This window comes from Vibrio sp. 10N.222.52.B7, assembly GCF_041474275.1.
Lineage (GTDB): Bacteria > Pseudomonadota > Gammaproteobacteria > Enterobacterales > Vibrionaceae > Vibrio > Vibrio crassostreae_C.
In genome coordinates, this window is the sequence record NZ_JBFRTU010000055.1 from 1 (window position 1) to 46,939 (window position 46,939).

A 46,939-nucleotide genomic window follows, 5' to 3' on the forward strand; every position below is an offset into this window, starting at 1 on the left:
TTATTGTTTCGATGATTGTCGCTCGCCATTAGCGCAAAAAGAGATGATCAAAGTAGAAGAGTTGGTTCGTCGTGTCGATGTTGAACACGATGATGAACAGAGTGAAAAGGGTGAAAAGAGTGAGCAGGGCATTGAAGGTAGTTATTCGCCTAATCGTTCAGACATAAAAAATCCCCACAAGCCAAGCTGGTAGGGATTTTGGATAAGTTGCAGTCCTGTTCTCGCTTTCTCAAGCAAAGGGTCTTACAAAAATTTTTAGAACAGTTTCGTTTTTAGAGCTGTGTCGTTTCTTAGAATGCAGTTAGCTACTAGAGCAAAACCTCATTCCACTAAACGTTATTTCTCATACGTTTTGATTTCGCCTGATTTCACACGAGCAACAAACGATTGCAGTTCTTTCTTCACAACTGGCATCAAGAAGTACAGACCAAGAATGTTGAAGATAGACATCGCAAAGATAGCTGCATCAGAGAAGTCGATTACCGCACCAAATTGAATCGTGGCACCAATAACAACAAACACACAGAACATCACTTTGAAAATCAGCTCCGTTGTTTTGCCTTCACCAAATAGGTAAGTCCAAGCTTTAAGACCGTAGTACGACCAAGAGATCATGGTAGAAAACGCAAACATGATTACTGCGAGAGCGAGTGTGTATTTGAATACTTCTGCCGTTTCAGTAAAAGATGCTGCAGTCAGCGTTACACCCGTTAAACCAGAACCATCGAATGGACCTACGTTTAAACCAGCGATAGTGATAACCAATGCTGTCATTGTACAAATGATTACCGTATCAACGAACGGTTCTAATAGTGATACTAGACCTTCGGTGATTGGTTCTTTTGTTTTAACCGCTGAGTGAGCGATAGCTGCTGAACCTACACCTGCTTCGTTCGAGAACGTTGCACGCTTCAAGCCTTGAATTAACGCACCAATAAATCCACCAACAACACCTTCACCAGTAAATGCACCTGTAAAGATTGCGCTGAACGCAGGGCCAACTTGATCAAGGTTAGAACCGATAACAATCAGAGCCATACCGATATACAGAGCAGCCATCCAAGGAACAACTTTTTCCGTTACCGATGCGATAGAAGGCATACCACCAACAATCACAGAGAAAACTAAAGAGGCAAGTACAAGGCCAGTGATCACACCGTATTCGCTTGGTACATCAAATGCGTAAGTTAACATGGCGTGTGCTTGGTTAGCTTGGAACATGTTACCGCCGCCCAATGCGCCTAAAATACACATTAATGCGAAACCAATAGCGAGCACTTTACCTAGTCCGCCTAAACCTCTTTCACCCAGACCTTGGCTTAGGTAGTACATTGGACCACCCGAAACAACACCTGAAGGTAGGATAGTTCGGTATTTCACACCTAAAGTACACTCACAGAACTTAGAAGCCATACCCAGAAGGCCACACAAGATCATCCAGAATGTCGCGCCAGGACCACCAATCGCAAGTGCAGCACCCACACCGGCAATGTTACCAAGCCCGACAGTACCAGAAAGCGCCGTTGTTAACGCTTGAAAGTGAGAAACCTCGCCGTCCTCTTTAGAGTTAGGATCGGTATACTTACCTTTGATAATGTCTATCGCCATGCCGACACGTTTAAATTGAACAAAGCCAAAATAAACAGTAAAGATGATCGCAGCGAGCAACAGCCAGCCAACAATCACGGGGAAGTTAGCTTCACCAATCGGTACACTTTTAAATATCAGCCCAACGAACCAACCTGTGTATTCGTTGAAAAACCCATCAACACTTTGACTTAAGTTGCTGATAGCTTGGTTAAATGATCCTTCTTCTGCAAATGCACTGGAACTAAACAATAATATAAACCCAAAAAATAATTCACGTATGTTTTTCATGGTTTTCCCTGTCTTTTTAATAAATTATGTTTGTTGCTGTTGTGTTTGTTTTCTATTTGATTTGTATATCTCAGTGGTTTATCTACTTCATTCGACGGCAACATAAACGGCTGTAGCTAGGTCGAAAAACGAAATAAATATAAGTACTGATCTTGCTTTGTATGGATATCCTTTTGGTATGTGCACCAATAAGACTATGGTATTCGGGCTACCAAGTCCTGCTGATAATCCTATACATAAAAATAATACCAACAAAGAAATTTTTACAATAAATTTACAATTGTTCGGGTTTTGTCATTGTTTGGGAATAAGTCGATGCTTTTTTGGCTGAGAAAAGCATATGCAGTAGCTGTTATAGAGGCGAATGAAGGAGAATTCAGAGTGATGGGCTTTAGGGGCATAGGGGGGACATAGAGGGAACGTAGGAGAATTCGAGTATTCGATATGTTTTGGCAGTGTTTAAACATTCGAAGGCTGAAGGTGTATTCGGATCTGAGGATATTAAAAAAGCCCTGTATCAGAGCTTTTTTGATGACCGGAAAGCATGACTACTTTCCACTAGCACATAACACTAAACGGCTCGATGACTATTGTTGTTGCCAACCGTGCTTTTGCTGGATTTATGGTAGAGCTTAAGTGCCAATAACGAACCCCATAACAAAACTTGTCCCCAGAGTAATGTCCATTGAGACGCCACTTCTTGCCAAGATGCGCCCATCTGATTAAGTGCTAAGAAACCTTGGATAGCCGGTGTGCTTGGGAATAGCTGTGATAATAGAACTAACCATTCAGGCATCATTTCAACTGGCCAGATAAACCCAGACGAGAAGATCAGTGGCATTGAACTGATTAATACCACAACCGTGACTAGCTCTCTTCGTGGTACTAACTCACCAATAAAAATCCCGATCAAACAGCTGGCCAGTAAGAAGGGCAGAAGTAAGGTTAAGATCTGTGTTGTTGAGGCGAGCTGGTTTATCCCATACATCGAAAAGCTAGCGCCGAAATAGTACATCGACAGCAAGTAATAAATGCCGACTAAGGTACAACAGCGAGCAAGCATCAGTTTCGCTGGAGAGGTTTTGCTCCAGTAACCAAATGTCGATTGAGCGTTTTGGGTTGCACCCACTAAACCGGAAGCCATGGCCAAGGTTTGTTGCAGGATCAACACAAAGACGGCTGGAACTACGTAATCGATGTATCCCATGCGACTATTAAACGTTGGTTTCAGGTTCAAGCTAAAAGCACTGTAGCCTTTGGCTGCCGATTCTAAAGGCACACCTTCGACTAACAAGTGACTGACCTTAACTTGCGCAGCTAACGTGCCTCCTGCTTTGGCTAGTCCTTCAACAATGGTTCCATAGACCAAGAAGTAAGAAGCATCACCAGCGTAAGAAAGTGTCGGGCTCTTACCGAGCAGCAAGTCTTTATAGAAGTCTTCTGGAATGACAAGGAACCCGCCAATCTCTTGGTTAAGCACGGCTTGTTTTGCATCGGCGATGGTGGAGTCTCGACGGACCAATTCGATTTGAGAGGTGGCATCCACCATTCGCTCTAATTGGTAGCTGCTTTGACTCTTATCCAAGTTCACAACTGAGGCTTTCAGTTGTTGAGGAACTTGGTTCGCGTAAGGCAATGGATACAAGAATGAATAGAAGACCACACCACCAAATACCGTAAGAAGCACGACAGGGTTGCGCAATACCGCTAAGAGTTCTTGCTTGAGCAGTTGAGTAAAGCTCATCGTTTTACTCCTTCTTGTGCTGATGCTTCTGGCTGTGTTGATGATGTTTCTTTTGTCGATAGTTCCGTTTGTGCAGTTAGAGTTGATTGCGCCAAGTGTTTCTTAATTAACAACATCACCACCAAAGCAGGAACCGCGTACCACCACATAGAAGAGAGGCTGATCAGCGACTGTGCTGCGCTCACACCATAACTAGACTGCGCCGTTTGTACTTCGATGTAATGACTCACAGGCAACAAGCTTCTCCAAATTTGAGCTGCCGTGTTCATGTCTGTCACCGGAAAGGTAATGCCCATGAACGCAAAACTTGGTGCCGTAAACGCGCCAGCGAAACTCATCGCCCTTGCAGGATCAAGTGTTAAGAAGAAAAACAAACAACCCATGATGATACAACTAATCACGGTAAGCAGTTGGGCAATGGTCAATGCCACAAAGCTGCCGTTAAATGGCCAGTCTAAGAGCACATAGAACCAATAGCTAAACGCGATACCAAACATCAAAAACAAGACAAGGTAGGGCGTTAATGTTGATGCGAGCGACTTCATAGGGGCGTTAGATAACCAAGCGTGAAGGCCGCGAGCTCTAACGTTTGCCGTCAAAACCAATATCGTGCCCACCACAATCATGATCTGCCACAGTGCAGGAATAACTGCAGACACCAAGAACTGAGCATAACTGGTGTTCTTGTTGAACAGTGGCGTGATTTGGCTTTGCACTGTTACTGCTTGGCCTAATGCGGATAGCACCGTGGTATCACCGTGTGACAGCTGTTTCACGACTTCAAATTGCGCGTTAAAAGTCCCTTGAGCCTGCAGCAACGCAGAGTTCACCAGCTTACCGATTAAGATAAATTGGCTGTTATAGAATACAGACACTTGCGGATTCAAGCCGAGCAGAAGGTCTCGGTCGAAGTGCCTTGGTATCACAACATAACCATAGATATCTCGTTCGATCATCGCTTTCGCCGCATCACTCGCAGAGCTGTATTTCTGAGTGACTTGCAGCGTTGGTGACGCATCAACAAGGCGTGTGAACTGTTGCGAGATTTGACTGTGTTCCAAGTCAACAACTGCAACCGGTAAGTCACGAGCGATCCCTTGCGAAAAAATCAGCCAGATACTGGCAGCAAGCAGCAAAGGGATCCAAGTTAGGCAAGACAACAACCATTTGTCTTTGCGGACAATCGCCCACTGCCTAAGCAAGGTATTCTTCGTTCTATGATGCTCAGTTGATTGCGAGACTCTAGATTGCGATCCAGTATGTTGAGAGTTAGCAGACATAAGTCACCTAAAGCTCAACCACTAGGCTCATGCCCATACGCAGTGTTTCGCTCGTATCGACGGGGTGCGCTTCTACTTCAAAAGTACGTAAGTCAAAGCCTTGTGCTGCGTCTGTTGAGCGCCAAGTTGCGAAATCACCCATTACGGCGATGTGAGTCACTTGGAAAGTTAATGATTTATCCAGAGCCGGTAGGTAAGCCTCAAACTGGCTGCCTTTCTCGAAATGCTTAAGCATATCTTCACGCACATTGAGTACGGCCCAAGCATCCTTGGTGTCGATAACAGTCACAACAGGGAAGCCTTGTGGTGCGAGTTCACCGCTGCTTAATAGAACCTGAGAGACTTCGCCATTAAACCAACTGTGGATCTGTGTGTCTTTTGCGTAAGCTTCAACTTCCGCTACCGCACCCGCTGCCATTAACGCTTTTTGAGCGGCGGCCACTTTGGTTTCGTCACGAGCACCTTCTTGCGCTAATTGATACATTTGGAACGCAGCGCTTTCGGTGTACTTCGCCGCTTGCCACTGTGTTTTGGCTTCATCACGCTTCTGTTCGGCAACCACACCATCGTTGTAAAGATTGTTTACACGTTGGTAGGTTTTGTCCATCAGGTCGGCAGCTGCTTTGGCTTTTAACCACTGGTCTTTAGCGGCTTGGATCTGTTGAGTACGCGCGCCATTCTCTGCTTCTTGTGCTAACGCACCAGCGGCTTTCTGACCAGCTTTTGCTTGTTCTAATTTCGCATCAATCTCAGGGCTTAGTAGAGAGAAGATCAATTCGCCTTTTTCAACTGAATCACCTTTACGCACGAATATTTCATCAATTCTGCCTGGTACTTTCGATGAGATGCTGTATTGCTGCGCATCGATTTGACCTTGAAGCTTAACAGGCTGTGGTTGATAAGCTTGGTAGAAACTGTATCCGACCCAGCCAATAACGCCGATACCAACTAAAGATAGAAGAAGGGGCTTAATAGGTTTCATGAATTATCCTTTTGACTGGCTATCGGTGTCTGTTTTTGAGTCGAAATCAGACGGAACAGAAGAGGTTAAGTAACTCGAGTAAGCATTCATTTCGCTGGTTAGCGCTAACAGCTTGTTGAGAGAGATTAGGTATTTGAAGCGAGCAGCAGATTGCTGGGTTTTAATACTCGCAAGATAAAGCTCGGCATCAACCACTTCTAATGAGTTAGATAACCCTTGTGTGAAGGCTTTTTTACGAAGTAATAGGTTTTCCTGAGCTAAAGACAAGCTCGAGTTTAGGCCTTGAACCTCTTCAATGGCTTGGTTTGCTTCAAGGTAAGTCTTTTGTACCAACACGGTTAAGTCTTGCTTAGCTTGTGACTTAAGGAATTGAACCTGTGATACGGCACTGTGAGCCGCAGCGACTTTGTCGGAACGGCCAGAGGTATCAAGCAGTGGCACATTCACACCAATGCCAACCAACCAATCGGGTTTCATTTCACTGGCTAGAGAGTCATCTTCATACAGGCTGTAATCACCATAAAGGTAAACCTCTGGGTAGTATTTACCTTTCTCGGCTTTAATTAAGCTGCTTGCTTGTTTCTCTTTTGCATCAAGAATCTTAAGGCCGGGGTAGGTCATGAGTGTCTGGTCAATGAACACGTCCATATGAGGCAGGTTCTTATTGATAAACAGTTGTTCAGAGGGTTCTACACTTTCATTTTGACCAAGGATTTGGGTCAACGCCAATTGCGCAATTTTAAGATCGTTCTGAGCTTTCGTGCGTTCTACAATCGCTTTATCTAAAGAAGCATCGGCTTGTAGGCGCTCTACTCGGGCGATTTGTCCTTGCTGTTCAAGCTTGATGGCGAAATCACGATGCTGAGTTAAGCCTGCTTCAACGGCTTGACGCGTTCTCACCACGTCTTCCGCTAAGATCACCGAGAAGTAATACTTACTTAAGTCTTCGTAGCGAGCTTGTTTCTCCATCAACAGTTGGCTTTGCGCTTCTTCGCTTTTACCTTCAGCCGCATTTTGCGCAGCGGTTATTCGACCACCAGTGAAGATAGGCCACACAGCACGAATGGAAGAGCTAAAGATGTCTTGTTCGGTAATCGTTGAGGTAACGCCACCAACTAGAGGGCGCAAAATCGCGGATATAGCAGGGTTTACTCCACTCAAGCTATCTGAAAACTGTTCACCATTAATCGTCACATCACTATCAAGGTGCGTGTAGTTAGCCCCTAAGGTAATAGAAGGTAGATTAAGGCTACTTGTTGAGTTCTGAAGGTGTTGATAACGTTCAACGTTGGCTTGTTGAGCCGCAAGTGAGTTGTTGTTTTCTTGCAATATTTGCCACGCTTCAGAAAAAGTGAGCGGAGCTGCATAGCCTGGCGAAGCCATAGTGCCGAGAAGCATACTGGCGATCGCAAGGTATCGGAATTTTGGTTTGGTCATCTGCATTAAATACCAATTAGAGTATTAACTCTAATGTTAACAGGGCGATAGTCATTTGTCTTGAATAGATTGTCTCATATGAATAGAAATTTTCATAACTCGTTAAACAAGTGTAAATAAGATTGAGTGACGTGAATATCAAAGATAAATGAAACTTAAAAAGCACGCATAAGCGTGCTCTTTAAGTTCAGTATAGAAGTGTTTTTACAAAATGAAGTGGCTTATTTAAAGCTAGGACAATGGTGATCGGCGCGCCATACCAATTGTCTTGAACCTTGCATTGTTTGTAATAAATCTCTCCCTGACATTTGCGGGAATGCTAACAATACCTTGAGATCGAGTGGGGAGGTGCCATCTTTCTCATAGGCTCTTACGTGAGTAAAAGTCGATTGTAAGTGTTTGAACAGCATAGTCTTAGTAAGACAAATTCCAAAGTTATCGCGTTTCATTGCCTTGTTTCCTTTTCAACAATGTTTATACGTTATGTTTGTTATCCTGTTTCTATTGGACGTTGCCACTGACTGATCGATACTTCCTGCTCATCAATGTTTTATTATTGGGTGATGCTTTTATCAGTCACCTCTTCGTTGTCTGGCTAGCCGAGTTTGAAATAGCGATGGATGAATAGGGGAGAATACTTAATCCGTTTGTTCATCATTCGTAACGGCGAGCGTGCAACTTTTAGTTATAGATACGTCCAGCGAGTGAAGGGTTGTTGCTATTTTGTTAATCGAAGTTTCGATTCAAAGCGCGGTCTGAAAATCATGACCTATGGCTTAGCAACAATAAACTTCTTCATATGCAACCATTATAATTGTATTTATTTTAAACAACCTAAAAAACACCTAAAAGCTTAGTGATCTAGCTCAATATTTATTCGTTTATTTTGGTTTTTAAGCTAATCAGTCCTAAAAATGAACGATTAATCGAGATGAACAACGTAAAGGATTATCAATTAACAATCTGCTCAATTATTTAGTTGAGTAGCAGTCACAAATTCACGCCCCTAGAAAGGTCATGCGATTAACTTGGTGTTAACATTGATCGTCTAACACTAGGGACGGTGGAATATGAAATGGAGCAGTATCAGTTTCCGTAAAAGGTTACTGATTATCATGACGGTCACTGGCCTCGTTGAACTTTTGATTCTTGCAGCTGCTGGTTTTTACTACATCAAACAATCTCAAGAACAAGAGATGGGTTTGAAAGCGTTAGGTGTTGCTGAATTTCTATCTGAATCGCCGCTTGTCACCAGCATTATTCAAGAAAATGGAACGTTGGACCCTAATGGCGTTCCCTACGTTTTGTCTGAAGAAACCCAAGTTAAATTTCGTAACCTTACTCAGCTCATTGGCGCGGCGTTTATCGTTGTTGGAGATGATAAAGGTATCCGCCTGATTCACCCTTATGATGACAGGCTCGGTAAACCCATGCGTGGTGGCGATAACCAAAAAGCATTGGTATTGGGCGAGTCTTATGTGTCGACAGCCAAAGGATCGCTGGGTTTTTCAGTTCGTGGTAAATCTGCGGTAAAAGACACCCAAGGTACCGTTATTGGTGTGGTGTCAGTTGGTTACTTATTGGATTCGTTGCAAGATCGAATCGAACCTTACTTAGCCTTTTTGATTGTGATGGCGTTGCTGGTGGTTGCGGTCAACGCTTTGATTTCGAGTTATGTATCTCGCCGTTTTCAACGCGCTATTTTGGGCTTTGAGCCTGAAGAGATAGGCCGGTTGTATGTTGAGCTAGATGTAACCATGAGTACCGTGAAAGAGGGCATTCTGAGCATCGATAAGCACGGCATTTTACGTTCAATTAATAAGAGTGCCTGCGATATTTTATCGATAGACAGGGATAAAGCACTCAATCAACAGCGCCTTTCTGATGTATTGCCAGGCAGTGATTTAGAACAACTGCTATCAACCGGCGACACCGACCACGATGTTGAGTTGTATTTAAACAATAAGCGAATCATTGCTAACCGAAGCCCGATTATAGTGGCAGGTGAGGTGGTCGGGGCGGTATCGAGTTTCCGATTACGAGATGAAATCAACGATTTAACAGACCAGCTCTCACAAACCAAAGAATATGCTGATCTACTGCGTTCACAAACCCACGAGCATCAAAACAAGCTTAACACTATTAGTGGCTTGATTCAGATGGGCGAGTTGGATTCTGTTCAACAATTGATTGGTCAAGAAACCGCTCATTACCAGAGCTTAATTGAGTTCTTAAGAGAGACGGTGAAAGACCCTCTTATTGCAGGCATGCTTTTAGGTAAAACAGAGCGAGCTCGAGAGATTGGGTTAGAGCTTAAAGTGGAAGAGGGATCAAGGCTTGAAGCTCTGCCTAGCTGGTTAAACGCGGATGACGTTGTCACAATTCTTGGCAACCTGATTGATAACGCCTTTGACGCCACCATGACGGCGATTAAGCAAGAGGGTCAAATTGCGCCAGCGCGTCGGGTTATTGAAGTTTCAATCAGTGATTTTGGTAATGAAATTATCGTAGAAGTAGAAGACAAAGGGTGCGGTTTGCCGAAAGAGTTGGCGACCAAAGCACTCACCGAAAAAGGCGTATCGAGCAAAGCGAAGCAAAATCGTGGTGTGGGTTTGTATCTGATAAAGCAGCTGGCAGACCGATATCAAGGGCAGCTTGAAATGGTCGACAACCAAGATTTTGGCACGCGAATGACGGTTTATTTGCCAAAAGAAGAACAATAATAATTAAGCTCGAAGCGATCTTGTGAAGATCATCGTGACGGAAAAAACATGGTTAAAGGAAGAACATAAATGAACGCAATCACGAGAGTCATGGTCATTGAAGATGATATTGCGATTGCAGAGCTACACCATCGTTATTTAGAACAGATGGGTGGCTTTGACGTGGTCGGCATTGCCACTACACAGTCTGAAGCGCTGATGCAACTGGACATCTTAAAACCGAATTTGGTGTTATTGGATGTGTATCTGCCGGACGGGTGTGGGCTCGATATTCTTAATCACGTAAGAGGGAGCAATCAAGGCTGCGACGTTATCTTGATTACTGCTGCTCGGGATGTCGATACGCTGCAGCAAGCAATGCGTGGTGGGGTGGTCGATTATCTATTGAAACCAGTAATGTTCCCTCGTTTGGAAGCGGCACTGAAAAAGTATCAATCTCAACAGCAAGAGTTTGAAAGTGTGTCGGATTTGAATCAAGGTTTGGTTGATAAGATGCTGCAAGCCAATGCCAAAGCGGACTCTGGAAAAGTATCCACCTTACCCAAAGGCATTGATGGCGTAACGTTGGATAAGATCAGAGCCATTTTTCAGCAAGCTGATGCCGTTAATATTACCGCCGATGAAGCCGGAGAACGAATTGGTGCTAGCCGAACCACCGCCAGACGCTATTTAGAATTTTTGATTACCACTGGTGAGTTAGTCGCAGACTTAAATTACGGTACCGTAGGTCGCCCGGAGCGCTGCTACAACAAAGCGCAAAGATAAACACGACACCATCAAAATAAATATAAAGCCAGTTGAATAAGCTGGTTTTACCTTTTTCTCCCTTTCCTATTGCTCACTCCACCGACCAGATACCGTTCTTTCTTGACTACACTGTTTGAGAATGCCGATTTGCTTCACCCGTGGGTTAAATGAACGGAACTATCGATTAGAATTTGTTCGAAATGAGTCAATATTTAATCGATTGCTTTCACAGTGGTTGATGTAAATCAAATAGTCATAGACAATACTGTCCCGAATAGAGGTGATAGCTTTCACCCTCGTTTACCAAACGCATTCTCAAATTTAATAGGCGCTTACTATTGATGTAATAGTTAAGACCTATTATCTATTTTCGTATGTCGCTGATACCTTTGGCGAATACTAAAAACCTTGTTTTTATAGGAAAGATGATGGTAATACCTGAAAACAGCAGCATCGTTATTTTTGGTGCGTCGGGAGATCTAACTTACCGCAAGTTAATTCCTGCTCTATACCACCTGTATGCTAGCAATCAACTACCAGAATCCTTTGCGATTCTTGGAGTGAGCCGTACTGAGTACAGCGATGAGTCTTACCGTGAGAAGCTGAAGAAGTCTCTTCAGGAAATGGAAAAAACTGAACCAGAGACGCTGAATGCATTTATTGAACATCTGCATTACCAAGCGATCAATACTTCAGATGTAGACGACTATGCTCGTTTAGCACAACGTCTAGACAAGCTTGAGCAAGACTACCAATTCGAAAACCATAACACATTGTTCTACTTGGCAACCCCGCCAAGCCTATACGGTGTGATTCCAGCAAACCTTGCTGCGCATGGCCTTAACGATGAATCGAACGGCTGGCGTCGTCTGATCATCGAAAAACCATTTGGTTACGACTTAGCATCAGCTCAAGCGTTGGATGAAGAGATCCATCATCACTTCCAAGAACACCAGATCTACCGTATCGACCATTACCTTGGTAAAGAGACGGTTCAAAACCTTCTAGTGCTTCGTTTCTCAAACGCGATGTTTGAACCACTGTGGAACCGTAACTTCATTGAATACGTTGAAATCACAGGTGCTGAGTTCCTTGGCGTTGAAGAGCGTGGCGGATACTACGACGGTTCTGGCGCAGTTCGCGACATGTTCCAAAACCACCTGCTGCAAGTGCTAGCGATGGTAGGTATGGAGCCGCCTGCACAAATTAACGCTGATTCTATTCGTGATGAAGTGGTTAAAGTGCTTCAGTGTCTGAAACCATTGGAAGAAGATGATCTGCGTAAAGACTTAGTATTAGGTCAGTACACAGCATCAGATGTTCGTGGTCAGCACCTACTAGGTTACCGTGAAGAGCATGGTGTAGCGGATGATTCTCGTACCGAGACTTACATCGGCTTGAAAGCTCACATCAATAACTGGCGTTGGAATGGTGTTCCTTTCTACGTACGTACAGGTAAACGCTTACCAACACGTGTGACTGAAATCGTGATTCACTTTAAGAACACGCCACACCCAGTATTTGGTCAAGATGCACCAGAGAACAAGCTGATTATCCGCATCCAACCGGATGAAGGTATCCAGATGAGCTTTGGTTTGAAAGAGCCAGGCGCAGGCTTCAAAGCAAAAGAAGTGAAAATGAACTTCTCTTACTCTGACTTGCCTGAAACTCAGATGCTGACGGCTTATGAGCGTCTTCTTCTTGATGCACTGAACGGTGATGCGACTCTGTTTGCACGTACCGATGCGGTAGAAGCATGTTGGAAGTACGTTCAACCAATCTTAGACTTCAAGCAAGATCCTCAAGCACTGTTTGGCTATGCTTGTGGTACTTGGGGCCCACAGGAAGCAGATGAACTTCTGCAACGTGATGGCCGCGCATGGCGTTTCCCATGCAAAAACTTAACAGACACGGATTACTGCGAACTATGATCAATCACAAGATCTTTGCAACGCCTGAACTGGTTGTTGAAAACCTAGCAAATGAAATGAAAGCATACAGCGAGCAGGGCAAACCTGTTCACATTTCACTGTCTGGTGGCAGCACGCCAAAAATGCTTTTCAAACTTTTAGCACAGGCGCCATACGCGGAAGGTATTCAATGGAATAACCTTCACTTCTGGTGGGGCGACGAACGTTGCGTTGTACCAGACGACGCTGAAAGCAATTTCGGTGAAGCAAACGCGCTCTTATTTTCAAAACTAAAAGAGTTTACTCAAGCAAACCTTCCTGCTGAAAACATCCACCGCATCCGAGGTGAAGATGAACCAAAAGCAGAAGCAGAGCGTTTCGCAAAAGAGATGGCAGACGTAATCCCAACAGAAAACGGCACGCCTGTATTCGATTGGATTCTGCTTGGTGTTGGCGCAGACGGCCACACAGCTTCACTATTCCCAGGTGCAACCAACTACCAAGATGAGAACCTATCTGTATTAGCTTTTCACCCTGAGTCTGGTCAAATCCGTGTTTCTAAAACAGCGAAAGTTTTAGAAGCAGCAAAACGAATCAGCTACCTAGTACTGGGTGCAGGTAAAGTTGAGATCGTTAAAGAAATTCATACAACTCCTGCTTCAGAACTGCCTTACCCGGCAGCGAAAATCCAGTCTAAAACTGGCGAAACAGAGTGGTTCCTAGATTCAAATGCAGCAAGTGCTATCGCATAAGTGCGAATAGCCGCAAGGAGATAAAATAATGAAAGGTGATATCGGTGTAATTGGCCTAGCAGTAATGGGTCAGAACCTTATCCTAAACATGAACGACCACGGCTTCAAAGTTGTGGCTCATAACCGTACTGCTGCTAAAGTAGACGAGTTCCTAGAAGGCCCAGCTAAAGGTACTAACATTGTTGGTGCTTACTCTCTAGAAGAGCTAGTTGAGAAGCTAGAAGCGCCACGTAAAGTGATGCTTATGGTTCGTGCTGGTGACGTTGTAGACACGTTCATCGAAAACCTAATCCCACTTCTAGACGAAGGCGACATCATCATTGATGGTGGTAACACTAACTACCCAGACACTAACCGTCGTGTAGTGCATTGTCGTGAGAAAGGCATCCACTTCATCGGTACTGGTGTATCTGGTGGTGAAGAAGGTGCTCGTTTCGGTCCCTCAATCATGCCAGGCGGCGCGGCTGAAGCTTGGGAAGCGGTTAAGCCAATCTTCCAAGGTATCTCTGCAAAAACTGACGCTGGTGAGCCTTGTTGTGACTGGGTTGGTAACGACGGTGCTGGTCACTTCGTTAAGATGGTACACAACGGCATCGAATACGGTGACATGCAGCTTATCACTGAAGCATACCAGTTCATGAAAGATGGCCTAGGTATGTCTGCTGACGAGATGCAAGCAGTATTCGCTGACTGGAACAAGACTGAGCTAGACAGCTACCTAGTTGAAATCACTGCTGACATCCTTGGCTACAAAGATGAAGACGGTGAAGCGCTAGTTGAGAAGATCCTAGACACTGCAGGCCAAAAAGGTACGGGTAAGTGGACGGGTATTAACGCACTAGACCTAGGTATCCCACTAACTCTAATCTCTGAGTCTGTATTCTCTCGTTGCCTGTCTGCTCTTAAAGACCAACGTGTTGAAGCTGAAGCTTTGTTTGAGAAAACAATCACTCCAGTTGAAGGTGATAAGCAAGAGTGGGTTGATGCACTACGTCAAGCTCTACTGGCTTCTAAGATCATTTCTTACGCTCAAGGTTTCATGCTAATGCGTGAAGCGTCGAACGAAAACGGCTGGGACCTAAACTACGGTAACGTAGCACTAATGTGGCGTGGTGGTTGTATCATCCGTTCTGCATTCCTAGGCAACATCCGTGATGCGTACGAAGCAAACCCAGACATCGCGTTCCTAGGTTCTGACGAGTACTTCAAAAACATCCTACAAGGCAGCCTAGTAGCATGGCGTAAAGTAGCAGCGAAATCTCTAGAGTCTGGTATCCCAATGCCATGTACGATTTCTGCGCTATCTTTCCTAGACGGTTACACAACTGCACGTCTACCAGCGAACCTGCTTCAAGCTCAACGTGACTACTTCGGTGCTCACACTTACGAGCGTACTGACCGTCCACGTGGTGAATTCTTCCACACAAACTGGACTGGTACAGGCGGCGATACTGCTTCTACAACTTACGACGTATAATCGTTAGTTAGAATCAGTTAAGAACCTTGTTGTTCTTATTAGCTGTAAACTAGAAAACAAAAGGATGCCAACTGGCATCCTTTTTTGTTGGTTCTGCAAGAGAGTCACAGACAGCAAATTCAATACAACCCGTTAAGCGAGTGCAGCTTGTGGACTTTGCATATCACTGTATTGCTCTCGTATCGACATGAAGTAATCAAGGTTTTGCTTCAGCGCAGAGACGCACTCTGGATCAAACATCAACCCTGTATGCGCTTCAATGTAGTCCATTACCTTAGATGCTGACCATGCGTGTTTGTAAGCTCGTTTACTCAGTAAAGCATCGAACACATCCGCTAGCGTTACAATTCTTGCCTCCAGTGGAATCGCTTCTCCAACGAGCGCATCTGGCAACCCTGAGCCATCAAACCGTTCATGATGGTGACGTACAATATTCTGGATGAACTGAACTTCTTCGCTACACATTGAGCTGTGGTGGGAAAGGGCAACCACGTCATCAATCATCTCTTCGCCATATATCGTGTGATTGTTCATGATGTTTCTTTCTTCTTCCGAAAAACGCTCAGTACTGAAGAGCACTTTGTCTGGGATTCGGTACTTCCCTATGTCGTGAAACGGGGCATACAAGCGAATGCGGTGAACGAATTGGTGGGTGATCTCATTGTTACTGTGCGAAAGCGTACGTGCGAGCTGTTCGCTGTATTTTCCCATGCGAATCAGATGCTCTTTGGTTTCAGGATCGCGTGCGTGCCCCATGTTTAGGGCGATGGCTAATGAGGACTGAAAATGTCTCTGGCGTTCGAAGAGTTGCACAAACAGGTTCGAAATCGCTTGGGTGAGGTAGGCGATGTCGCTTTGTATTGTCTGCTTAGCAAAAAAGTCAGTGCATGAGGCGTTGATGAAAACGAACCCAAGGTTACTCTCTTGGTAGTGGATTGGAGTGGTATAGCTACTTTGGTGACCAAGCTCGAGTAGATGAGAGATTTGTTTAGTCGGATTCATCAAAGAGAGGTCATCAACAATTCTTGTTTCCAATGATTCAGCCAGACGACTCAACGCAGAGTTGGGTTTGATCACCTGTTCGATGTAATGATGCTTGGCGTTTTGGCACAGTGAATCCGATACAAAATAATTCGATGCTTTATTTTCACTGCACAGCACCACGGATAGCCGAGATAATATGGGGTAGTGTTCACGAGCTAGCTGGAAGAGATCATCGACTATGGCGACGATGTCTTTGTCTTGGGCCGCTGCTCTACTGAAATGGGAGTAGTCAAACATGTGGCAAGCCAACCTTTAATTATAATTATGCCACTGTTTAATCGGGTTTTTTACCGTTTCGATATTCAATAAAACCATAGCACTGTGTTATTGAAATGTAATACTGCGTACTGAAAAACTTTAATTTCATCACTAAATATATGGTTTTTGCATACGGTTACCGTAGGTTTTGTTAAGTTGAACCAGTTTCATAACGTTTGGGGTGAAGGTTTGTTTGCAGAATGTACTTAGTCTGTATAGCGAGCTAAGGTAGGGTGTTAAATAACCATTTTAAAATTAAATGAAAAGATAAATAGGATAACGCACATGCTTTATGCCATCATAAAGGCATAAATAAGGGCAATGGATGTAATGCCCAAGTGATTGAGCTAGAAATGGTCAGTGATGACGGTGTTCTAGAGTAAATTCAAGGCCTTTAGTTGCCTTGAAAAAGGTAATGTTATGACTGAAGAAGAAAGAATCGAACTGCAACAAAATAACCCGTTACACGGCTTAAAGCTTGAAACCATGATCACTGAATTAGTGGATCACTATGGTTGGGAAATTTTAGATGCGGCCATGCGTATGAACTGCTTTAACACTAAGCCTACAGTGGCAAGTGCAGTTAAATACCTGAAGAAAACCGAATGGGCTCGTGAAAAGGTTGAAAACTTCTACCTTTACCGTTTCAAGCGTATGCCTAAAGCATCGGACATTGAGTACCAGATGCCTCCGCGTTCACGTACATTCCGCCATGGACTAGAGCCTCGTGAGCCGATGGAACTAACGGTTGAGTCTATCCATGCCTCTCAAGCTAAAGCTGCGTCTGCATTTAAAGAGCGCCGTGGCGGTAACGGTCGTAATTTCCGTCGTTAACAAGAAGACGTCGCTAGAAAGAACCGTCGCTAAATAAGGCGTCGGCGATTAGCACGGCTAATTAGATAAGCGAAAAACACAAAAGGAGCCTATGAGCTCCTTTTTTAATTCGTTCGATTTAAACCGTAAATGGCTAAGCTTCGCGGTTCTTTCTTTGATTCTTCCAAAGATCGGTGACATAAACGATTGCACTGATAAGTAAGAATAGCGCTGACACAGAAAACAGAGCGGGCATTTTTAGGATCCACGCGAATGTGGCAGCAAGAAAAGCGACAAAGCAAATGAGTCGACTTGATGACATGACATGACCGAGTTTAGTGTTCATAACGCCTCCTAATGAAGTCTCACTTTCGACAGGAGAATTATCCCACCTTTGGCAAAATAAAGGCTAAAAAACAGTCTAAATTGTTATCAAATTTGCTAATTGAAGGACTCGTCTCACACATTTTGGCTTGTCTATTTTATAAGCAATAAAATAGCGGAATCGGTATGAGAAGGGTGTAGTCTCTTTGCTTAATCTTTCCAGTTGCAAGCCTTATTGACCGAACGTCTAATTAGCATAGAAAAAGTAAGCGGTGATCAAAAAGCTCGCGATGATCACTGTGGTTCGAACATAGTGTTGAGGGATGCGGCGAGAGATTTTTGCTGAATAATAACCACCAACCAATGTACCCAATAATACAGCCATGCCAGACGGCCAATCAATCGAACCATTGACGATAAAAAATACGATCGCTGCGAGGGAAGCACACGCGGACACGAGCAGTTTGATGCCATTCATCACGTTGATGTTGGTGTAACCAGCCAGCGCCAAATAGCTCAATGTCACAATGCCCAAACCTGCATTAAAATACCCACCGTAGATACAGACAATCAAAAGTAATAAAGCGGAAAAGAATGCGCCTGCGCTAGTGGCGTGCTTATGTTTTGCTGTAGCTTGTTTAAGCCATTTATTGAGCGTGCCGCCAAACGTGAAAAGCAGAGCAGCATACAGCAACAGCCAAGGGACAGATTGAGTGAACAGAGCTTCTGGTGTGTGCAGCAGTAAAAATGCCCCGATACCACCGCCAATCACACATAAAGCTATAGTCAGTTTTAGCTGCTTAGTTCCAGATTGAATTTCGTGGCGCAGAGCGTAGGCTCCGCTAATGTATCCAGCACACGAAGCAAAGGTATTGGTCGCGTTGGCTGCTATTGGTGGAACGCCAGCAAATAACAAAGCAGGGAAAGTGATGAAGCTGCCGCCACCCGCAATGGAGTTAAGCACACCGCCAACCACCCCTGATAAGAATAGAATCAACCAATCCATAGTTTTAGAATCCAATACGTTAACTAACTGGTTACCTTACTTGAATTTGTTATGAATATCAGCGCCATGTGTGTTGTAAAGATAGGTTTGTGAGTTTGCTACCACCTTAGAGCTGTGGTTTTTTGAAATAGCTGGTACGAAAAAAGGAGCCTGAGGCTCCCTTTATTTCGTTTTGTTTTCTAGGCTAAGCCAAGTTTATACTTCAACAGGCTTTGCTCTAAAGCTCTTGAACAGCTTAACCAGAATAGGACTAGATAGAACCAATACCGCTAAAATAGTGAAGGTCATAGTGATAGGGCGTTCCCATAAGAAGTTCAACTCACCATCGCTGATCATCAATGCTCGTCTTAAGTTCTCTTCCATCAAGCCGCCCAATATGAAGCCTAACAGTAATGGTGCCAATGGGAAGTTGGCTAGCCTTAATGCTATCGCAGCCATCGCTACCAGTAGCATCACAAATACGTCCATCGTGTTGAATGACACCAAGTACACGCCAGTGATTGAGAAGAAGATAATCATTGGCAGTAGAACCGTTCTAGGTACCGCTAGCAGTTTAGAAATATAAGGGATTAAAGGCAGGTTCAAGATAACCAGTACGATGTTGCCAAAGTACATAGAGATGATCACTGACCAAAATACATCTGGGTGTTCAACGAACAAGCGAGGACCAGGCTGAATACCGTAGGCAATCAATGCACCAAGCATAATTGCTGTAGTACCAGAGCCCGGAATACCGAGTGTTAACAGCGGTACAAATGAACCACTTGAAGCTGCATTGTTTGCTGATTCAGGAGCCACAAGACCACGAATACTGCCTTTACCGAACTCTTTCTGCTTGTCTTTTGGCGCGAGGCTACGCTCCATGCCGTAACTTAGGAATGCCGCAATAGTGGCACCTGCGCCCGGTAGAACACCGGTAAAGAAACCGAGAATAGAAGATCGAATTGAAACTGGTGCCACTTCTTTGAACTCTTCTTTGGTGACCTTCATGCTACCAATATCCGACATCTTTTGGCTTTCTTCCGCGCTGGTGTCTTGCTCTGGTTTTAGAATACCCATTAAAGTCTCACCTAAAGCGAAGGTTGCCATAGCAAGAAGTAGGAAACTAAAGCCATCCATCAGGTCTGTTAGACCAAACGTGAAACGCTCAACACCAACGCCTTTGTCGATGCCAACAGTAGACAGCATCAAACCAAGAATAGTCATCATCCATGCCTTGATTACCTGACCTGGGCCCGCAAACGCCGCTACTGCCGATAAACCTAACAACATCAATGCGAAGTAGTCTGAAGACTGGAAGCTCAATGACACGCTGGCTAAAGCCGGAGCCGCAATCAAAAGCATGATTGCCGAAAGTGTGCCACCAGTGAAAGAAGAGTAAGCCGCGAGTGCAAGTGCTTTACCCGCTTGGCCTTTTTGTGCCATCGGGTAGCCATCGAATGCGGTTACTACCGTTGAAGAACAACCTGGAGCGTTGATTAATATTGATGACGTCGAGCCACCAAATACAGCGCCATAGTACACACCAGCCATCAAGATTAGGCCAGAAGAAGGGTCTAGGCCGTATGTAATCGGGATCATCAACGCGATTGCTGAAATTGGACCGAGTCCCGGTAGCATCCCAATAAAGGTACCAACAAAACAGCCAACAATTACCATCATGATGTTCATTGGCATCACGGCGGTCGAAAGTCCTTGTAAAATTCCGTCTAACATAATGTTATCCCTACCAAAGAGTGAAGATTAAACCAGGCTCTAGGTAGATATCTAAGCCTTGAGTTAATAAAAGAAAGAACGCGATAACGAAAGGAAACGACGCGCCAAATAAGACAGCTTTGCGGCGCTCACCCAGTAGGTAAAAGCCTGCAAGTAAGAAGAAGCTGGTTGCTAAAACAAAGCCAAGATAAGTCAGTCCAACACCGTACAGAGCCATTAACACCAAGAAGCCAATAAGCAGTTTCCAGTTCAGCGGCGTAGTGTCGCATGTAACTTTTTTATCCGGCTGTCCGGTTATAAGCAGGATCAACGAAAGGCCAATGCCGATAAACGTTAGCAGGATAGGTAAGGTTCTTGCTGTGAAGGGTTCGTACTCGTCACCGGGGAACAAAGGAATCAGCGTGGTTTGGTAGCCATAGCATAAACATGCAAGCATAAAGAGCATGGCTCCGATGCGATCCTTCGAAAGCAAAGATTCCTTACTCAGAAATTTGGTTGGTAAGTCCGACATATCCAACTCCATTTGGGGTGGTATAAAAAGTAAAAAAGCCGTACATGAGCGAGTCAATGAAATGTCTGGGATCACTAACCAAAGGTAAGCGAATTACGGTACTGGTTTATCAGCCACTTGCGTTTACAACGAATCGGCAAGCGTTAGTAATACGTCTACGAATAAACAAAGGAGTTTGAAGTTAACTCATGCACGGCGAAACAGGAAAGAGTAAGAGGGCACATAAGCCCTCTATGGTTGTTGGTTACTTCAAGAAACCAAGCTCACGCATTAGATCGCCCATCTGTTTTTCTTGGTCTTCTAGGAAGGCGTAAAAATCTTTGTCAGCTTTGTAGTTGTCGATCCAACCGTTACGGTCACGAACCACTTGCCACTCATCGGTTTTGTACATTTTGCCAAGCGCTACATTCCACTCGTCGATTTTTGCTTGGCTTGTACCCGGTGCCGCAAAGAAACCACGCCAGTTAGCAAATACTGTCTCGTTGCCGTATTCAGTCAGTGTTGGGATGTTAGGCGCAGCGTCAAGACGCTTTGGAGCCGTCACAGCAAGCACTTTTACTTGGCCAGATTTAGACATCTCTAGTACTTCACCAAGGCCCGTTGAAAGCAGCTGTGTTTCGCCAGAAAGCAGTGCCGCCATCGCTTTACCGCCAGCATCGTAGGCAATGTAACGTACTTTCTTCGCATCAAAACCTTCGCCTTTGAACGCTGCCGCTACTACAAGGTGGTCCATGCTGCCACGAGCTGAACCGCCAGCAATCTTCACTTTACGTGGGTTGGTTTCGAACTCTTTAACGACGTCTTCCCAAGTGTCGTACTTAGAATCCGCAGGAGCGACGATTGCGCCGTAATCGGCAATGGTTGCTGCTACCGGAGTTAGGTCACGGAAAGATTGAGGGAAGATACCTGTTAGTGAACGAACAACGATAGGCGTTGAGTTCACCATTAGCGTGTCTTCTTGGCGTTGTGCTGTTTCGATTAGGTGAGCAATCGCTTTACCGCCACCGCCACCAGACAGGTTTTGGAAAGAGACATTTTCTACGATGTCTGATTTCACCAATACATCACCCGTACCACGAGCTGTCATATCCCAACCACCACCAGCGCCGCCAGGGATTAGGAAGTGGATTTTTTCTACGTCAGCAGCAAAAGTGTTGAAAGAAAAGGTTGCTGCGATGATAGAAGCCGCAAGAGTAGGTTTCAGTGCCTTGAACATGGTTCACGTTCCTTATGTAGGGGATCTCTTCAATGGAGAGAAACTTATGTTTTATTTCCAGCTACTAAACAGATGAGTAGGATATTGCTTAGCAGATGAAGCTAAAGTTAACGGTGTGTTAATGAAATGTCTGTAATGCGGCGATATTGAGAATAAAGAACATTGGATTAATATTGTTCATAAAGTTCACGGGGAGGTGGCTGTAGGATTCTTCTAGCAATAATAACTAGGTTTTTCTTGAGTTTATGTGAACAATTTTTTTGACTGTTGGTCGCTTTATACTGCTGTGTATCATTAAAGAGGGTACTTATTGCGACACAAAGAGTGATATGGAGAGGCGCTCTTTAATATATAGAATAATATGTTGCTAGGTGTGCAGTGCTACTGTAATAATATGATTATAGCTGGCACGTTACATTTCTGAGCTAGTGGTTATTCAAGGATCGAATAATGACAGACAAAAAAATTTCGTTACGATTTACTGTTGGAGGAATGTTTTTACTCGCGACATTTCTTACCGCTGTTGTTGCGGTTTCACTGCAATATTACTTCAGTAAAAAAATGGCGACTGAGAATACCCTATCAAAGTTGACGATGGTGTCCCAAGAGCTGAGTAACTATATCGGCGCGGTTGATTCTGACGCAGCCAATACCGCGCGTTTACTTTCTTCAGTGAAACGTTCTATAAGTAACAGAATATCGAAAGAAGAGTCGCGTAGTATTCTTTCAGAAGCAATTAAAGATAACCCTCTCTTTTATAGTATTTACATTGGCTCATCTAATGAAAACTTCTTCCAAATTATTAATCTAGAATCTGCCCCTGTCGTTAGAGAAAAAATCGGTGCACAACAAAAAGACCGTTGGGTTGTGGTTGAGATTCATAATATAGGGGAGGAGCGCGTCCGTACGACGAAATATTTTGACCAAGAGTTTACGCTAAGAGACTCAACTACGGAGCAGAGCAACTACCTTCCAACAACCAGGCCTTGGTATGTTTCTGCCAATGTTCAGTCGGTCGAAAAAACTCAGCCATATCTTTTCCAGCATTTACAAATTACCGGGCAAACTTATTCTTTAGCGTTTGATTCGAAAATCGAATCTGAAGTTCAACATGTGATTGGTATTGATATTGTGTTGTCTTCTTTAGCTAGCAAACTATCAGGTACGGCGCTTGGCTTAGCAGAAGACAGTAAGGTTGAGTCTTTCTTATATTCGAAATCGGGTAATATTATTGCGTCTAACCTCAAGGTTAACAATCAGGAATCGGAGTTTGATGTATCAACATTAATGCTATCGTCTGAGCAGCAAGCCTTGATTAACGATACCCCTCCGCTGTTAGTGTCTAATCAAAATGATTGGGGGCCGATGGACTTTTCAGTGGCGGGAAAACCAAACGGCTATGCGATAGACCTTCTTAAAATGATTGGTGAGATGACAGGGATCAGGTTTGAATTTGTTAATGGTTTCTCTTGGGGCGAGCTTGTCAGTAAGTTTCAAGAAGGAAGTATTGATGGCCTGCAATCGGTTCAACATTATAAAAATAATGGCATAGATGGCCTATACACGACTCCAATTTATGAATTGCCATTTTCTATCGTGACAAGGGTCGGCGCGAAGGTTGTCACTAATTATGCCGAGCTTGAGGGTAAAAAAGTTGCCATTTTATCTGGGTGGTCAATTATTCCTAAGTTGAGAGAGGATTTTCCGAACATTGATTTAGTTGAATTTGAAAACCTAGAGTCTGCATTTAATTCAATTGAAAGCGAAGAGAACTTTGCTTTCTTAGAAGCAGAACCCGTACTCTCGTTTGCATTAGATAGGTTTTTCCAGCCAGGCCTTGTTGTCAATGGGACTCTAGAAGATCTAAAACAGAACTACTCAAACCAATTCCATTTGGTGCTGCAGAGCAAGCATAAACAATTGCTCCCAATCATTGATCAAGCTATCAGTAAGTTAAGTGGTGAACAACTTGATGCCTTAGCGAAAAAGTGGCTCCATGATACCGGCTTTAATACGAATACGACGGTTCCTTATATTGAACTTTATGATTTGACTAAGGAAGCAACGGTTGAAGGCAGTATGGTAAGGGTAGAGTTGAATGGCGAGATCAAGCATCTCTATTTAAAGAAAATAGACACGGGCGAACACTACTCTGAATATTTTGCGGTATTGATTCCCGAATCTGAAATCTTTAGTACAGTCAATAAACGTCTAGCAACCTCTGTTGGTATAACGATGTTACTGATGAGTTTGACGTTGCCTATTGCTTGGGGTTTTGGTGCACCGATAGTGCGTCCTATTCGTCAATTAGAGGAGGAGACTCATAAGATCAAGATGCGTGATTATGATAGTGTCGAGCTTGTTGACACTCGAATCAAAGAAGTATGGGAGCTGTCTGTGGCAGTGAAAGGCATGGCGGCAGAGATTAAGCAGCATGAACAGACACAAGAGGCGTTTGTGGAGTCGTTTATCAAGCTTATCGCCCAAGCTATCGATGATAAATCTGCTTATACGGCAGGGCACTGTAATCGTGTACCAAAACTCGGCTTGATGTTGGCTGATGCAGTTGAGAAATCACAGTCCGATCATTTCAAAGATTTTGAGTTTAAAAATGATGATGAACGTCGTGAATTCAGAATTGCGGCTTGGCTTCACGATTGTGGCAAGATCACGATACCCGAACACATCGTCGATAAAGGTACGAAGCTAGAAGCGAACTACAACCGAATCCACGAGGTGAGAACTCGTTTTGAAGTACTTTGGCGTGATGCGGAAATCACTGCTTTGAGAAAACAACTTGAAGGTACTCTATCAACGCAACTGATAGCCGATGAGCTTGCGGCAACGAAACAGCAGCTACAAGATGACTTTGCCTTTATCGCGATATCAAACGTTGGTGGTGAGTTCATGAGTGACGACAAAGTTGCTCGCATTCGTTCGATAGCTGAGACGACTTGGATGCGTAACTTTGATGATCAACTTGGTCTATCACCGATAGAAGCCTTGAATCGAGAATCGAGTTCAAGTTTGCCAGCGACAGAGCTGCTGTTAAGTGATAAGCCTGAACATATAGTGAAAAGAGATAGGCCGTTAGAGTTTGACCCGAAACATCAAATCAAAATGGATGTGCCGGAGCATCTATACAACTTAGGCGAAGTCTACAATCTGAGCATTGCACGTGGTACGTTAACTGCTGAAGACCGATTCAAGATAAATGAGCATATGCTTGGCACGATTAAGATGCTTGAGAATCTGCCATTCCCGAAAGAGCTAAGCCGTGTTCCTCGCTACGCTTCAACTCACCATGAAACACTTAAAGGTACAGGGTATCCAAGGAAGCTGACTGGTGATGACCTCTCAATCCCAGAACGTATTCTGGTGATCTCTGATATTTTTGAGGCATTAACCGCTGCAGATAGGCCTTATAAGAAGGCTAAGCCAATCAGTGTTGCTGTCGACATCATGTATAAAATGGCATTGGACGAGCATCTCGATATCGAACTATTTAGATTGTTCTTAACCAGCGGCACTCACCTGCGTTATGCAGAAGAGTATCTGAAGCCGGAACAAATTGATTTCGTTGATATCAGCAAATACCTAGATGTTACTCGTCAGATTGCTTGAGTAAAGGTGGCTTGTTAGAACGGGGTCTATGAATGAAAGGCGCACATGAGTGCGCCTTTTTTACATCTGTTTATCGGTGAGCAGGTGGATAGACACGAAGGGGCTGCTTTTGACAAGTTTGGCGATAAGTTGTCGACACATCGATTTCAAATAATTTTAGAGTAGGTATCGGATTGGTGGTTGTCAATCTGTTTGAAGCGATAAATAACAAGTGGTTAAGTTGTTTTTAGTGTCCTTTTGGGTGAGTTTTTATCGTCTATAAAAATACTACCTTAGTCTAAATTGTCGACAATTGGCTTGATTGTCGACAATTTAATCGTGTATTTTATGTTCATGTTGTGAAATTGTTGACAATTAAGGTTCAGCAATCAGAAGTGAGCAGCGTGAATATGAATACTGCGATAAAAGATCTCAGCTTAAGTGCAAACACGAAGACGCGTGTGAGCGATAAAGAGAACACCAAATCAGAAAACCTCACTGAGTATCTCGTTGAGGCGATTGTTAACGGTGAATTACCACCGGGCAGTAAAATCTCGGAACCCGAACTGGCTAAACGCTTTGAGGTAAGCCGAGGTCCACTGCGTGAAGCGATAATGCGTGTTGAAGGGCTTGGCTTGATTGAACGCATTCCTCATGTAGGGGCTCGAGTTATTACCTTTTCGGCAGACAAACTACTCGAGTTGTACGCAGTGCGAGAGGCATTGGAAGGCATGGCGGCTCGCTTAGCAGCGCGACATATTACACAAGAAGAGCTTGTCGGGCTTGAAGGGTTATTGTCGACACACTCAAAACACATCGATGAAGTCGAAGGTTCTTCTTACTTTCATCAACATGGGGATTTCGATTTCCATTACCGCATTATCATAGCGAGTCGTAACAGCAAACTCATTTCGTTGTTGTGTGACGAGCTTTATCACCTATTACGCATGTATCGCTACCAATCGCCACGAGCACAGTCTCGGCCAAAAGAGGCGCTCGATGAACACAAATACATCCTACAAGCGATTCGTAATCGCGATGAAGAGCTGGCAGAAATGCTAATGCGAAGACACATCTCGGGAAGTCGATTACTTATAGAGCAACAAATTCAATCCAAAGATCTTGATTAACTGGCGACTGGTATTTGCTAGCGGTTCTTCGCTTGTGAGAGCTAAACATCAGTAGTCATAAGATTAGAAATTAACAATTAACAGGGAGCGTCATTATGAAGTTATCAGCAGGAGCTAAGTTCCGACAAGCTGTGCAAGACAACGACCCATTGCAGATCGTGGGTACGGTGAACCCGTATTGCGCGATGATGGCAAAGAACTTGGGGCATCAGGCGATCTATTTGTCTGGCGGAGGCATCGCCAATGCGTCTTACGGTTTGCCTGATTTGGGTATCACCACATTGAACGATGTGTTGGTCGATGTTGAACGTATTACTAACGCATGTGATCTGCCATTGCTAGTGGATATCGATACGGGTTTTGGTGGCGCATTTAATATTGCACGTACCATTCGCGCGATTGAAAAAGCGGGTGCAGCTGCAATACATATGGAAGATCAAGTCGCTCAGAAACGCTGTGGTCATCGACCAAATAAAGCAATTGTTAGTCAGCAAGAGATGGTCGATAGAGTCAAAGCGGCAACAGATGCCAGAACCGATGACAGCTTTGTGATTATGGCGCGTACCGATGCATTGGCGGTTGAAGGTATTGATAGCGCGATTGAGCGAGCGATAGCTTGTGTTGAAGCGGGCGCGGACATGATCTTCCCTGAGGCGATGAATCAACTCGATCAATACGTGAAGTTCTCGGCAGCTTTGAAATCAGCAACGGGTAAGCATGTGCCTATTCTCGCGAACATAACTGAATTCGGGCAAACGCCACTTTACAACTGTAATGAGTTAGCGCAATCGAGTGTCGACATGGTGCTTTACCCATTGAGTGCGTTCCGTGCGATGAATAAAGCGGCTGAGAATGTTTACAAGCACTTGTTAGTTGAAGGCAATCAGGAAGCTCTGTTGGATTCAATGCAAACCCGTAAAGAGCTTTACGAACACCTTAATTACCACGACTACGAGAACAAGCTCGATCAGTTGTTTTCAAGCGAAGAGTAAACCGGTTTCAATTAATCAAAAATCAACTTAATCCAATAACGTGAAATGGTTAGTCGCCATATCCAGTACCGATGATAAAGAGCATCGGACACATAAACAGGCAGCACCAAAGAGTGCAAGCGACTAACACAGAAAAGGAGTTCACCATGTCTGTATCTTTGAGTGATAAAGCCGCTGTCGAAAATGCTTCAAAAGTAGAGCAAAAAAGTGAAAAAACAGCAAACAAACCAGCCAGCGCACCGGCAATCGGTGGTGCTGGTCTACGTGGTCAAAGTGCAGGGTCGACTGCGCTATGTACGGTAGGAAAATCAGGAACGGGTTTAACTTACCGTGGCTATGACATTACCGATCTTGCTAACCACGCTCAGTTTGAAGAAGTGGCACATCTGCTATTAAGAGGCCATTTGCCCAATGAAAAAGAGCTAGACGATTACAAAACATTGTTGGTTGGTTTACGTGGTTTACCTCAACCTTTGAAAGCATTGTTGGAGCTTATTCCTGCAGACGCTCACCCAATGGATGTGATGAGAACGGGTTGTTCGATGCTAGGTAATCTAGAGCAAGAATCTGATTTTTCAGAACAATTGCCTGCGACTGAACGAATGCTCGCGCTTTTCCCTGCGATTATTTGTTACTGGTATCGCTTTAGCCATGATGGCGTGCGCATTGATACGGAAGATCAAAGCGAAGCATGTTTGGGTGGCTATTTCTTGAAGATGTTGACTGACAAAACGCCTAGTGAACTTCATAAGAAGGTGATGCACTGCTCGCTAACCCTTTACGCGGAACATGAGTTTAATGCCTCTACCTTTGCCGCTCGTGTTTGTGCGTCAACACTGTCGGATATTCATTCTTGTGTAACGGCTGCGATTGGCACACTAAGAGGCCCACTGCACGGTGGTGCGAATGAAGCGGCAATGGAAATGATCCAAGATTGGCAAACCGCCGATGAAGCCGAAACCAACATCATGCAGATGCTTGCTAACAAAGACAAAATAATGGGCTTCGGTCATGCTATTTATCGTGAAAGCGATCCTCGAAATGCCTTAATCAAGCGTTGGTCAAAAGAGCTTGCTCAAGAGGTGGGAGATGAACAGCTTTACGCCGTTTCAGAGCGTGTTGAAGCAGTCATGAAGCGTGAGAAAGGCTTGTTCTGTAATGCGGATTTCTTCCATGCCTCTGCCTATCACTTCATGGACATCCCAACCAAACTGTTCACGCCAATCTTTGTGATGAGTCGCCTTACAGGTTGGACGGCGCATGTGTTCGAACAAAGAGAAAACAATCGCATCATTCGTCCAAGTGCAGACTACACCGGGCCAGAGCATCAAGACTGGTTACCTATTCATCTACGTTAGCCCTCTATAACGAGCCGACTTATGTCTTGAGGTGACTTCCGTCTTCATACGACAAGGCCTCAAGAACCAACGAATAGAATTTAACAGATAATGGTGGATGTATGTCTGATGTGAAACTTGAACAAGCTCAGTACCTTGATAAAAATCAGTACCGAAAACTTTTACCCGGAACTCATTTAGAATATTACGATGCTTGCGAAGCGGTAGAAGCGATATCTCCGGGCAGTTATAAAACCTTGCCTTATACGTCGAGAGTATTGGCAGAGCAATTAGTAAGACGCTGTGATCCTGAAACCCTTGAAGACAGCTTAAAACAGATCATTGAACGCAAGAGTGACCTTGATTTCCCTTGGTATCCTGCGCGTGTGGTGTGTCATGACATTCTTGGTCAAACAGCCCTAGTAGATTTGGCTGGATTAAGAGACGCGATTGCCGACCAAGGCGGAGACCCTGCCAAGGTGAACCCCGTTGTTGAAACCCAACTGATTGTTGATCACTCTCTGGCAGTGGAACACGCAGGCTTTGATAGCGAAGCCTTTGATAAAAACCGCGCGATTGAAGAGCGCAGAAACGAAGACCGTTTTCATTTTATTGACTGGTGTAAAATCGCGTTTAAAAACGTGAGTGTGATTCCTGCGGGTAATGGAATTATGCACCAGATTAACTTGGAGAAAATGTCTCCAGTGATTCAATCTAAAGAAGGAATCGCGTTTCCTGATACCTGTGTCGGCACCGACAGTCATACTCCTCATGTTGACGCTCTGGGTGTTATTGCAATAGGTGTAGGTGGTTTGGAAGCTGAGACTGTGATGCTCGGTCGTCCGTCTATGATGCGATTGCCTGATATTGTAGGCGTTAAACTGACGGGTCAACGACAAGAAGGGATAACCGCAACGGATATTGTGCTTGCGATTACAGAGTTTCTTCGCAATCAGAGAGTGGTTTCCAGTTATCTAGAGTTCTTTGGTGAAGGGGCTCGTGCACTGACCATTGGCGACCGCGCCACTATATCGAATATGACACCAGAATACGGCGCGACAGCAGGTATGTTCTATATCGATGAACAGACCATACAATACCTAAAGCTGACAGGACGCGAGCCTGAACAGGTTGAGTTAGTTGAGCTATACGCTAAGCAAACTGGCTTATGGGCCGATGATTTAGATTCCGCTCAATACGAACGTGTGCTTGAGTTTGATTTGTCTAAAGTTGAGCGCAACCTTGCAGGCCCATCCAATCCACATCGTCGTTTACCAACCAGTGAACTTGCCAAACAAGGCATCAGCCAAGCTTCTTGGAAAGAGCAACACGCTGAACAATATTCTGATGAACAAATGCCAGATGGTGCCGTGATCATTGCGGCGATTACTTCTTGTACCAATACCAGTAACCCAAGAAATGTCGTCGCCGCAGCATTGGTTGCGAAGAAGGCCAATCAGCTTGGATTAGTTCGTAAGCCATGGGTAAAAACGTCATTCGCGCCAGGCTCAAAAGTTGCCAAGCTTTATCTTGAGTCCGCCGGTTTGTTGCCTGAACTGGAAAAACTAGGCTTCGGTATCGTCGGTTATGCGTGCACAACCTGTAATGGAATGAGTGGTGCGTTGGATCCTAAAATTCAACAAGAGATCATCGACCGTGACCTATATTCAACCGCTGTGCTATCGGGGAATCGAAACTTCGATGGTCGAATTCACCCTTATGCCAAACAAGCGTTTTTAGCATCACCGCCATTGGTCGTCGCTTATGCCTTAGCTGGTACGATTCGCTTTGATATCGAAAAAGACAGCTTAGGTACAGACAGCAACGGAAAATCGATCTATTTAAGTGACTTGTGGCCGAGTGATGCAGAGATCGATGCAGTGGTCGGTGAACATGTTAAGCCTCAGCAATTCCAACAAATCTACGTGAAAATGTTCCAGCCAGACGAGGAACAGGTGACTACTGAACCGCTTTATGACTGGCGACCTCAAAGTACCTATATTCGCAGACCACCTTATTGGGAAGGAGCTCTGGCGGGAGAGCGAAGCCTATCTGGTATGAGACCTTTAGCGATTTTGGGTGACAACATCACCACAGATCACTTATCCCCTTCAAATGCGATTCTCGCTTTGAGCGCTGCGGGGGAATACCTCACCAAAATGGAAGTGCCGGAAGAGGACTTTAACTCTTACGCGACCCATCGAGGCGATCACTTAACCGCGCAACGAGCAACATTCGCCAACCCTAAGCTGTTTAACGAAATGGTGAAGGACGCTGGAGAAGTCGTGCAAGGTTCATTAGCAAGAGTTGAACCTGAAGGTCAAGTTACGCGAATGTGGGAAGCGATAGAAACCTACATGAATCGCAAGCAACCTTTGATTGTCGTTGCTGGCGCAGACTATGGGCAAGGCTCTTCACGGGACTGGGCAGCCAAAGGTGTGCGTTTAGCGGGTGTTGAAGTGATTGTTGCTGAAGGGTTTGAACGAATTCACAGAACCAACTTGGTTGGCATGGGCGTGTTGCCTCTGCAATTCAAAGCGGGGACCAATCGCAATACCTTAGAATTGGACGGTACCGAGCTTTACGACGTGTACGGCGACATTGAAGCAGGGTCTGATTTGGCTCTAGTCATCACTCGTAAAAACGGTGACAAGCTGGATGTGCCAGTAACCTGTCGATTAGATACCGCAGATGAAGTGAATGTGTATAGCGCTGGTGGTGTGTTGCAGCGTTTTGCCAAAGACTTTCTTTCACAGTAGGAGCTAGTTATGAACATCAAACAGATAAAAGTACCTGCTACCTACATGCGGGGCGGAACAAGCAAAGGCGTTTTTTTCAACTTAAGTGACTTACCTGAAGCTGCGCAAGTTGCCGGAGAAGCTCGAGACGCATTACTTCTGCGCGTGATTGGTAGTCCAGATCCTTATGGCAAACAAACCGATGGTATGGGTGGTGCAACATCCAGTACCAGTAAAACCGTGATTGTTTCGAAAAGTAGTAAAGCCGATCACGATGTTGACTACCTATTCGGCCAAGTTGCCATTGATAAGCCGTTTGTGGACTGGAGTGGTAACTGCGGCAATCTGTCTGCTGCAGTGGGCCCATTTGCTATTCATAGTGGGCTAGTCGACTCGAATCGTATTCCAGAAAACGGTGTGGTCGAGGTGCGAGTATGGCAAGTGAACATAGAGAAAACCATTATTGTTCATGTACCTATCGCTGGTGGCGAAGTTCAAGAGTTAGGTGATTTTGAACTCGACGGTGTGACTTTCCCCGCCGCTGAGATCCAAGTTGATTTCCTAGACCCCGCCGATGCGAGTGGCTCTATGTTCCCAACAGGGAATGTTGTCGATTTTTTAGATGTTCCCGATCTGGGTTGCATCAAAGCGACATACATTAATGCTGGGATACCCACCATTTTTGTTGATGCTGAATCGGTTGGTTACCAAGGCACTGAACTTCAATCAGATATCAATAGTGATACCAAAGCCTTGGCTCTGTTTGAATCCATACGAGCACATGGTGCAGTAGCGATGGGTCTTATTGATTCTTTAGAACAAGCAGAATCACGCCAACATACACCTAAAGTTGCGTTTGTTGCTAAGCCTCAAGCGTACCAAGCTTCCAGTGGAAAATCGGTTGCTGTCGAAGATACAGACCTTCTGGTGCGTGCTTTGTCTATGGGGCAACTGCATCATGCCATGATGGGTACGGCTGCGGTTGCTATTGCTTCAGCGGCAAGTGTTCCTGGCACCTTAGTGAACTTGGCAGCCGGTGAGGGAAGTCGTGATTTCGTGACCTTTGGACACCCGTCAGGAACCTTAAAGGTAGGTGCGAAAGCGCTGCAGGCCGAAAGTGGGTGGAAAATAGAGAGGGCGATTATGAGTCGTAGTGCCCGAGTGATCATGGAAGGTGCCATTCGTGTGCCTTTTCCCAAGTAAAGCGATTGTCGTGAACGGTTAAATGTTCACGAATACAACGCTGAGAAAAGAGTGCACCCAAGTGAAACTGTTAAAAGTTAGTCGCTTGGACTAATGGATAAATCATGGAGGAGGCACTATGTCTGCTACGAATCGAATGACTAGAAAAACAGATTACATCACCGAGTATCAATGGGCGAGGGAAGACCCAAATTCGTTTTGGGAAACACAATCACAAGCAATTGATTGGTTTGAGTCACCTAAAACGATATTACAAACTGACGATAACGGAATTGAGCGTTGGTTTCCTGATGGGGTGATGAACACCTGCTGGCTCGCGCTGGATTATCATTGTGAAAATGGGCGAGGTGACAATACCGCACTGATTTACGACTCTCCAGTTACAGGAACTCAATCCTCGTACACTTACAATCAATTGCGTAACCAAGTGGCTAAAGTCGCTGGTATGTTAGCCACGCAAGGCGTTACCAAAGGTGATCGTGTGGTGATCTACATGCCAATGATTCCTGAAGCGGCGATGGCAATGTTGGCCTGTGCACGACTAGGTGCGGTGCATTCGGTGGTGTTTGGTGGTTTTGCCCCTCATGAGCTTGCCGTTCGAATTGAAGATGCCGAGCCCAAGGTGTTGATTACTGCATCCTGCGGTGTCGAGATAAACAAAGTTTTGCCATATAAGCCGATGGTTGATCGCGCGATCATGGACAGTCGTTGGAAACCCGAGAAAGTGGTGGTATTCCAAAGAGAGCAGTCTCTAGCCGAATTGAACAACGAACGCGATGTACTTTGGCAACAAGCGGTTAACGATGCCTTGCCTCATGTGTGTGTGCCTGTTCTAGCAACTGACCCACTATATATCTTGTATACATCAGGAACGACGGGTAAGCCAAAGGGTGTGGTACGTGACAATGGTGGTCACGCGGTCGCGATGAAATACTCGATGAGCACTATCTACGATATGCCGCAAGATGGTGTGTTTTGGGCGGCTTCTGATGTCGGCTGGGTAGTGGGGCATTCCTATATTGTGTATGCGCCATTGATTCATGGTTGCACAACCATCTTGTTTGAAGGAAAGCCAGTTAGAACGCCAGATTCGGGGGCATTCTGGCGTGTGTGTGAAGAGTACAACGTCGATGTGTTATTTTCTGCGCCAACGGCATTTAGAGCTATCAAGAAAGAAGATCCTGAAGGCGAGTTACTCACCAAGTATGACTTATCATCGCTCAAGTCGATTTTTATGGCGGGAGAGCGTTTGGACCCGCCAACATTGGATTGGGTTGAGTCTCATACCAATAAACCGGTTATTGACCACTGGTGGCAAACCGAAACGGGTTGGGCTATTTCTGCCAATCCGACAGGGCTGGAATCTTTGCCAGTGAAAGCAGGTTCTTCAACTAAGCCTGTGCCCGGTTACCAAGTCGAGATTCTTAATGAATTGGGTGAAACGGCACAGCCTAATCAGCAAGGCTTTGTTGCACTCAAACGTCCACTACCACCCGGTTGTCTGCCAACGGTTTGGCGTAATCATGATCGATTTGAATCTGGCTATCTGAGCCAATTCCCAGGCTATTATGTTTCTGGGGACGGTGGCTATCTCGATGAAGATGGGTATCTATTTATTATGGGCCGTATCGACGATGTGATAAACGTAGCGGGACACCGTCTGTCGACTGGAGAAATGGAAGAGATCGTGGGTGGTCACCCAGCCATTGCAGAATGTGCGGTAGTCGGGATTCACGATGACTTGAAAGGACAACTTCCTTTAGGTCTAGTTGTGTTAAAAGATGGCGTAAAAGTCGATGGCATTGAGTTGCAAAGGGAATTGGTTGGCAAGGTTCGTAATGAGATCGGCGCGGTAGCTTGTTTTAAGCAAGCCTTGGTTGTTGAGAGGTTACCTAAGACACGCTCAGGTAAGATCTTACGTAGAACGATCCGGCAGATCGCAGAAGGTGAACAATATGTGGTGCCTTCAACTATTGACGACCCTACCAGCTTAACTGAAATTGCTGAAAAGCTCGGCAAATAGACGTCGCAGTTTAGGTAATCTCACCTTCGGCTTGTTGATTTATACATAATCCGGCGTGATGGTTTACCTAAACTCTACTTTATTCATCCGCTTATCCATTGCGTTTACTATGACCTCATTATGAATCCCACATATTGAGGTCTTTTTATGCGAGCTTACTTTTTGTTGATTGCTTTATTGGTCAGTGGTGCTGCTAGTGCCAGTATTTCAAAGGATGAAGCGAGTAGAGCGTTGTTAGAACCTTTGAGTCATTCCAAGGTATTTAAATGTGTATCAAAGACTGGCGTCGATCTCTATCAAGCGGTTTTTGATATTGGTGTGGGATATGAAGCCGACCCTATTAACTCGAAGATGATCGTTAATTCAAGGAAAGGCCGCTACGAATATCAAATCTTAGGCGCAGTAAGGTCTGAAAGAGCTGGTGAAATTGTCGTGTTAACTCGCCATGTGGGAGACGGTGTTAAAGTTGCGGCTATGATTGATGACGAAAATGGCAAGATACTGGGGATCGGCGATAAAAATCATTATCGAGATTGTGGTGTTAGGCCACCACCTAGCGTAGCAAACATGCAAAACTTTTGGTCTAAAGGCTAAGAGATATGTGAAAGGCAAGAATTATAGAGAAAGCGCGATTGAGGCGACCTTATTGGTCGCCTTTTTTGTTGGTGAGGATAAAGCGAGCTCAAAGCTATATATCATTAATCAGTTATGCGATGGCTGAATAATACATAGCTAAACATGATGTATCGTCTAAACGTGGCTTTATTTATCTCATTAACGGCTGTGCTTAAGATGGTTCTACTCAAAACGAAGAACTAAGCGAGACTCCTATGAAATTCACTAAACCTTTTCTTTTAGCGACACTGATTGTGACTCTTTCTGGTTGCGCATCACCAGCAATGGATAACGAAAATGAGAATGCCGCACGTAATCGTGGTGCGGTAGGTGGTGCTTTATTAGGAGCAACAGCCGGCGCTCTAACTGGAGATGCGAGTTTAGCCGTTAAGGGCGCTGCATTAGGTGGTGTGACCGGTGGTGTTGCGGGTTCAATGAAAGATACGGACGATGCAAGAAACGCACAACGAACCCAAGTTACTGCTGATGGTCTAGCGCAAGACAATCGCACTGATGCAGAAAAGCGAGTTGCGGAAGTAGAGGCGGAAATTAAGCTTATTGAACTGGAACAACAGCTTGCTGATCTCAAAGAAGAGAAAGAAGATAACGGTGCATAAAGCTGAAGCTACAGCAAAAGCCACAGCAAAAACCATAGCTTCGATATTCGTTTAATTCAAAATCATTCAAACAGAATGGCCACGTAATGTGGCCGTTTTTGTATCTAAAATACACACTTCAAACAATGAGTTAATTCAATAACTTGTATAGATACTCACGCCAAGTAAACTAGACTCAGTTTAGATATTAATTTGGTTTGAGAAGCGCAATAGTCATGAATGTCAACTTAAGGGCCGCAAAGCACGCGGATTTAGAACAACTTAACGAGTTAATGTTCGATCTCCACCATCACCACCACCTTGCTAGCCCAGAGCACTTTAAAACGGCAGAAGAGATTGAGCAGGAAAAAAGCATTGCACGATACTTGGATGACCCTGAATGTTTGGTTTATGTGGCATTAAAAGGAGAGCTCATTGTTGGCTTTATCTCTGGGCATTTTTGTGAGCTTATCTCAACGGTCAGCAAACCAGTGCCGATGGGAAGTGTCGATGAACTGTTTGTCTTGCCTGATTATCGAAAAGAATCGATTGCTGAAAAGTTGTTTAACAAAGTTGAAAGTACTTTTGATGATTATGGGGTTGAACAAGTCTTTGTAGAAGTTTGGGACTTTAACTCGCCTGCCAAGGACTTCTATCAAAAAATGGGGTTCACACCTCACATTCAATGGATGAGGAAGGCTTTGCACAAAACGTAGACAGCGATTTTGTGTGGCTTTGATTACAATAGTTCAACTGCAACAGCAGTCTTCAATATTCTTCTATTATTTTTTAGGTAAACTCGTTGGTTATTCGATATTTATTAGTTTTCATACTGTCTCTTTTGAGTACTACTTCCGCTTGGACAAACGACACTTTGCCCGATCATATCGCGGGCGCCTTGTGTGTAGTACGTGCTGATAACCAAATCGTGTTGGTTGATGAGTTGATCACCGGTCAATTGTCTCTACCGGGAGGCACTGTTGTTTCAGGTGAGCCGCCAGCCGTCGCGGCGCAACGTGAAACGTGGGAAGAGGCTGGTTTGTCGGTAACGGTCGGTGATGTGCTAGGTTATACCGACAGTGCCGTCGTGTTTGATTGTATTTCTGACTCTGAAGTGATCAGTTACAAGGCTCGAAATGAGTTAGGTGGCTTTGAGCTGCCGATTTGGTTTGCTCCTCATTATGGCGTGGAAGTCAGCCGAGCGATGTTACTTCCTCCTACTGAATTGCAAGATCACCAATACCGCTACCCAGAACAGTGGTCTGAGATTAACGAGCTGTTTTTATCTGCGACAGATCAACCGGTGACGTATGTGACTGAGCTGGTGGGCGCGGCACCCAAAGTCCATCAAGTTGAATTAAATTGGATTGTGTCACTTCAAAACACGTTCGATAAGATGCCAAGCGTATTTGCGAATACTGTGCTTTTGACTGACTTGTTGGCCAAGCCATGGGTCTTCATTGTGATATTGCCGTTAATTGCTTGGTACTTTGGCCGTAACTTCGCGTTGAAGTTTGGCTTCACTTTGATCTCGGTGACACTACTTACTTTAATCGCGCACCAAGGTTTTGGTTTTCCACGTCCACACGCTTACATGCCAACATTGAAACTGGTGATGAGCAGTGGGTATAGTTTTCCAAGTCTGTTGGCTGCCTTGTGGGTCAGTTTAACCTTGTTAGTCTTTTGGAAACTAAAGCGCCTCTTGGAGCAAAAAGCCATTCTGGTAGTGCTCGCTGGCCTGCTGTGGATCATGCTATTTAAGTCTTATTCAGGTAGTGCGTTTTTTAGTGATGTATTAATGGGTGGCGTATTAGGCGCTTTAACGACGTGGCATATCGTGAGATTAGACGCGAAACCGGATGTTGATATTAGCGCCTTATTGAGTTCTAAAGGTGTTTGGTGGGCATTGTGCTTACTGTCGATTGTTCTGACGGTGATATGGCCACTGCCAACATTCTCATTCTGGGTAGCGATTTTGATGACGATTGCATGCCTAGTGACGTTAACAGACTCGAAACCTTTGGTTGGTCAGTTCTCATTCAAGATCGTTCTTGGAGTGATGGCGATGTTGTTAGCGGGAAATCTGCTGATTAGCTGGGCTGGAAGCTTTGTCTCTTTCAGCGGTATTGCTTCATTTATTGTTGAAACGTTACGTTTCCCAATCTTGATTCTGTTTGGTGTGGTGGCATTTCGTCTGCCATGGAAAAGAGAGTAAGCGACTCGACTAACACAAAATCAAAAAGGCTGTGCAGTGCACAGCCTTTGTCATTTCTGAAACAAGCAAAAAGTAATTCTTATTAGAACCTGTTGAGCGTTTATGAGTTGAAGATAAACTTCTCAATCGCGACCGCTACACCATGGTCGTCGTTGCTAGCTGTGATGTGATCCGCCAGTTTCTTGGTTTCTTCCATTGCGTTTTCCATTGCAATGCCAAGGCCTGCGTATTCAAGCATATGGTGATCGTTTTCAGCATCACCCATGCAGATGACTTCTTCCGCTTTAATGCCTAAGTGTTTCGCTATCGCTTCAATACCGACACCCTTGTTTGATTTCGGGTTTAGGAACTCTAAGAAGAATGGTGCACTTTGTACGATAGTAAACTGAGTCTTAAGCTCTTGTGGCAACTTACCGATGATTTCAGTCAGCTTGCTTGGTTCAGCGACAATCATAGTTTTGATGATTTCGTGGTCATCTTCTAGTTGAGAAAAGTCGAACTCGGTTATATCTAAGCAATTAATACGCGCTTCAATACCAGTGTACTCATTGTTCTCAGGTGTGATTAAGCCGTGGATCTTGCTGAAAGCATGGACATAACCACCAAGCTGTTCAGCGAGGGCAGCAATCTCTTTTGCGGCTTTACCGTTGCTGATCTCACTGTGAATGATCTCTTTTGTCGATATGTTCTGAACCATAGAGCCGTTGTAGAAGAGTACAAAGTCATCTTCGCCGTCAATCGAAAGCTCATCTAATTTGCTTTGCATGCCTTCTAAAGGGCGACCAGAAGCGAGAACTACTTTCACACCTGCAGCTCGTGCTTTGGCGATTGCGTCTTTGTTCTCTTGAGAAATCACTTTTTCACTGTTGAGTAGTGTGCCATCCATATCAAGAGCAATCAGTTTGTACATGTTGTTCCTTACTAAAAAATTAAAAGCTAACGAAATCTATGGGCGAAAGGATAAGGGAACTTGAAAGTTCAGGCTAGGGCTTTGATCAACTCATTTATCAGTACTCATTTGTTTGACCAAAAGGGGGAAGTGCTTTAAGGTCTGCGGTTGATTAATTTCATCAAATGATTGAGCTGAGGGAAAGTTGTACAAGATTAATGAAATGTTTGAAACCATTCAGGGTGAGGGCGTGTTTACTGGCGTTCCCGCTGTTTTTGTTCGTCTGCAAATTTGCCCAGTGGGCTGTTCTTGGTGTGATACCAAGCAGACCTGGGAAGCGTTGCCAGAAGAGGAAACCAGCCTTGGCGATATTATGGTTAAGACAGAAGATTCACCTACTTGGTCAGCAATCGATGCTCAAGGAATCGTGAATGAATATATCAAGCAAGGTTACACTGCTAAGCACATTGTGATTACTGGTGGTGAGCCATGCATTTATGATCTTGTTCCTCTTACTGAAGCGTTTGAGCAGCACGGTTGTCGCTGTCAGATTGAGACTAGCGGAACATCAGAAGTTAAAGCCACACCGGACACTTGGGTTACGGTGTCACCGAAAGTGGCGATGAAAGCGAAACTGGAAATCTTAGATAGCGCCTTGCAACGTGCTAACGAAATTAAGCATCCAGTAGGTACAAGCAAAGACATCGAACAACTTGACGGTTTATTGGAGCGAGCAGCAGTTCCTAACGACACTGTTATCGCTCTGCAACCAATCAGCCAAAAAGACCGCGCTACTCAGCTTTGTATTGATACCTGCATTGAGCGCAATTGGCGCTTATCAATACAAACTCACAAATATTTGAGCATCGCATAGGTTGTATTTTTACTGGGCAAGATAAGTCGCTAGTAGAAGGTTCTCGTAAGGATTTAAGATGAAAAAAGCAGTGGTAGTATTCAGTGGTGGTCAAGACTCAACAACGTGTCTTGTTCAGGCATTAAAAGAGTATGATGAAGTTCATGCGATTACGTTTGATTATGGTCAGCGCCATAGACTCGAGATTGAAGTTGCGGAGTCATTGTCGAAAGAGCTTGGTGTGAAAGCGCACAAAGTGATGGATGTGACTCTGTTGAATGAACTGGCTATTAGCTCTCTGACTCGTGACGATATTCCTGTGTCTCATGAGCTGCAAGAGAATGGGCTGCCGAATTCATTCGTTCCTGGTCGTAATATTCTATTTCTGACTCTAGCGGGTATTTACGCTTACCAAATCGGTGCTGAAACCGTGATTACAGGTGTGTGTGAAACAGACTTTTCTGGTTACCCTGATTGTCGTAATGACTTTGTGAAGGCGATGAACTCTGCACTTGTACAAGGTATGGACAAGCCGCTTGATATCAAAACACCGCTAATGTGGTTAAACAAGGCTGAGACATGGGCGCTAGCAGACCAGTACTCAGCACTTGAACTTGTTAGAAACAAAACACTGACTTGTTACAACGGCATTGTTGGTGATGGCTGTGGCGATTGTCCGGCATGTGAACTGCGTAAAGTTGGCCTTAACGATTACCTCGGTGATCGCGAAAGCATCATGGCTGAGTTGGTTCGCAAACAGGCTGAGAATAAATAATTTCAGGTAAATCAATCGGTTCGTTATATGCATCAATAATGCAGTTTCGGCCGTTGCTTTTGGCTTGATAGAGTGCTTGGTCGAGCACTGAATACAAGTCATCAAAGTCACTTAATGCGTTTGAGGTTGCTAGATAAGCAAAACTCGCGGTCACATTAAGTGACTTTTTGCTTTCTGATAAAAAGACAGTGCTTGAAATGGCGTAGTGCAACTCTTCAACGCGTTCTCGTACCTCTGCTGGTGGGGTATCGGTTAACATGATGACAAATTCTTCACCCCCTAAGCGACCAAACAATTCACCATTCACTAAGTGTTTTCTAATTTGATCACTAATATGGACCAGTGCCCGATCACCAGTAGGGTGCCCATGCTCATCATTAATCTTCTTAAACTTATCTAGATCAAGCAGCACGAGCACATGCTGTTTGTCCGTCCCTTTACAGCGTTTCACTCTTTTGATTCTTCGAATTATCTCAGTTCGGCTATATGCTTTCGTTAAGCCATCAATTGCTGCTTTTGCGCGAACCGTTTTGTTTATCAATACCGTGAAGCTTGCAGCGCAAAGCAACAGAATAACAACGATGTTGTACATCCATCTTTGATGTTCCATTTTTTCAATTTGAACGCGGTCGAGTTTCGTCTGATGTGTCAGGAAAGAGCTTTCTAGTTCTTGTTCATATTTGGCGTGCGTCAGGCCGAGCGCTTCGAGTGCGAGTCGATTGTCGATATCTCTAGCTTCCATTTGTATTGACGAGTATCGCTGGTAGAAATAGAAAGCTTGTTGGTAATCGCTGAGTGATTGATGAATATCAGAAAGCTGAAGAAGTGACTGCGCGATGTATTTATGCCTTGTGACTTGTTCAGCTAATTCTAGCGCTTGTTGAGCATAGTTGAGTGCTTCCGTTGGCAATTTCTGTTCTTCGAACATATCGCTGATCGCCAAGTAAGCATTGATGCGAATGACATCATTGCTCAGTTCGCTCGAAGCTGAAAGAGACTCAATTAGGTAGGTTCTCGCCACATCATAGTTTTTCGTTTGAGTGTACGCTTTTCCTAAGCCAAGACTTGTGAGTGCAATACCGTAGCTATGCGACGTTGAGCTCAGCAGTGTTCTTGCTGTCTGAAAGTGGTGAATTGCTAGTTCACTTTGCTCTTGGTTAAGGTAGAGATCCGCAAGGCTGTGATGCACTTGTGCTTTCATTAAATCTGAAGCGTTTACTCTGAGAATGAGAGCTTGCTCTAGATACTCCGCCGATTTTTCATATTGCTTTAATTCTTTGAGCAAGTTACCCACATCGTTGTAAACCCCTGAAATATCATGCCCTTGTGGAAACACGTTTATTAGTGATAGGTAGGTGTCTAGTGCAGCTTGATAGTCACTGCGGAAATGATGATTGTTCGCGATGACTCGATAAGTCCCGAATTTTGGTAATACAGGGTCAGCGATGTCATGTAAATCTGACTGAAGGGCAGAGCAGTAATAGTTCGCTTGATGGTATTTAGCTTGCTCGTTAAGCGATCGGCATAGCTGGTACTTTAGTAAGGCTTTACCAGTTAAATCACTGCGAGATTGCATTTTCGCCAAAAGTGTTAGAAAGCCTTGTTGTGCTTGTTCATATTGGCCTTTGCCGTCTTTCCTCAGAGCAGAAATAAACGCTGTTTCTATCGCTTGGTAGTCATTGTCGTTTGAAGCGATTCCGTAGAACGGCTGATCTCGGTGGCTCATGTATTGATACAGAAGAGACGCAAGGTAAAGCTTATCTCCATAAACCGTTGAGCCGATGTAGCGTGTTTGCAGCATGTTTAATGCGCGCTCAGGAGAGTGGTTTAAAGTAGAGAGATAAAGCGCGTTCCAATCAGCATTTGGAGTAGAGCTTAGATTGGAGGTATAGACTGGTGAATTGTGGTCACGATCTGATGTTGATACTTGGCTATAAGAACAAAAGCTAATGAATAGTAGAAAGGTAACAAAAACGAAGTGATTCACAAGAGACGATCAATCAGATAAAGAACGATATTCTATTATTAGTTTGATGTTGCTTCAAATTTTGAATGGTGCGACTACGTGGTTATGCGAGGTAGGTCTCTAATTTATTGATACTAATCAGAGGTATATCGGTCGCGCGAATCGTGCGACCGATATCGGAAATTAGATGTATAATTTCGCTAGGTCAGAAGGCTCAAGTTCTTTGCCTTCTAATGTTGCATTCCAGTTAGTACCAACAAGAACGCCGTCTTCAGCAAGAGTCAGTAACCAATCTTCTACAAAGATATCTAGTGGAATTTCTAATACTTCGAAGTCAGCCCACTCTTCAACGTTGTGAGTTTGAGCATCTTCTTTTGAAGACCAGAATGGCATCACTTCGCTGTTTTCGAATTCACTTGAGTCACATGCTAGCCAACCTTCTTCGTTGCGAAGGCCCCATACCAGTTTAGTTTCTTGTGTTTCAGAAACGAAAAGTTCTAGATTTGCTTGAGTATCAGCTGTTAGTTTGCTCATGGATTAATTCTCTATGTTGATAACGTGGCAAGATTAACATTATAGACGGCTTAGGTATATGCTATTCAAGGAATTATCACCATACTGAAACGTTAACTTAAGATAACGTTTCAGTATGGTAAAAGCTGGGTACGCCTACTTTTTAATTTTGGTGAAGATGTGCCATTCTTCTTTGATATTACCCTTAAATCCAACAACGGAAGCAACAACTTTTCGATGTAGTGCGTGATTGATTTGGGTGTCATCACTGCTGAATTCAGAATCACCATGACCTACGATGCTGACTCTAGATGGCTGAATACCGTTGCTAATTAGCGCTCGTCTTACATGTGATGCACGTTCTTTCGAAAGCTTTAGGTTATGTTCCGCGTTACCTACTTTGCTGGCATAACCTTGCAATTCAATGCTGGTACTTTCGTAGCGCTTTAAAAATGCCGCCATTTGGCGTATGTGCCCTAGAAAGACAGGGTTTATTTCCGTTGAATTATTAGCGAAGAGTATATGCAGCTCTTTCTTTTCCGATGACTCGAAATATGATCCACAACCGTCGTTATCGATCTCGGCACCAATTTGTGTATCGGGACATAAATCTCGCGCGTTTATTACACCGTCATTGTCATCATCTTGAAGATCGTAAATTTGAGTGGCCGGCGGTAGAGCGCGATATTCGAATTCATCTTCGTTGTTTTCAGCTAAAACATTGGCAGATACAACCATGAAGCAAAGCGATAATACTGTGTTGGTAAGCTTCATTAATATTCCACCTTTTCATTCCATTCTTCTGGGATCTCAACTCGTAAACCGATGAGTAGGTTACCAGTTGCGTTCATTACGCGATATTTTGCGTATTGCTCGTCATACTTAGCATCTAAATAGCCTTTACGAGCTTCGAATAATTCATTCTCAGTGTTAAGTAAGTCGAGAAGGGTACGTTTACCGATACGGTATTGTTTCTCATATGAGATTACCGTGTCTGATGCCGAGTCTACGTGGTCAGATAGGAACTCTTTTTGCTGAACCGTTAAATCAAGTGCGCTCCATGATAGACGTAGACTCTCTTCTACATTGCGGTAAGTACTTTCGCGAAGGTCCTTGGCTTTGTTGAGTTGGTAGGCTGCACTTTCTGTGCGGTCTTGATCCGAACCACCATTGTAAAGGTTGTATCTTAAACGAACCATGGCAGAAAACTCATCGCTGCTGCCTTCTGTACCACCGGCGTCATCACGCCAAGTTTGAGCGGCTTCAAAAGAAACAGTCGGGTAGTTGGTACTCTTAGATTGTTTGTATTGGAACTTCGCTGAGTCAACATCGGCTTGTGCAATCTTAATGACTGGATGCTGGTTAAACGCTTTTGCCAACGCACCATCAACGGTATAAGGAATTGCACCCGCATCTGCGCGAGGGAAAGTTAACCCTAAAGGAGATTGACCAACAAGTCTTTTAAACTGAGTATGCGTATCAAAAAGGTTGTTTTGAGCAGCAAGCAAATTCCCGTGCGCTTTCGCAATACGAGCTTCAACTTGTGACATATCTGCGGTTGAACCAATACCTGATTCCACGCGCTTACGAATATCGTTATATATCTCTTTGTGCGTCGCTAAGTTACTTTCCGAAAGAGAAAGCACTTCATAGGCTTTCACTGCATCAAGATAAACCTTTGTTACTTCTAAAGCGATGTCTTGCGCGTTAGATAGTAGTTGATAGCGCACGGACTCTGCATCAGCCGCAGTACGGTCAATATCATTGGATGTATTAGCGCCATCCCATATTAACTGGGTCAAGGTGATCGTTGCTTCTTTTCTAGTCAGATCGGTAGTGTCTTGGTTGGTTGCTAGATCAGTATGTTCATAACCAATCCCACCATCTAAGTCTATACTTGGTCGATAAGCACCACCAGAAGCGTCGTTAAGATAACGCTTACTGATATATTCGTTATAAGCACTTTTGATTTCAGGGTTGCTTTCTAATGTAAACGCAACGGCTTGCTCTAAGGTTTGTGCTGTTGTCGGCAAACTTAGCGCTATAGCTAACCCTAATGTTGTCGTTTGAATGTAATTCAATTTCCATCTCTCCAAATTGGACTGCATCTAAACCTACGCTTTTTAATGTGCTAGATACGAAATTTAGATGAACCGCCAAAAAAATAACGTTCGCTCGAGAAGCTACCGTAAATGGTTGTAAAGTTGTTAACAGTTTGCTGTGCGTTTTATGATGATTTTGAGAACGTCAATTTTACGTTTTTAGCTCTGTTATTTTTCGCAAACACAATAACTTATATTGATAGTGTGAGCACTTTCATTATTGTGTGATGTGATCAGCGTCATTACCTTGTCACTCGGTATGTTAAATGCACGATTCATAACTAGGAATTATGTGATGTTAAATGTTATATTTAGGCTAATATTATAAATAAGATGTCACAAAGTTGACGTGACAAGCGAAAATGGTTTTTAGGGGTTGATATGGACATTACAGCATTGAATTTGACCGGTGCTCTTGCATTGGGTCAGCGCATTGTTATTTCAGTTGATGGCACGGTTAGAGTACTCGAAGAGGGAGAGCCTCTACAGGCTGGAGATGTAACTCTTGAATCTCAAAATGGACCTAATGAACCTCAGGTATCAGTTAAGCGTTTTTCACCTGAAGACGGTGAAGTTGAACTAGACCAGGATATCGCAAATATTTTTGCCGCATTAGAAGAAGGTGAAGACCCTACTGAGTTAGGAGATGAGTTCGCTACCGCTGCTGGTCAAAATGGTTCTAGCTTGGCAACTAGTGGGACTGTAGAGCGAGACGGTGAAGAAACGATCCCAGCAACCGAATTTATAACAACGGGATTTGAAGCGCTGGGCATGTCGCGAACTCAAAGCCTGAGCCTTCTAGAGCAATTCCGTTCGTTTGAGCAAACTAATAGCGCCCCTACCTTTGTTGATACCAATAACTCGCCTGTCGGTGACACTCTCTCATTTACAACCGATGAAGATACTCCAGTAAGCGGAACGTTGTCAGCATCAGATGAAGATGGCGATTCGCTGTCTTTCGTTAAGTTCACCGATCCATCAAACGGTACTGTCGTTGTCGATGAAAATGGTGATTGGACTTATACCCCCAACGAAAACTACAACGGTACCGATAGCTTTACGGTTATCGTCGATGATGGAAATGGTGGTACTGACACAATTACGGTTAACGTTGGCGTAACTCCCGTAAATGATGCGCCGATAGGTAATGACCTTTCAGTAACCACCGACGAAGATACCCCAGTAAGCGGAACGCTAAACGCAACAGATACGGACGGAGACTCGTTAACATTCTCAAAAGGCACAGATCCGTCAAACGGTTCTGTAGTCGTTGATGAAAATGGTAATTGGACCTATACGCCAGACGAAAACTACAACGGAAGCGATAGCTTCACCGTTGTAGTTAGCGACGGGAATGGAGGCACAGATACTATTACTGTTGATATTGGCGTGACGCCTGTAGATGACGACTCTTTATTTTTTAACCAAGAACTAAGTTATGCGGAAAACCAAGTGGCGGGCGCGGTGGTGGGTACCTTGTCCGGCAGCGATCTGGATGGCGTGACCAAATACGAGTTCAAACACAGTGACGGCACCTTAAGCACCATCAGTGAAGACGGTTTCTACAGTGT

The 46,939-nt window shown here is 44.4% G+C and carries 38 protein-coding genes; 21 read left to right on the forward strand and 17 right to left on the reverse strand.

Annotation, left to right across the window (positions count from 1 at the left end):
- Positions 1 to 193: hypothetical protein (locus tag AB4512_RS14880; RefSeq protein WP_372175113.1), on the forward strand; the 193-nt coding region annotated here is incomplete at its 5' end.
- Positions 194 to 336: 143 nt separating this feature from the next.
- Here AB4512_RS14880 and AB4512_RS14885 read toward each other — a convergent pair.
- The 6 genes from AB4512_RS14885 to AB4512_RS14910 form a co-directional block, all read right to left on the reverse strand.
- Positions 337 to 1,878 carry a sodium:alanine symporter family protein gene (locus tag AB4512_RS14885; protein ID WP_017059723.1) on the reverse strand — a complete coding sequence of 514 codons (1,542 nt, stop codon included), beginning with the start codon at positions 1,876 to 1,878 and terminating at the stop codon, positions 337 to 339.
- A gap of 571 nt (positions 1,879 to 2,449) precedes the next feature.
- Positions 2,450 to 3,622, reverse strand: a complete 1,173-nt coding sequence (locus AB4512_RS14890) for an ABC transporter permease (RefSeq protein ID WP_372175114.1) — start codon at positions 3,620 to 3,622, stop codon at positions 2,450 to 2,452.
- Entirely contained in the window at positions 3,619 to 4,902 is a 1,284-nt protein-coding gene (locus AB4512_RS14895; protein ID WP_372175115.1) for an ABC transporter permease, read from the reverse strand. The genes AB4512_RS14890 and AB4512_RS14895 overlap by 4 nt, the downstream gene beginning before the upstream one ends.
- Before the next feature lie 7 nt (positions 4,903 to 4,909).
- Complete coding sequence (locus tag AB4512_RS14900) at positions 4,910 to 5,884, reverse strand: HlyD family secretion protein (protein WP_019820704.1); 975 nt, start codon at positions 5,882 to 5,884, stop codon at positions 4,910 to 4,912.
- Positions 5,885 to 5,887: 3 nt separating this feature from the next.
- The gene (locus AB4512_RS14905) at positions 5,888 to 7,327 is read right to left on the reverse strand and encodes a TolC family protein (RefSeq protein ID WP_372175116.1); all 1,440 of its coding nucleotides are present in this window, start codon (positions 7,325 to 7,327) and stop codon (positions 5,888 to 5,890) included.
- A gap of 215 nt (positions 7,328 to 7,542) precedes the next feature.
- Positions 7,543 to 7,770 (reverse strand): hypothetical protein, encoded by a 228-nt coding sequence (locus tag AB4512_RS14910; RefSeq protein ID WP_009846577.1) that lies wholly within the window; start codon positions 7,768 to 7,770, stop codon positions 7,543 to 7,545.
- 621 nt (positions 7,771 to 8,391) lie between these two features.
- Between AB4512_RS14910 and AB4512_RS14915 the strand changes: the two genes are divergently transcribed.
- The 5 genes from AB4512_RS14915 (at position 8,392) to gnd (ending at position 14,930) form a co-directional block, all read left to right on the forward strand.
- Entirely contained in the window at positions 8,392 to 10,044 is a 1,653-nt protein-coding gene (locus tag AB4512_RS14915) for a sensor histidine kinase (RefSeq protein WP_032546322.1), read from the forward strand.
- Between the two features lie 69 nt (positions 10,045 to 10,113).
- Positions 10,114 to 10,809: a response regulator gene (locus tag AB4512_RS14920; protein ID WP_017069356.1), complete on the forward strand. Its 696-nt coding sequence runs from the start codon at positions 10,114 to 10,116 to the stop codon at positions 10,807 to 10,809.
- A 410-nt stretch (positions 10,810 to 11,219) separates the two neighbouring features.
- A complete protein-coding gene (gene zwf, locus AB4512_RS14925) occupies positions 11,220 to 12,722 on the forward strand; it encodes a glucose-6-phosphate dehydrogenase (protein WP_017059714.1) in 1,503 nt (500 codons plus the stop codon).
- Complete coding sequence (gene pgl, locus AB4512_RS14930) at positions 12,719 to 13,453, forward strand: 6-phosphogluconolactonase (RefSeq protein WP_372175127.1); 735 nt, start codon at positions 12,719 to 12,721, stop codon at positions 13,451 to 13,453. Before zwf ends, pgl begins: the two co-directional genes overlap by 4 nt.
- A gap of 28 nt (positions 13,454 to 13,481) precedes the next feature.
- Entirely contained in the window at positions 13,482 to 14,930 is a 1,449-nt protein-coding gene (gnd, locus tag AB4512_RS14935) for a decarboxylating NADP(+)-dependent phosphogluconate dehydrogenase (RefSeq protein ID WP_017066265.1), read from the forward strand.
- 132 nt (positions 14,931 to 15,062) lie between these two features.
- On the opposite strand, the gene AB4512_RS14940 is transcribed toward gnd, so the two are convergent.
- Complete coding sequence (locus AB4512_RS14940) at positions 15,063 to 16,223, reverse strand: HD-GYP domain-containing protein (protein ID WP_372175117.1); 1,161 nt, start codon at positions 16,221 to 16,223, stop codon at positions 15,063 to 15,065.
- Between the two features lie 429 nt (positions 16,224 to 16,652).
- Here AB4512_RS14940 and AB4512_RS14945 point away from each other — a divergent pair, with 429 nt between their 5' ends.
- A complete protein-coding gene (locus AB4512_RS14945) occupies positions 16,653 to 17,066 on the forward strand; it encodes a VF530 family DNA-binding protein (protein ID WP_010438513.1) in 414 nt (137 codons plus the stop codon).
- 133 nt (positions 17,067 to 17,199) lie between these two features.
- Here the strand turns inward: AB4512_RS14945 and AB4512_RS14950 are convergent, their stop codons facing one another.
- The 5 genes from AB4512_RS14950 to AB4512_RS14970 form a co-directional block, all read right to left on the reverse strand.
- The gene (locus tag AB4512_RS14950) at positions 17,200 to 17,391 is read right to left on the reverse strand and encodes a hypothetical protein (RefSeq protein ID WP_123283324.1); all 192 of its coding nucleotides are present in this window, start codon (positions 17,389 to 17,391) and stop codon (positions 17,200 to 17,202) included.
- Positions 17,392 to 17,616: 225 nt separating this feature from the next.
- On the reverse strand, positions 17,617 to 18,375 hold the full coding sequence (locus tag AB4512_RS14955; protein WP_372106582.1) for a sulfite exporter TauE/SafE family protein: 759 nt from the start codon (positions 18,373 to 18,375) through the stop codon (positions 17,617 to 17,619).
- Between the two features lie 195 nt (positions 18,376 to 18,570).
- Positions 18,571 to 20,091 (reverse strand): tripartite tricarboxylate transporter permease, encoded by a 1,521-nt coding sequence (locus AB4512_RS14960; RefSeq protein ID WP_012603793.1) that lies wholly within the window; start codon positions 20,089 to 20,091, stop codon positions 18,571 to 18,573.
- 10 nt (positions 20,092 to 20,101) lie between these two features.
- Positions 20,102 to 20,602 carry a tripartite tricarboxylate transporter TctB family protein gene (locus AB4512_RS14965; RefSeq protein WP_004733594.1) on the reverse strand — a complete coding sequence of 167 codons (501 nt, stop codon included), beginning with the start codon at positions 20,600 to 20,602 and terminating at the stop codon, positions 20,102 to 20,104.
- Between the two features lie 244 nt (positions 20,603 to 20,846).
- Positions 20,847 to 21,818 (reverse strand): tripartite tricarboxylate transporter substrate binding protein, encoded by a 972-nt coding sequence (locus tag AB4512_RS14970; RefSeq protein WP_017062289.1) that lies wholly within the window; start codon positions 21,816 to 21,818, stop codon positions 20,847 to 20,849.
- A 450-nt stretch (positions 21,819 to 22,268) separates the two neighbouring features.
- Here AB4512_RS14970 and AB4512_RS14975 point away from each other — a divergent pair, with 450 nt between their 5' ends.
- The 11 genes from AB4512_RS14975 (at position 22,269) to AB4512_RS15025 (ending at position 38,270) form a co-directional block, all read left to right on the forward strand.
- Positions 22,269 to 25,442, forward strand: a complete 3,174-nt coding sequence (locus tag AB4512_RS14975) for an HD domain-containing phosphohydrolase (RefSeq protein ID WP_372175118.1) — start codon at positions 22,269 to 22,271, stop codon at positions 25,440 to 25,442.
- A gap of 389 nt (positions 25,443 to 25,831) precedes the next feature.
- Positions 25,832 to 26,551: a GntR family transcriptional regulator gene (locus AB4512_RS14980; RefSeq protein WP_372175128.1), complete on the forward strand. Its 720-nt coding sequence runs from the start codon at positions 25,832 to 25,834 to the stop codon at positions 26,549 to 26,551.
- A gap of 95 nt (positions 26,552 to 26,646) precedes the next feature.
- Entirely contained in the window at positions 26,647 to 27,543 is an 897-nt protein-coding gene (gene prpB, locus AB4512_RS14985; RefSeq protein WP_372175119.1) for a methylisocitrate lyase, read from the forward strand.
- A gap of 146 nt (positions 27,544 to 27,689) precedes the next feature.
- Entirely contained in the window at positions 27,690 to 28,901 is a 1,212-nt protein-coding gene (prpC, locus tag AB4512_RS14990; protein ID WP_017063813.1) for a 2-methylcitrate synthase, read from the forward strand.
- 101 nt (positions 28,902 to 29,002) lie between these two features.
- Positions 29,003 to 31,639, forward strand: coding sequence for a Fe/S-dependent 2-methylisocitrate dehydratase AcnD (acnD, locus tag AB4512_RS14995; protein ID WP_372175120.1), 2,637 nt, complete (start codon positions 29,003 to 29,005; stop codon positions 31,637 to 31,639).
- 9 nt (positions 31,640 to 31,648) lie between these two features.
- A complete protein-coding gene (gene prpF, locus AB4512_RS15000) occupies positions 31,649 to 32,821 on the forward strand; it encodes a 2-methylaconitate cis-trans isomerase PrpF (protein WP_017062295.1) in 1,173 nt (390 codons plus the stop codon).
- A gap of 118 nt (positions 32,822 to 32,939) precedes the next feature.
- Entirely contained in the window at positions 32,940 to 34,844 is a 1,905-nt protein-coding gene (locus AB4512_RS15005) for a propionyl-CoA synthetase (protein ID WP_372175121.1), read from the forward strand.
- A 147-nt stretch (positions 34,845 to 34,991) separates the two neighbouring features.
- Entirely contained in the window at positions 34,992 to 35,438 is a 447-nt protein-coding gene (locus tag AB4512_RS15010) for a hypothetical protein (RefSeq protein ID WP_372175122.1), read from the forward strand.
- A 236-nt stretch (positions 35,439 to 35,674) separates the two neighbouring features.
- The gene (locus AB4512_RS15015; RefSeq protein ID WP_017062298.1) at positions 35,675 to 36,076 is read left to right on the forward strand and encodes a glycine zipper domain-containing protein; all 402 of its coding nucleotides are present in this window, start codon (positions 35,675 to 35,677) and stop codon (positions 36,074 to 36,076) included.
- Positions 36,077 to 36,291: 215 nt separating this feature from the next.
- Positions 36,292 to 36,771, forward strand: a complete 480-nt coding sequence (locus AB4512_RS15020; RefSeq protein ID WP_372175123.1) for an N-acetyltransferase family protein — start codon at positions 36,292 to 36,294, stop codon at positions 36,769 to 36,771.
- 86 nt (positions 36,772 to 36,857) lie between these two features.
- Positions 36,858 to 38,270: an NUDIX domain-containing protein gene (locus AB4512_RS15025; protein WP_372116480.1), complete on the forward strand. Its 1,413-nt coding sequence runs from the start codon at positions 36,858 to 36,860 to the stop codon at positions 38,268 to 38,270.
- Between the two features lie 100 nt (positions 38,271 to 38,370).
- Here the strand turns inward: AB4512_RS15025 and AB4512_RS15030 are convergent, their stop codons facing one another.
- Positions 38,371 to 39,180 carry a Cof-type HAD-IIB family hydrolase gene (locus tag AB4512_RS15030; protein ID WP_372175124.1) on the reverse strand — a complete coding sequence of 270 codons (810 nt, stop codon included), beginning with the start codon at positions 39,178 to 39,180 and terminating at the stop codon, positions 38,371 to 38,373.
- 184 nt (positions 39,181 to 39,364) lie between these two features.
- Here AB4512_RS15030 and queE point away from each other — a divergent pair, with 184 nt between their 5' ends.
- Positions 39,365 to 40,033, forward strand: a complete 669-nt coding sequence (gene queE / locus AB4512_RS15035) for a 7-carboxy-7-deazaguanine synthase QueE (protein WP_346762947.1) — start codon at positions 39,365 to 39,367, stop codon at positions 40,031 to 40,033.
- 58 nt (positions 40,034 to 40,091) lie between these two features.
- The gene (queC, locus tag AB4512_RS15040; RefSeq protein WP_372175125.1) at positions 40,092 to 40,787 is read left to right on the forward strand and encodes a 7-cyano-7-deazaguanine synthase QueC; all 696 of its coding nucleotides are present in this window, start codon (positions 40,092 to 40,094) and stop codon (positions 40,785 to 40,787) included.
- Here the strand turns inward: queC and AB4512_RS15045 are convergent.
- The 4 genes from AB4512_RS15045 to AB4512_RS15060 all read right to left on the reverse strand — a co-directional run bounded on the left by AB4512_RS15045 (position 40,747) and on the right by AB4512_RS15060 (position 45,347).
- On the reverse strand, positions 40,747 to 42,774 hold the full coding sequence (locus AB4512_RS15045) for a diguanylate cyclase (protein WP_017062304.1): 2,028 nt from the start codon (positions 42,772 to 42,774) through the stop codon (positions 40,747 to 40,749). The genes queC and AB4512_RS15045 overlap by 41 nt on opposite strands.
- Before the next feature lie 162 nt (positions 42,775 to 42,936).
- The gene (locus AB4512_RS15050; protein ID WP_017062305.1) at positions 42,937 to 43,287 is read right to left on the reverse strand and encodes a DUF2750 domain-containing protein; all 351 of its coding nucleotides are present in this window, start codon (positions 43,285 to 43,287) and stop codon (positions 42,937 to 42,939) included.
- Positions 43,288 to 43,422: 135 nt separating this feature from the next.
- The gene (locus AB4512_RS15055; protein WP_102321441.1) at positions 43,423 to 44,040 is read right to left on the reverse strand and encodes an OmpA family protein; all 618 of its coding nucleotides are present in this window, start codon (positions 44,038 to 44,040) and stop codon (positions 43,423 to 43,425) included.
- A complete protein-coding gene (locus tag AB4512_RS15060) occupies positions 44,040 to 45,347 on the reverse strand; it encodes a TolC family outer membrane protein (RefSeq protein WP_017062307.1) in 1,308 nt (435 codons plus the stop codon). The genes AB4512_RS15055 and AB4512_RS15060 overlap by 1 nt, the downstream gene beginning before the upstream one ends.
- A gap of 402 nt (positions 45,348 to 45,749) precedes the next feature.
- Between AB4512_RS15060 and AB4512_RS15065 the strand changes: the two genes are divergently transcribed.
- A partial coding sequence (locus AB4512_RS15065; RefSeq protein ID WP_372175126.1) for an Ig-like domain-containing protein occupies positions 45,750 to 46,939 on the forward strand: 1,190 nt, incomplete at its 3' end.

Coding starts and splice junctions, on each gene's coding strand:
- AB4512_RS15055 (WP_102321441.1), bottom strand. CDS start 44,040: ATGAAGCTTACCAACACAGTATTATCGCTTTGCTTCATGGTTGTATCT.
- AB4512_RS15005 (WP_372175121.1), top strand. CDS start 32,940: ATGTCTGCTACGAATCGAATGACTAGAAAAACAGATTACATCACCGAG.
- prpB (WP_372175119.1), top strand. CDS start 26,647: ATGAAGTTATCAGCAGGAGCTAAGTTCCGACAAGCTGTGCAAGACAAC.
- AB4512_RS14890 (WP_372175114.1), bottom strand. CDS start 3,622: ATGAGCTTTACTCAACTGCTCAAGCAAGAACTCTTAGCGGTATTGCGC.
- AB4512_RS14915 (WP_032546322.1), top strand. CDS start 8,392: ATGAAATGGAGCAGTATCAGTTTCCGTAAAAGGTTACTGATTATCATG.
- AB4512_RS14895 (WP_372175115.1), bottom strand. CDS start 4,902: ATGTCTGCTAACTCTCAACATACTGGATCGCAATCTAGAGTCTCGCAA.
- AB4512_RS14975 (WP_372175118.1), top strand. CDS start 22,269: ATGACAGACAAAAAAATTTCGTTACGATTTACTGTTGGAGGAATGTTT.
- AB4512_RS15050 (WP_017062305.1), bottom strand. CDS start 43,287: ATGAGCAAACTAACAGCTGATACTCAAGCAAATCTAGAACTTTTCGTT.
- AB4512_RS14970 (WP_017062289.1), bottom strand. CDS start 21,818: ATGTTCAAGGCACTGAAACCTACTCTTGCGGCTTCTATCATCGCAGCA.
- zwf (WP_017059714.1), top strand. CDS start 11,220: ATGGTAATACCTGAAAACAGCAGCATCGTTATTTTTGGTGCGTCGGGA.
- AB4512_RS14905 (WP_372175116.1), bottom strand. CDS start 7,327: ATGCAGATGACCAAACCAAAATTCCGATACCTTGCGATCGCCAGTATG.
- prpC (WP_017063813.1), top strand. CDS start 27,690: ATGTCTGTATCTTTGAGTGATAAAGCCGCTGTCGAAAATGCTTCAAAA.
- AB4512_RS14900 (WP_019820704.1), bottom strand. CDS start 5,884: ATGAAACCTATTAAGCCCCTTCTTCTATCTTTAGTTGGTATCGGCGTT.
- AB4512_RS14885 (WP_017059723.1), bottom strand. CDS start 1,878: ATGAAAAACATACGTGAATTATTTTTTGGGTTTATATTATTGTTTAGT.
- AB4512_RS14980 (WP_372175128.1), top strand. CDS start 25,832: ATGAATACTGCGATAAAAGATCTCAGCTTAAGTGCAAACACGAAGACG.
- acnD (WP_372175120.1), top strand. CDS start 29,003: ATGTCTGATGTGAAACTTGAACAAGCTCAGTACCTTGATAAAAATCAG.
- queC (WP_372175125.1), top strand. CDS start 40,092: ATGAAAAAAGCAGTGGTAGTATTCAGTGGTGGTCAAGACTCAACAACG.
- AB4512_RS14920 (WP_017069356.1), top strand. CDS start 10,114: ATGAACGCAATCACGAGAGTCATGGTCATTGAAGATGATATTGCGATT.
- prpF (WP_017062295.1), top strand. CDS start 31,649: ATGAACATCAAACAGATAAAAGTACCTGCTACCTACATGCGGGGCGGA.
- AB4512_RS14910 (WP_009846577.1), bottom strand. CDS start 7,770: ATGAAACGCGATAACTTTGGAATTTGTCTTACTAAGACTATGCTGTTC.
- AB4512_RS14945 (WP_010438513.1), top strand. CDS start 16,653: ATGACTGAAGAAGAAAGAATCGAACTGCAACAAAATAACCCGTTACAC.
- AB4512_RS14950 (WP_123283324.1), bottom strand. CDS start 17,391: ATGAACACTAAACTCGGTCATGTCATGTCATCAAGTCGACTCATTTGC.
- AB4512_RS15030 (WP_372175124.1), bottom strand. CDS start 39,180: ATGTACAAACTGATTGCTCTTGATATGGATGGCACACTACTCAACAGT.
- AB4512_RS15010 (WP_372175122.1), top strand. CDS start 34,992: ATGCGAGCTTACTTTTTGTTGATTGCTTTATTGGTCAGTGGTGCTGCT.
- AB4512_RS14965 (WP_004733594.1), bottom strand. CDS start 20,602: ATGTCGGACTTACCAACCAAATTTCTGAGTAAGGAATCTTTGCTTTCG.
- pgl (WP_372175127.1), top strand. CDS start 12,719: ATGATCAATCACAAGATCTTTGCAACGCCTGAACTGGTTGTTGAAAAC.
- AB4512_RS14960 (WP_012603793.1), bottom strand. CDS start 20,091: ATGTTAGACGGAATTTTACAAGGACTTTCGACCGCCGTGATGCCAATG.
- AB4512_RS15020 (WP_372175123.1), top strand. CDS start 36,292: ATGAATGTCAACTTAAGGGCCGCAAAGCACGCGGATTTAGAACAACTT.
- AB4512_RS14955 (WP_372106582.1), bottom strand. CDS start 18,375: ATGGATTGGTTGATTCTATTCTTATCAGGGGTGGTTGGCGGTGTGCTT.
- gnd (WP_017066265.1), top strand. CDS start 13,482: ATGAAAGGTGATATCGGTGTAATTGGCCTAGCAGTAATGGGTCAGAAC.
- AB4512_RS15015 (WP_017062298.1), top strand. CDS start 35,675: ATGAAATTCACTAAACCTTTTCTTTTAGCGACACTGATTGTGACTCTT.